This window comes from Mesorhizobium sp. M1050 (assembly GCF_040318715.1).
In the GTDB taxonomy this organism is placed as follows: Bacteria; Pseudomonadota; Alphaproteobacteria; order Rhizobiales; family Rhizobiaceae; genus Mesorhizobium.
The window spans coordinates 1-45,868 of record NZ_JAMYMV010000050.1 but is presented as its reverse complement, the minus strand read 5'-3'; the positions used below and the strand labels follow the sequence as shown (position 1 = coordinate 45,868).

At 63.2% G+C, this 45,868-nt stretch carries 45 protein-coding genes, 1 tRNA gene and 2 pseudogenes; 18 read left to right on the top strand and 30 right to left on the bottom strand.

Annotation, left to right across the window (positions count from 1 at the left end):
• The first annotated feature begins 241 nt into the window (after positions 1-241).
• A tRNA-Met gene (locus NKH57_RS23820) sits at positions 242-318 on the top strand.
• Positions 319-448: 130 nt separating this feature from the next.
• Here the strand turns inward: NKH57_RS23820 and NKH57_RS23815 are convergent.
• Positions 449-1,366, bottom strand: coding sequence for a LysR family transcriptional regulator (locus tag NKH57_RS23815; RefSeq protein WP_352947824.1), 918 nt, complete (start codon positions 1,364-1,366; stop codon positions 449-451).
• A 126-nt stretch (positions 1,367-1,492) separates the two neighbouring features.
• Between NKH57_RS23815 and NKH57_RS23810 the strand changes: the two genes are divergently transcribed.
• Both NKH57_RS23810 and NKH57_RS23805 read left to right on the top strand, forming a co-directional pair.
• Entirely contained in the window at positions 1,493-2,131 is a 639-nt protein-coding gene (locus NKH57_RS23810; RefSeq protein ID WP_352947821.1) for a DsbA family protein, read from the top strand.
• A gap of 36 nt (positions 2,132-2,167) precedes the next feature.
• Positions 2,168-2,779, top strand: coding sequence for an NAD(P)-dependent oxidoreductase (locus NKH57_RS23805; protein ID WP_352947818.1), 612 nt, complete (start codon positions 2,168-2,170; stop codon positions 2,777-2,779).
• Between the two features lie 274 nt (positions 2,780-3,053).
• Here the strand turns inward: NKH57_RS23805 and NKH57_RS23800 are convergent, their stop codons facing one another.
• The 6 genes from NKH57_RS23800 to NKH57_RS23775 all read right to left on the bottom strand — a co-directional run bounded on the left by NKH57_RS23800 (position 3,054) and on the right by NKH57_RS23775 (position 9,064).
• Positions 3,054-3,560 carry an L-2-amino-thiazoline-4-carboxylic acid hydrolase gene (locus NKH57_RS23800; protein ID WP_352947815.1) on the bottom strand — a complete coding sequence of 169 codons (507 nt, stop codon included), beginning with the start codon at positions 3,558-3,560 and terminating at the stop codon, positions 3,054-3,056.
• A complete protein-coding gene (locus NKH57_RS23795; RefSeq protein ID WP_352947812.1) occupies positions 3,557-4,345 on the bottom strand; it encodes an ABC transporter ATP-binding protein in 789 nt (262 codons plus the stop codon). The genes NKH57_RS23800 and NKH57_RS23795 overlap by 4 nt, the downstream gene beginning before the upstream one ends.
• Positions 4,342-5,361 (bottom strand): ABC transporter ATP-binding protein, encoded by a 1,020-nt coding sequence (locus NKH57_RS23790; RefSeq protein ID WP_352947809.1) that lies wholly within the window; start codon positions 5,359-5,361, stop codon positions 4,342-4,344. The genes NKH57_RS23795 and NKH57_RS23790 overlap by 4 nt, the downstream gene beginning before the upstream one ends.
• Positions 5,358-6,188 (bottom strand): ABC transporter permease, encoded by an 831-nt coding sequence (locus NKH57_RS23785; RefSeq protein WP_352947807.1) that lies wholly within the window; start codon positions 6,186-6,188, stop codon positions 5,358-5,360. The genes NKH57_RS23790 and NKH57_RS23785 overlap by 4 nt, the downstream gene beginning before the upstream one ends.
• On the bottom strand, positions 6,185-7,171 hold the full coding sequence (locus NKH57_RS23780; RefSeq protein WP_352947805.1) for an ABC transporter permease: 987 nt from the start codon (positions 7,169-7,171) through the stop codon (positions 6,185-6,187). The genes NKH57_RS23785 and NKH57_RS23780 overlap by 4 nt, the downstream gene beginning before the upstream one ends.
• 282 nt (positions 7,172-7,453) lie before the next feature.
• Complete coding sequence (locus NKH57_RS23775) at positions 7,454-9,064, bottom strand: ABC transporter substrate-binding protein (protein ID WP_352947802.1); 1,611 nt, start codon at positions 9,062-9,064, stop codon at positions 7,454-7,456.
• Positions 9,065-9,438: 374 nt separating this feature from the next.
• On the opposite strand from NKH57_RS23775, the gene NKH57_RS23770 reads away from it, so the two are divergent.
• A complete protein-coding gene (locus NKH57_RS23770) occupies positions 9,439-10,629 on the top strand; it encodes a M24 family metallopeptidase (RefSeq protein WP_352947800.1) in 1,191 nt (396 codons plus the stop codon).
• A gap of 29 nt (positions 10,630-10,658) precedes the next feature.
• Here the strand turns inward: NKH57_RS23770 and NKH57_RS23765 are convergent, their stop codons facing one another.
• From NKH57_RS23765 to NKH57_RS23755, 3 genes are read right to left on the bottom strand one after another with little or no spacing between them, the layout of a single operon-like run.
• Complete coding sequence (locus NKH57_RS23765; protein ID WP_352733841.1) at positions 10,659-11,078, bottom strand: cupin domain-containing protein; 420 nt, start codon at positions 11,076-11,078, stop codon at positions 10,659-10,661.
• Entirely contained in the window at positions 11,075-11,947 is an 873-nt protein-coding gene (locus tag NKH57_RS23760) for a phosphoenolpyruvate hydrolase family protein (RefSeq protein ID WP_352947797.1), read from the bottom strand. The genes NKH57_RS23765 and NKH57_RS23760 overlap by 4 nt, the downstream gene beginning before the upstream one ends.
• 10 nt (positions 11,948-11,957) lie before the next feature.
• Positions 11,958-13,154 carry a Tm-1-like ATP-binding domain-containing protein gene (locus tag NKH57_RS23755; RefSeq protein WP_352947795.1) on the bottom strand — a complete coding sequence of 399 codons (1,197 nt, stop codon included), beginning with the start codon at positions 13,152-13,154 and terminating at the stop codon, positions 11,958-11,960.
• An 83-nt stretch (positions 13,155-13,237) separates the two neighbouring features.
• Between NKH57_RS23755 and NKH57_RS23750 the strand changes: the two genes are divergently transcribed.
• The 8 genes and pseudogenes from NKH57_RS23750 to NKH57_RS23715 all read left to right on the top strand — a co-directional run.
• A complete protein-coding gene (locus NKH57_RS23750) occupies positions 13,238-13,933 on the top strand; it encodes a TetR/AcrR family transcriptional regulator (protein WP_352947826.1) in 696 nt (231 codons plus the stop codon).
• Between the two features lie 302 nt (positions 13,934-14,235).
• Positions 14,236-15,342, top strand: coding sequence for an ABC transporter ATP-binding protein (locus tag NKH57_RS23745; RefSeq protein WP_050589569.1), 1,107 nt, complete (start codon positions 14,236-14,238; stop codon positions 15,340-15,342).
• Positions 15,343-15,389: 47 nt separating this feature from the next.
• The gene (locus NKH57_RS23740; RefSeq protein ID WP_023760833.1) at positions 15,390-16,823 is read left to right on the top strand and encodes an ABC transporter substrate-binding protein; all 1,434 of its coding nucleotides are present in this window, start codon (positions 15,390-15,392) and stop codon (positions 16,821-16,823) included.
• 78 nt (positions 16,824-16,901) lie between these two features.
• Positions 16,902-17,963, top strand: coding sequence for a carbohydrate ABC transporter permease (locus NKH57_RS23735; RefSeq protein WP_031260686.1), 1,062 nt, complete (start codon positions 16,902-16,904; stop codon positions 17,961-17,963).
• A 3-nt stretch (positions 17,964-17,966) separates the two neighbouring features.
• Positions 17,967-18,905, top strand: coding sequence for a carbohydrate ABC transporter permease (locus tag NKH57_RS23730; protein ID WP_050589568.1), 939 nt, complete (start codon positions 17,967-17,969; stop codon positions 18,903-18,905).
• Position 18,906: 1 nt separating this feature from the next.
• Positions 18,907-19,995, top strand: a complete 1,089-nt coding sequence (locus NKH57_RS23725) for an ABC transporter ATP-binding protein (protein ID WP_352947790.1) — start codon at positions 18,907-18,909, stop codon at positions 19,993-19,995.
• Positions 19,992-20,432 (top strand): hypothetical protein, encoded by a 441-nt coding sequence (locus NKH57_RS23720; protein ID WP_023760829.1) that lies wholly within the window; start codon positions 19,992-19,994, stop codon positions 20,430-20,432. The genes NKH57_RS23725 and NKH57_RS23720 overlap by 4 nt, the downstream gene beginning before the upstream one ends.
• An 80-nt stretch (positions 20,433-20,512) precedes the next feature.
• Positions 20,513-21,046 (top strand): annotated as a pseudogene (locus tag NKH57_RS23715) (ABC transporter ATP-binding protein); the annotation flags it as partial.
• A gap of 39 nt (positions 21,047-21,085) precedes the next feature.
• Here the strand turns inward: NKH57_RS23715 and NKH57_RS23710 are convergent.
• Positions 21,086-22,060 carry an AraC family transcriptional regulator gene (locus NKH57_RS23710; protein WP_352947788.1) on the bottom strand — a complete coding sequence of 325 codons (975 nt, stop codon included), beginning with the start codon at positions 22,058-22,060 and terminating at the stop codon, positions 21,086-21,088.
• A gap of 91 nt (positions 22,061-22,151) precedes the next feature.
• On the opposite strand from NKH57_RS23710, the gene NKH57_RS23705 reads away from it, so the two are divergent.
• Complete coding sequence (locus NKH57_RS23705; RefSeq protein ID WP_352947785.1) at positions 22,152-23,366, top strand: MFS transporter; 1,215 nt, start codon at positions 22,152-22,154, stop codon at positions 23,364-23,366.
• Positions 23,367-23,490: 124 nt separating this feature from the next.
• On the opposite strand, the gene NKH57_RS23700 is transcribed toward NKH57_RS23705, so the two are convergent.
• Positions 23,491-23,838, bottom strand: a complete 348-nt coding sequence (locus tag NKH57_RS23700; RefSeq protein ID WP_352947782.1) for a GFA family protein — start codon at positions 23,836-23,838, stop codon at positions 23,491-23,493.
• A gap of 112 nt (positions 23,839-23,950) precedes the next feature.
• Between NKH57_RS23700 and NKH57_RS23695 the strand changes: the two genes are divergently transcribed.
• On the top strand, positions 23,951-25,246 hold the full coding sequence (locus NKH57_RS23695) for an amidase (protein WP_352947779.1): 1,296 nt from the start codon (positions 23,951-23,953) through the stop codon (positions 25,244-25,246).
• 18 nt (positions 25,247-25,264) lie between these two features.
• Here the strand turns inward: NKH57_RS23695 and NKH57_RS23690 are convergent, their stop codons facing one another.
• From NKH57_RS23690 to NKH57_RS23670, 5 genes are read right to left on the bottom strand one after another with little or no spacing between them, the layout of a single operon-like run.
• Positions 25,265-25,654, bottom strand: coding sequence for a hypothetical protein (locus NKH57_RS23690; RefSeq protein WP_352947776.1), 390 nt, complete (start codon positions 25,652-25,654; stop codon positions 25,265-25,267).
• Positions 25,655-25,696: 42 nt separating this feature from the next.
• Positions 25,697-26,677, bottom strand: coding sequence for a hydroxyacid dehydrogenase (locus NKH57_RS23685; RefSeq protein ID WP_352947773.1), 981 nt, complete (start codon positions 26,675-26,677; stop codon positions 25,697-25,699).
• A 5-nt stretch (positions 26,678-26,682) separates the two neighbouring features.
• Positions 26,683-27,399 (bottom strand): FadR/GntR family transcriptional regulator, encoded by a 717-nt coding sequence (locus NKH57_RS23680; RefSeq protein ID WP_352604500.1) that lies wholly within the window; start codon positions 27,397-27,399, stop codon positions 26,683-26,685.
• A gap of 2 nt (positions 27,400-27,401) precedes the next feature.
• Positions 27,402-28,571, bottom strand: a complete 1,170-nt coding sequence (locus NKH57_RS23675) for a mandelate racemase/muconate lactonizing enzyme family protein (RefSeq protein ID WP_352604502.1) — start codon at positions 28,569-28,571, stop codon at positions 27,402-27,404.
• A gap of 60 nt (positions 28,572-28,631) precedes the next feature.
• On the bottom strand, positions 28,632-29,519 hold the full coding sequence (locus tag NKH57_RS23670) for a sugar phosphate isomerase/epimerase family protein (protein ID WP_352835324.1): 888 nt from the start codon (positions 29,517-29,519) through the stop codon (positions 28,632-28,634).
• 388 nt (positions 29,520-29,907) lie between these two features.
• On the opposite strand from NKH57_RS23670, the gene NKH57_RS23665 reads away from it, so the two are divergent.
• The 3 genes from NKH57_RS23665 (at position 29,908) to NKH57_RS23655 (ending at position 33,194) form a co-directional block, all read left to right on the top strand.
• Positions 29,908-30,963 carry a sugar phosphate isomerase/epimerase family protein gene (locus NKH57_RS23665; protein ID WP_352947768.1) on the top strand — a complete coding sequence of 352 codons (1,056 nt, stop codon included), beginning with the start codon at positions 29,908-29,910 and terminating at the stop codon, positions 30,961-30,963.
• 151 nt (positions 30,964-31,114) lie between these two features.
• Positions 31,115-32,302, top strand: coding sequence for a Gfo/Idh/MocA family protein (locus tag NKH57_RS23660; protein ID WP_352947765.1), 1,188 nt, complete (start codon positions 31,115-31,117; stop codon positions 32,300-32,302).
• A 40-nt stretch (positions 32,303-32,342) separates the two neighbouring features.
• A complete protein-coding gene (locus tag NKH57_RS23655) occupies positions 32,343-33,194 on the top strand; it encodes a sugar phosphate isomerase/epimerase family protein (RefSeq protein WP_352947762.1) in 852 nt (283 codons plus the stop codon).
• A gap of 369 nt (positions 33,195-33,563) precedes the next feature.
• On the opposite strand, the gene phnE (NKH57_RS23650) is transcribed toward NKH57_RS23655, so the two are convergent.
• The 13 genes and pseudogenes from phnE (NKH57_RS23650) to phnG all read right to left on the bottom strand — a co-directional run bounded on the left by phnE (NKH57_RS23650) (position 33,564) and on the right by phnG (position 44,771).
• A complete protein-coding gene (phnE, locus tag NKH57_RS23650; RefSeq protein WP_352947759.1) occupies positions 33,564-34,931 on the bottom strand; it encodes a phosphonate ABC transporter, permease protein PhnE in 1,368 nt (455 codons plus the stop codon).
• Between the two features lie 3 nt (positions 34,932-34,934).
• Complete coding sequence (gene phnE / locus NKH57_RS23645; RefSeq protein ID WP_352947756.1) at positions 34,935-35,891, bottom strand: phosphonate ABC transporter, permease protein PhnE; 957 nt, start codon at positions 35,889-35,891, stop codon at positions 34,935-34,937.
• 55 nt (positions 35,892-35,946) lie between these two features.
• The gene (gene phnD, locus NKH57_RS23640; RefSeq protein ID WP_352608759.1) at positions 35,947-36,855 is read right to left on the bottom strand and encodes a phosphonate ABC transporter substrate-binding protein; all 909 of its coding nucleotides are present in this window, start codon (positions 36,853-36,855) and stop codon (positions 35,947-35,949) included.
• A gap of 150 nt (positions 36,856-37,005) precedes the next feature.
• A complete protein-coding gene (gene phnC, locus NKH57_RS23635) occupies positions 37,006-37,863 on the bottom strand; it encodes a phosphonate ABC transporter ATP-binding protein (protein ID WP_352947753.1) in 858 nt (285 codons plus the stop codon).
• Positions 37,864-37,975: 112 nt separating this feature from the next.
• Positions 37,976-38,299: a hypothetical protein gene (locus NKH57_RS23630; protein ID WP_352608757.1), complete on the bottom strand. Its 324-nt coding sequence runs from the start codon at positions 38,297-38,299 to the stop codon at positions 37,976-37,978.
• Between the two features lie 407 nt (positions 38,300-38,706).
• Positions 38,707-39,321, bottom strand: a complete 615-nt coding sequence (locus NKH57_RS23625; protein ID WP_352608756.1) for a DapH/DapD/GlmU-related protein — start codon at positions 39,319-39,321, stop codon at positions 38,707-38,709.
• Positions 39,318-40,025, bottom strand: a complete 708-nt coding sequence (phnL, locus tag NKH57_RS23620) for a phosphonate C-P lyase system protein PhnL (RefSeq protein WP_352947749.1) — start codon at positions 40,023-40,025, stop codon at positions 39,318-39,320. The genes NKH57_RS23625 and phnL overlap by 4 nt, the downstream gene beginning before the upstream one ends.
• A 322-nt stretch (positions 40,026-40,347) precedes the next feature.
• Entirely contained in the window at positions 40,348-41,124 is a 777-nt protein-coding gene (gene phnK / locus NKH57_RS23615) for a phosphonate C-P lyase system protein PhnK (RefSeq protein ID WP_352947747.1), read from the bottom strand.
• 220 nt (positions 41,125-41,344) lie between these two features.
• A pseudogene (locus NKH57_RS23610) lies at positions 41,345-42,172 on the bottom strand (alpha-D-ribose 1-methylphosphonate 5-phosphate C-P-lyase PhnJ); the annotation flags it as partial.
• Positions 42,169-42,588, bottom strand: coding sequence for a FosX/FosE/FosI family fosfomycin resistance hydrolase (gene fosX / locus NKH57_RS23605; protein ID WP_352947744.1), 420 nt, complete (start codon positions 42,586-42,588; stop codon positions 42,169-42,171). The gene fosX and the pseudogene NKH57_RS23610, both read right to left, overlap by 4 nt.
• Positions 42,585-43,697 (bottom strand): carbon-phosphorus lyase complex subunit, encoded by a 1,113-nt coding sequence (locus NKH57_RS23600; RefSeq protein ID WP_352947741.1) that lies wholly within the window; start codon positions 43,695-43,697, stop codon positions 42,585-42,587. The genes fosX and NKH57_RS23600 overlap by 4 nt, the downstream gene beginning before the upstream one ends.
• Position 43,698: 1 nt before the next feature.
• A complete protein-coding gene (gene phnH, locus NKH57_RS23595; RefSeq protein ID WP_352734187.1) occupies positions 43,699-44,310 on the bottom strand; it encodes a phosphonate C-P lyase system protein PhnH in 612 nt (203 codons plus the stop codon).
• Complete coding sequence (gene phnG / locus NKH57_RS23590; RefSeq protein WP_352608749.1) at positions 44,310-44,771, bottom strand: phosphonate C-P lyase system protein PhnG; 462 nt, start codon at positions 44,769-44,771, stop codon at positions 44,310-44,312. The genes phnH and phnG overlap by 1 nt, the downstream gene beginning before the upstream one ends.
• 121 nt (positions 44,772-44,892) lie before the next feature.
• On the opposite strand from phnG, the gene phnF reads away from it, so the two are divergent.
• Positions 44,893-45,642 (top strand): phosphonate metabolism transcriptional regulator PhnF, encoded by a 750-nt coding sequence (phnF, locus tag NKH57_RS23585; RefSeq protein ID WP_352947738.1) that lies wholly within the window; start codon positions 44,893-44,895, stop codon positions 45,640-45,642.
• Positions 45,643-45,868: the final 226 nt, after the last annotated feature.

The window sequence follows — 45,868 nt, the reverse complement described above, 5'->3', positions numbered from 1 at the left end:
GCCGTGAAACGCTCCAGCGCTGATGGTACTTCGTCTCAAGACGCGGGAGAGTAGGTCGCTGCCAGGTCTGCTAAACGCACGTTGATCGCACATCCAAATCGGATGTGAGAGAAATCTTCTCTTTATGATAAGGCCCGCCAACGGGAACCCGGGCCGCGTAAGCGGCCCTTTCATTTGGTGAGCCAAATACCTATCTGTAGGCCATCCTGTTCGTAGGCCTGCGCACACTTCCAAACCTCGACGCGGGGTGGAGCAGCCCGGTAGCTCGTCAGGCTCATAACCTGAAGGTCACAGGTTCAAATCCTGTCCCCGCAACCACACTTCAAACGCAAACGGCCCGCTCAACGCGGGCCGTTCGCGTTTTGAAGCCGTGCAAGGCCAGGCACCTCGAAATCAAAGCCCGTTGACGTGCTCCCCTGAATATCCTGCAAGAGGCCCGCTAAAGGGCTCACGCCATGGCGACGCCGCGTGATCGCTTTCTCTCGGCCGCCGCGAGAAGATCGACGAAGGCGCGCACCTTGGCGGGCCGGAACCGGGCCGGTGGAAAGACGGCGTGGATGCCGCCTGTCGGTAAGCTCCAGTCGGCAAACACCGGCACCAGCCGCCCCTCGGCGATATCGTCGTCGACGCTGTAATCCGGAAATATGCCAAGCCCGATGCCGGCCAGCACGCAAGCCAGGGCAGCGGGGCTCTTGTCGCACATGATGATCGGATTGAGTTCGGTCAGCACCGTTTCAGCATCCCTGGAAAAAAGCCATTGGCCGATGCCGCGCAACTGGGCGTTGCCGACCCAGGCCAGCGATCTTGACTGGCGCGGCGTCATGTCGGGCGGCATGCGCGCCGCGAAACCAGGGCTTGCCACTACGGTCTGCCGTATCGTGCCCAGGCGCCGCGCCTGGTTCGAGGAATCGGTAAGCCAGCCGACGCGAATGCCGAGATCGATCTGCTCGTCCACCAGATTGCTCACCGCGTCGTCGAAGATCGCATCGACGCGCATATGCGGAAAGGCCCTGAGATAGGCCGCCATGACCGGGGCCACCATCTTGGCACCGTAATCGAGCGGCGCGGTCAGCCTCAGCGTTCCGCTCGGTTCGATCGCCCCTTGCGAGATTTCGCCATAGGCCGCCTCTGCTTCCCTCAGGATAATCATCGCGCGGTCATAGAACAGGCGGCCTTCTTCTGTCGGCGTGACACGCCGTGTCGTGCGCTGCAGCAGCGTTGCGCCCAATTCCTCCTCGAGCTTGCCGATCTGGTGGCTGACCACGGCCTTGGCGACGCCAAGCCGGTCGGCCGCCGCGGTGAACGAACCGGTTTCCATCACCGTGGTGAAGTAGGCGAGCCGATTGAGGTTCAGAAGTTCGGCCAAGGCGGCAGTCTTTGTATGATTGGATCAGACAGTTTGTATTATTAAGCGCTATTTTTCGCAAGACCTTCGTCTGCCACATGTGAGCCAAGGGGGCATTCGCCCGCAGCCGGACCGAGGATGGCGATCATGAGCAATTCAGAAGTGACCTATCTGTTCGATCCGCTTTGCGGTTGGTGCTATGGCGCCACCCCGATGCTGGACAGATTGTCTGCCAGCGGCGTGCGCGTCGAGCTGCTGCCGACCGGCCTGTTCTCCGGCGCCGGCGCGCGTCCGATGGATGAAGGTTTTGCCGCCCATGCCTGGGCGAACGATCAGCGCATCAAGCGCCTGACCGGACAATCGTTCACGCAGGCCTATCGGCACAAAGTCCTCGATATCAGCGGCACGCTGCTGGACTCTCATGCCGCCACGCTCGGCATCAGCGCCGCCGGCCTGGAAAATCCCAGCCGCCGGCTTGCCGCGCTGAAGACGATCCAGCGGGCGCGCTATGTCGACGGCAGCGATGTCGTGACGATCAGCCGCGTGGCCGAAGTGCTCGCCGCCGCCGGCATGGCGGACGCCGCTGAGATGCTCAAGGCGCCGACCGAAACATTGCTGACGACCCACCGCGAGCTGGTCGGCCGAGGCCGCTCGCTGTTCCAGCGCCTGCATGCCGATGGCGTGCCTTCCCTCGTGGTCATCCGCAACGATGCGCCCCGGCTCATCGGTTCGAATGCATTGTTCGGCAGCTTCGACAATCTCGTCGCCCATATCGCGGCGGCCTGATCCCCAGAAAACCCTCAACAAGGAAACTGAAAAGACATGGCAAAAGTCGCTCTCATTGGTGCATCGGGCGCAGTCGGTTCGCGCCTTCTCAAAGAACTCTCCGATCGCGGCCACACCGTCACCGGCATTGCGCGCAACCCGGAAAAGATCGCCGCACTCCCAGGCGTGATCGCCAGGAAGGGCGATGTCTTCGATAAGGAAGGTCTCGCTGACCTGATCCGCGGCCATGATGTGGTGATCAGTTCGGTGCATTTTCTCGACAGTGACGCCGACATGCTGATTGCCGCGGTGCGTGCCTCCGGAGTGAAGCGCTATCTCATCGTCGGCGGCGCCGGCAGTCTCGAAGTCGCGCCCGGCAAGCGGCTGGTCGATACCCCCGAATTCCCGGCGATCTATAAGGCCGAAGCGCAGAAGGGCGCCGACTTCCTGGACAGACTGAAGACGGTCGGCGACCTCGATTGGACGTTCCTGTCGCCATCCGCCATGTTTGTCCCGGGCGAGCGTACCGGCACATTCCGTCTCGGCAAGGACACGCTTCTCGCCTCCGACAAGGGCAGCAGTATTTCGTTCGAGGACTATGCCATCGCCGTGGTCGACGAGATCGAGAAGCCGGCCCATATCAGGCAGCGCTTCACCGTCGGCTATTGATCGAACGGGTAGCGGCGACCGAGTCTCAATCGAGGCTGGCCGACGCCAGCCGCGTCAGCGCTTCGCGCACCCCGACGCGCCGGTAACTTTCCGTATGACAAGACCGTCCTATCTCGGTTCCTCGCGGCGGCGTTCGACAAAGCGCGTTCCCCACTGATCAGGTCGGGTTCGCGCTTGCGCAGTCATTCCTGATAGGACGGATCGACCTCCTTGGCCGGCTTGGCCGTCGTCGAAATCGAAGCCGGCCGGCTGTCGGTGTAGCGGGCCTACTGAGCTATCCGGCATCCCTGTCTGTCAGCGCGATATGACAGCAGCCGGAGCCGTGGCCCGGTGTCCAGGTGACATTGTCAAAACGAACGCCGGTCGCCTCGAACAGGCCGCGGTCGAAGGCGCCGGCTATGCGACAGAGCGTGGCAAGCCTTTGGTCACCAACTCCGGCTTCGACCCAGGCATCCTTCAGCGGGCAGCGTTTCACCTTGAAGGCGATGCGGTCGTCGCTGCGTTCGACATCGGTCGGATACATGCGGCCGCCGTCTGGACTGACGGCCAGGAAGGCTTCGCCGATCGCGCGCGCGTCATTGGGGCCGAAGCCGGCGAAGGCGGCTGCCGCCACTTCCTTGCCGCGTTGTTCGATGGCGCGGATCATGATCGATTCGGCTTTGTCGGCGCCCAGTTCTCCACTCAGTTCCTCGAGCAACAGCCGGTAGAGATCGGCTCGGTTGCGAAAAGCGGAATCGAGTTCGCGCGACAGTTTCTCGGCTCTGGCTTCGGGATCGGTCATGTCGGGTCCTGTCGAACGATACGGTTGAGTCTTGGCACCGCGGCCACCAGCGCCTTGCCTATGGCGGATCGCGGCGCGTCGATGACGGTTCGGGCATCGCCGCTCTCGGCAACCTGGCCGGCGTCGAGAAGGACGACGCGTTGGGCGATCGCTCTGATGACGCCGAGATCATGTGAAATGAAGAGATAGGCAATCCGTTCCTGCCGTTGCAGGTCCAGCAAAAGATCGAGGATCTGTCCGCGCACCGAAACGTCGAGCGCCGACACCGCCTCGTCGAGCACGATCAGCGACGGCTTCGTCGCGATCGCGCGCGCAATGGCTACGCGCTGCCGCTGGCCACCGGAGATTTCATGGATGGCGCGGGTGGCGAGGTCGGCCGTCAGCCCGACACGCTCCAGCAAGGCGGCGATGCGGCGCGGGCGCTCGGCGCGGGAGGCGATGCCATGGATGCGCAAGGGATCGTCGAGGACACGTGCCACCGTGGCGCGCGGATTGAAGGCGGCCAACGGGTCCTGGAACACCATTTGCAGGCGTGCGCGACGCGCTCGCAGCGCCGCGCCATCTAAAGCCAAGAAATCACCGCGTTCAAATTCGATGCGCCCAACGTCTGGCTCGATCAATCGCAACACCAGCCGCGCGATCGTCGACTTGCCGCTGCCGGAAGGCCCGGCCAGCGCCAGCGTCTCGCCGGGGTCGATGTGAAAGGTGACATCGTCGACGGCAGTGATGGTCCTTTCACCGCGACGGTAGCGTTTGGTGAGGTTGGACACCGCCAGCAGGCTCATGTTTGGAGCTCGGCTCGGTTCAGCAATGGCTTGGCGTCGAGCCCGATATGGGCGTCGAGCAGCGCGCGTGTGTAGGTTTGGCTAGGTGCATTGATAATCTGCGCCGTCGTGCCAAGCTCGACCAACCGGCCATGCCGGAAAACGGCGATGCGCTCGGCAAGCTCGGCCGCGAGCGCGATGTCATGGCTGATGAACAGCAGCGTCATGCCGTCCTCAGCCACAAGGCGCCGGATCAAGGCGACAATCTCGGCCTGCACGATGGTGTCGAGCGCGCTTGTCGCCTCGTCGGCGATCAGCAATTTCGGTCCGGCCGCAATGGCGGCGGCGATCGCGACACGCTGCTTCTGGCCACCCGAAAGCTGATGCGGGAAGGCTTGCAAGGCTGAGTCCGGGTCCGGCAGGCGGACGCGTTCGAGCAGGTGTCTTGCCTTCGCATAGGCCTGCGGCCATGTGAGGCCGAGATGGGTGCGCGCGACTTCGGCGATTTGTTTGCCGATGGCCATGACAGGGTCGAGGCTGGCGGAGGGATCCTGGAAGACGAAGCCGATGTCGCGACCGGGGAGGGGTATGTAGCTCTGTTTGAAGGGAGACTTTCGGACGTCGCGCTCTACGAGGCCCCCCTCTGTCCTGCCGGACATCTCCCCCTCAAGGGGGGAGATTGTGCCCTTATCTCTGCTTTCGCCAACTACGCTGGCAGTAGGGGAGGAACCGACAGTGGAACTGCCAATCTCCCCCCTTGAGGGGGAGATGTCCGGCAGGACAGAGGGGGGTGCCTTGGCACCAGCGGATGGCGACGATGGCAAAAACCAATCGATGCGGCCTCCAACCATGGCGCTTGCCGGCAACAGCCCCGCAATGCCCAGCGCCAGCGTGCTCTTGCCGGAGCCGCTTTCGCCGATGATGGCGAGGCGTTCACCAGCGGCGATGTCGAGGCTGATACTTTTCAGCGCCGCCACCTCGTTGCCGTCGCGGCGGTAGGTCACCGTGAGGTCGCGGATCGTAGCCAGGGCGGTCACGAAAGGCCTCTCCTGACTGCTGTCGTCTCGACGACGCCTTCACCGGCGAGATAGACGCCGAGCACGGTCAGAACCAATGCTATGCCTGGGACGATCGATAGGAAGGGCGCGGTGCGCAGCACGGCGCGGCCTTCCGATATCATGCCGCCCCAGGTGACCCGGTTGGGGTCGCCGAGACCGAGGAAGGACAAGGCCGCTTCGGTGAGGATGGCGGCGGCGACGATCACCGACGACATCGCCAGCACCGGAGGCAAGGCATTGGGCAACACCTCGCGAAAGGCGATCGCCATAGGGTGCATGCCGATTACCCTCGCTCCGGCGACGTAGTCGCGTTCACGAATGGAGAGGACTTCCGCGCGGGCAACTCTGGACGGTCCGGTCCAGGTGCCGAGCGCGATGGCAATCACGACGACGCCGAGGGAAGGCCCGACGACGCTGACGAAGGCCAGCGCCAGCAGGAAACTCGGCACGGTCTGGAAGGCGTCGGTGATGCGCATCAGCACCTCGTCGACGAGGCCGCCGGCAAAGCCGGCCAGCGTGCCGATCACCGCGCCGACGACAAGTGCGGCCGCCGCTGCAGCGAGCCCGACGGCCAGCGATGTGCGGGCGCCGTGAAAGAGCTCGGCCAGCACGTTGCGGCCGAGCCGGTCGGTGCCGAGCGGCAGCGACCAGTCTTGGAAGGGCGGCAGCAGCGCCGGGCCGGCGATGGCCTGCGGATCGCCAGGGAACAGCAGCGACGCCGACAGCGCCATAGCAATCAGCGCCGCGAGGAGGATCGCACCAGCAACCGCCTCAGGCGCGCGCAGAAAGCGGCGGAGCGGGCTCATGCACGGGCCTCGCTCGCGCCGACGCGCGGATCGAGGAAGGCATAGGCGATGTCGACGAGGAGGTTGATGACGATGACCAGGACGGCGCTGGTGAGGATAATGCCGAGCAGAAGCGGCGTGTCGCGGGAGGCGACCGCCTCTTGCGCCAGCCGGCCGAGGCCGGGCACGGAAAAGACGCTCTCGATGACGACGCTGCCGCCGAGCATCTGCGCCGATTGCAGGCCGAGCATAGTGACCAGCGGCAGTAGTGCGTTGCGGGCGACGTGGGCGAGAACGATGCGCCGGCAGGATAGCCCCTTGGCGCGGGCGGCCAAGACGAAATCCTGCCGCCAGACCTCGGCCATGCCGGCGCGCATCATACGCAGATAAAGCGCCAGATAGATGAAGCCGAGGGCAGAAACGGGCAGGACGAGATGGACAGCGATGTCGGCGGCGCGATCAAGGCCGGTCTTGTCCGAGGCCAGGGTTTCGATGCCGCCGATCGGCAGCCAGCGCAGGTCGACGGCAAAGACGACGATCAGCACCAGGCCGAGCCAGAAACCCGGCACGGCATAGAGCGCCAGCGAGCCGATCGACAGGAAGCGGTCACGGAAACTGCCGGGCCGCGCGCCGGCATAGATGCCGAGTGCCGAGCCCAGCCCGAAGGAGAGAGCGGTGGCGCTGACCATCAGCAACAAGGTGTTGGGCAGGCGCTCCAGGATCACGTCGCGGATCGGCCTGGAGAAGGTCACCGATTGGCCAAGATCGAGATGCAGCAGCGCCCAGAGATAATTGGCCAGTCGCGTCAGTTCGGATTGGTCGAGGCCCCAGCGATGGCGCAGCAGTTCGATCATGCCGGCATCGCCGCCGGTCGAGACGATGTAGGCGTCGACCGCATCGCCGGGGGCCGCTTCGAGCAGCAGGAAGGTGCCGACGACGACGATCAGCAGCACGAAGATGCTGCCGATAAGGCGACGGCGGAGGAGGATGAGGGCGCGGGTCATGGTAAAGACTTAACGCCGGCCTGGCCGTTAGAGGTGTGGTGTCTGGGCACCCCCCTCTGTCCTGCCGGACATCTCCCCCGCAAGGGGGGAGATTGGATGTCGTTGCTGCTTTCGCCAATCTCCGATGCGGTGACGCGGAAAGGGGGGTGCGGTTGGTGACGCTGCTGATCTCCCCCCTTGCGGGGGAGATGTCCGGCAGGACAGAGGGGGGTGTGAAGGAACGCGGCCTTAGGCCAAGTTTCAACACCGATTTTGCCGCGAACTTTCATCCGCGAAATACTGTCACGATTCCAGATACGTGTCCGCCCAGTTCGACACCGCCCAGCGCGGGTTGTTGGCGATGTTGCCGACCGTGTCGCGGGCGACGCTGATAAAACTCCATTCGGCGACATTGATCAGCGGCAGGTCGGCGGCCACCTCTTTCTGGAACTCCTTATAGAGGTCGGTGCGGGCAGTGGTGTCGAGCGTCTCGGATGCCTTGGCGATGAGGGCATCGAGCGCGTCGTTCTTGTAGCCGCCCTGGTTGGAGAACGGCACGCCGTCAGGAATACCGCTCTGCACCAGAATGGTGGTGGAGATCGCCGGATCGCCACGGAACACCGGCGGGCCGACGGCGAGGTCGAAGGCGTGATCTGTGTAGACGGCCTTGATGTGGCCGGCCGAGTCGTTGTTGACCAGCTCCGCGTCGATGCCGATGGCGGCCAGCGCCTGGCGCAGATAATCGCCGAACTGCTTGGTCTCGTTGAAATAGGGCGCCGGCAAAAGCTTCAGCGAGAAGCGCATGCCGTCCGGGCCTTTCTTGTAGTCGGCCTCGTCGAGCAGCGTGTTGGCCTTCGCGACGTCGAATGGATAGGTCGGCACGTCTGCGGTGTAGAACTGCGGATCGTTTTTCGGCACCGGACCGGTGGCGGTGGCGGCGTAACCGAGGAACACCGTCTTGACGACGAAATCCTTGTCGATCGCATGCGCGATCGCCTGGCGCACCTTGAGGTCGGCAAGTTCCTTGCGGCGATGGTTGATCTCGACGACGAGCTGATAGGTCAGCCCTTCGTAACCTTTGGAGATCACCTTCAGGCCTGGCACTTTAGCGATGCGGTCCAGATCGGCCAGCGGCACGGCGGAGAAGGCTGCAAGCTGGATCTCTGCAGCCTCCAGCGCGCTCGCCGCGGACGTGCGATCCGGCAGCACCTGGTAGATGATCTCGTCGAGATAGGGCTCGTCCTTTTCCCAGTAATCCGCGTTCTTCGTCAGCCGGTAATATTGGCCAGCCTTGTACTCGCCGAATTTGAATGGCCCGGTGCCGATCGGCGCGTTGTTGGCCGGGTTGTCCTCGATCTTGCCGACCTCGTAGATGTGCTTCGGCACAACGCTGCTCAGCGCCGGCAGCGCGTTGCGGATCAGCTGGAACGGTGTCGGCTTGGCGAATTTGAACACGGCGGTGAGGTCGTCCGGCGTGTCGACGCTGGCCAGATCCTTGAACACGGTGCGGCCGAGGTTCTGCAGCGGCTTCCAGATCTGCAGCGCCGAGAAGGCAACGTCGGCCGAGGTGAACGGCTTGCCGTCATGCCATTTGACGCCGTCGCGCAGTTTGAACGTCGCCGAGAGCCCGTCGGCAGACCCTTCCCAGCTCAGCGCCAGCCGCGGCGCGAGCCCGTCCTTGCCGTCGAATGAGGCTTCGGCCAGCGTTTCGACGATCTTGCTGGAGATGAAGAAGACGCCGTTGGAGGCGACGATCGCCGGGTTGAGGTTGCGCGGCTCGGAATCGGCGGCGAGCACCAGCCGGCCACCCTTCTTCGGCGTCTGCGCCCAGCCTGATATCGGCATGGCGGTGGAGGCCAGCAGCATTGCCGAACCGGCAAGCATCGTGCGTCTCGAAATCGTGAAATCTGACATGATCGAACTCCGTCCTCTCCGCGACCCGACCGGGTGCGCCAACAACCCCTCAGACCCGGCAAGTCCGCCGGCATCCTTGCGGCGGCGATTATGGGCCTTGCCGAGGGTTTCGCCAGAGACGGAATTGGCGCATCCTCGCTTGGCTTTGAAATTTTCATCCGCTGGACCAGTTTGGTGGAAGGGGCTCAATTCGCTCCATCTGGTAAGACCAGAATGATCTGATATGCGACCAATGGTGGTATGGTGACATCGAACGGTGCTGTTTTTGCCATTTCTGGCTGGACCAGAGTGGGCGGAATGGTGCAGATTTGATGCAGGGCCATGGGATCGGGAGCGGAACAGCCGGCGATCCCGGGCAATTCAGGGAGAGAGAGATGAACATTGCTCCGGGCAAGAATGCCGTCGGCACTGTCCCGTTCGACCAGGCGCGGGTCGACCGGCTGATGGAGGAGGCCGGCATCGATGTGCTGCTCGCCACCTCCAAGCACAACACGCAGTATCTGCTGGGCGGCTACAAATTCATCTTCTTTGCCGCCATGGATGCGATCGGCCACAGCCGTTACCTGCCGATCGTCGTGTACGAAAAGGGCGGGCCGGAGCATGCCGCCTATATTGGCAATCGCATGGAGGGTGGCGAGCACCAGAACAACCCGTTCTGGACGCCGACATTGCACGCCGCCTGCTGGGGCACGCTCGACGCCGCCAATCTCGCTGTCGAACATCTGCAGAAGATCGGTAAGGCCGGCGCTCGCATCGGCATCGAGCCGGGCTTCCTGCCGTCGGACGCCTATACGCTGATCCGCAAGGCGCTGCCGGACGCCAAGCTGATCGATGCGACCGACATGCTCGAGCGCATGCGCGCTATCAAGACCGATGCCGAGTTGGAGAAGCTGCGCACGGCCTCCGAACTGATCACCGATTCCATGCTGGCGACGATCGCGTGGGCGCGCGAAGGCACGACCAAGAGCGAGATGATCGAGCAGCTGCGGCGCGAGGAGACCAATCGCGGCGCGCATTTCGAATATTGCCTGCTGACACTGGGCTCCAGCCACAATCGCGCCGCCTCGCCGCAAGCGTGGAAGAAAGGCGAGGTGCTGTCGATCGATTCCGGCGGCAATTATCACGGCTATATCGGTGACCTCTGCCGCATGGGCATTCTGGGCGAACCGGATGCCCAGCTCGAGGATCTGCTAGCCGAGGTCGAGGCGGTACAGCAGGCGGCCTTCTCAAAGGTCAGAGCGGGCACGCTGGGCGGCGACATGATTTCGCATGCCGAAGGTGTGCTGAAAGCGTCGAAGGTCGCGGCCTATACGGATTTCTTCGCCCATGGCATGGGCCTGATCACGCACGAGGCACCGTTCCTGATGACCAACCACCCGGTGACCTATGAGGGCACCTATGCGTCCAAGCCGCTGGAGAAGAACATGGTGCTGTCGGTCGAGACGACAATGCTCCACCCGACGCGCGGCTTCATCAAGCTGGAGGACACGTTGGCGGTGACGGATACCGGCTATCTGATGTTTGGCGATCGGGGCCGGGGGTGGAACAGGGGTGGCACCCTATAGAGACGAAGGCTGGCGCTGCCCCGGATACGTTATTTGCCGCCCGGCGGGATCAGCCTGAAATCCGGCAGTTCCCGCAAAACCAGTTCTGGGCCGGCCGGCGAATAGACGACGAAGAGCTGCATCGGTCCGTCGCCAGTATTGAGCGTCGAATGAAAGCGGCTTTCCGGCACATAGATGGTGCAGCCGGGGCCGACTTTCTCGACTACCGGATTGCCGTTCTCGTCCTCGACCATCTGCTCGCCATGACCTGATATGACGAAGATGATTTCCTCGGCGCCCGGATGGTTGTGACGCGTATGGCCCTTGCCGGATGGCAGGTCGACGACGCCGCCGGAAAAGCGCGTCGCGCCATTGACCTCGGGCGCCACGGTCAGCGCCAGTCTGCCCCAGTCGAAGCCGAAGGCACTGACATCCTTCGGGTAGACAAACATTTTGCTCTTGTCGGTCATCTCATCACCCCTTCTTTTTTCTTCGTATTCCCGTCGCCGCCAAGCGTCACGGCCTTGAAATCCGCCGTCTGTCTTGCGATCGCGGCTTCCGCCGGCAGCCGTTCCATCGAGCTTGCGCCATAGAAACCGTGCAGGCCCTTACAGCGGTCGAGGATGTAGCGGGCGTCGTCCGGCATCGAGATCGGGCCGCCATGGCAAAGCAGGATGACATCCTTGCGCACCGAACGCGCGGCGTTGGCGATGGCGTCGATCTCGAGCACGCAGTCGTCGAGAGACTTGGCCGATGTGGCGCCGATCGAGCCGCCTGTGGTCACGCCCATGTGGGCGACGACAATGTCGGCTCCGGCCTTTGTCATGGCGCGGGCCTCGTCCGGGTTGAAAACATAGGGTGTGGTCAAGAGGTCGAGCTTGCGCGCCTCGGCGATCATGTCGACCTCGAGCCCGAAGCCCATGCCGGTCTCCTCGAAGCTTTGCCGCATCTGGCCGTCGAACAGGCCGATGGTCGGAAAGTTCTGCACGCCGGAAAAGCCCATGGTCTTCAGCTCGGCCAAGAGCAGCGGCATGATGACGAAGGGATCGGTGCCGTTGACGCCGGCCAGCACCGGCGTCTTCTTGACCACAGGCAAAACCTCGTAGGCCATTTCCTTGACGATCTCATTGGCATTGCCATAGGCGAGCAGGCCAGCGGCCGAACCGCGGCCGGCCATCCGGTAGCGGCCGGAATTGTAGATGATGATGAGGTCGATGCCGCCAGCCTCCTCGGCCTTGGCCGACAGGCCGGTGCCGGCGCCGCCGCCGACGATCGGCACGCCCTTGTCGATCATTCCCCTGAATCTCTTCAGTATGTCCTTGCGCGGTATGGCGGGCATGTCTTGAATCTCACTGTCTGGCGATGTCGAGAAAAGCCGCGCCCGCGGCCGCGGCGAATTCCGGGTCGTTAATGTGGAGTGGAAGGCGCTTCACGCGCCGGGTGCCATTTGGCCGGATAGTGCGCTCGATGGCTTCGAACAGGACGGCGTCGGCTTCCGGATCAAAGAAGGCGCCGCCTTCGATGTCGAGCGCCGAGACGCCCTTTTCAGGGATGAGGAAATGCACCGGCCCCTCGCAGCGAGCGAGCCTGGCGCCGATCCATTCGCCGATCGCGCGGCATTCCTGCGCCGTGGTGCGCATCAGCGTGACGTTGGGATTGTGTTCATAGAACAGCCGACCGCGGTGGTGCTCCGGAATGGTCGACGGTGCCCAGAAGTTGACCATGTCGAGTGCGCCGACCGAACCGACATAGGGCAGCCTGGTGCGGGCGATCGCGCCGAAGCGGTCCTCCGTCGCCGGTAAAACACCACCGAACAAGAGATCGCAGACCTCGGTCGTGGTGATATCGATGACGCCGGACAGCAGGCCACTGTCGGCCAGCTTCTCCATGCTGCGGCCGCCAGTGCCGGTGGCGTGGAAGACCATGCAGTCGTAGGTCGAACGAAGCTGGTCGGCGATGGCGGTCACGCAAGGTGTGGTAACGCCGAACATGGTGAGGCCGATCGACGGTTTGCCGTCGGGCGGTGGTGCCGGTTTCGCCGCCATGCCCGATATCGCCTGGGCGGCATTGTGCAGGATGACGCGGGACAGCCGGTTCAGTCCGGCCATGTCGGTCACCGCAGGCATCATGATGATGTCGGAAACGTCGACGTAAGGCGACGTATCGCCGGAGGCGAGCGTCGAAACCATGATTTTGGGCAGGCCGAGCGGCAGCGCGCGCATGCCCGAGGTGATGATCGACGTGCCGCCGCCACCGCCGATGCCGATCATGGCGGCGATATCGTTTCGCGATTGGGCAAAGCGGGCAAAGGCGATACCCATCGCGGCGACCGCAGCGCCACGATCATTGCCGCCGAGCACGGCGTCGCCGCCGTTGGGATGATGGCCGGCAATTTCCTTTGCGGTGATGTCGACGGGAACTGTTGCTTCGCGTGTTCCGACATCGACGCGGGACACCGCGGCACCGGTGGCGGCGATCGCATCGGCCAGGAAGGCGAGTTCCTCACCTTTGGTGTCGGCGGTGCCCACCACATAGATGCGCTTCATCGCGTTTCCCCGCCGGCTGCTTGCCCGACCTTCCGGCAAGCGAAGGCCATTGCAAATTTTTGAGACGCGCGTATCGTATTGATATGGATGTCTCACGTCAACAATCCACAGCGAGCGACAGCACTGAGCCGGGAAACGGCCGGGCGATAGAGCGCGGGCCGCGCGCGCGCACGAAACGACTGATGCTGGAGACGGCGACGAGGCTGATGCAGGCGGGCGTCACGCCCTCGGTCAGCGAAGTCGCCGAGGCGGCACAGGTTTCCCGTGCCACCGCCTACCGGTATTTCCCGAGCCAGGCGGCACTGGTGCAAGCGGTAGTCGACGAGGGGCTAGGGCCAATCCTCACCTGGCAATCGACCTCCGCGGATGCGGAGCGCCGGGTCGCCGATCTGTTCGACACGGCCATGCCGCGCATCGAGGCCTTCGAGGCGACGTTCAAGGCAGCACTAAAGCTGTCGCTCGATCAGTGGGCGAGGCGTCAGGCCGGCACGCTGGACGGTGAGCCGGCCTTCACGCGCGGCCACCGCATCGAGTTGCTAAAACAGGCGATCGCGCCGCTCAAGGGCCGTTTGCCGCCGCGCGAATTCAAGCGGCTGGCGCAGGCGCTGTCGCTGATCTTCGGCGTCGAGGTGCTGATCGTGCTCAAGGATATCTGGGGGTTGGACAGTCGCCGGACGATGTCGGTCGCGCAATGGGCGGCCGGCGCGCTGGTGCGTGCGGCGGTCGCGGAGTCGGAAGGCAGCGACGGCATTAAAGTACAGGTCTTGTCGGTGGGATAGCGTAAATCTGGTTCGACCAGATTTATTTTCCGACGATTCGATATTTCTGTTGGATCCAAATGTAGGTACAAGCTTTCCGAGCCTGTTGAAACGAAAAAGATGGAAAAATATAGGGATAGGCGAGAAGATGGAAGATTCCGATTGGCGGCTACGCTCAAGAAAAGCGCTTGACGGGCGTCGGGAATTGGTAATACCAGATGAAGAAGAAAGGGCGGATCAGGAATGACAGCCGCAGTCGATTTCGGCAGGGCGAGGAGGATCATACGGATGGCGCGTGTTCCGTCCGCACGAGGTGGCGCATCGTGACGCAGGCGTCGCCTGGTGCCGGCAACGGCATTGCGCTCCGCCTCGACAGGGTTAGCAAGACCTATGGATCCGTGCGGGCCGTCCACGACCTGAGCTTCGCCGTCGACGAAGGCCGCTTCTTCGTCCTTTTCGGGCCGAGTTCGGTCGGCAAAACGACGACGTTGCGCACGATTGCGGGTCTGGTGCCGCCCGACAGCGGGACTGTCGAGATCGGCGGCAAGGACGTGACCCGCGCGCCGATCATGGGCCGCGGCATCTCGATGGTATTCCAGTCCTTTGCGCTCTATCCGCACCTCAACGTCTACGACAATTTCGCCTATCCGCTGCGCGAGGAAAAAACCGCGCGCGGCGAGATCGACAAGCGGGTGAATGAGACCGCCGAGATCCTCAAGCTGACGCACCGGCTGAGGGCCAAGCCGGCGACCCTGTCCGGCGGCGAGCAGCAGCGCGTCGCGCTCGGCCGCTCGCTCATCCGCCGGCCGAAGATTCTCCTCCTTGACGAGCCGCTCACCAACCTCGATGCCAAGCTTCGCCACGAGACGCGCGCCGAGCTGAAGCGGCTGCACCGCCAGTTCGGCATGACCGTGATCTATGCCACTCCCGATGAGCTAGAGGCGCTGTCGATGGGCGAGGAGATCGCGGTGATGCGCGACGGCAGCATCGTCCAGATCGGTACGCCGGACGAACTCTACGAGCGGCCCGTCCATGCCTATGTCGCCAGCAAGATCGGCTCGCCGCATATGAATCTGTTCAAGGCTTCGGTGCGGGCCGACGCCAAATCTTTCGACACGCCGCTCGGCACTCTGGTTCCGGCGGCGCCATGCAAGACCGCCAATGCCGGCGAGGCGGTGCTGATCGGCATTCGCCCGAGCGACATCCGGCTCGCCGCCAAGGGCGAAGCTGCGGTCGCCTCGAAGGTGCATCTGCTCGAGCCGCTCGGCGACATCACCATCGTCTCGGTCGAGGCGGGCGGCGAAATGTTGCGCATGGTGCTGCCGGAAGCGACCGCCGCCAGCATCAGGACTGGCGATTCGGCATCGATCGCCATCGACAGCAGGAAAATCCACGTCTTCGACGCCGCGAGCGGCCAGGCAATGACCTGACGCGAACGGCGAGAAGTAATCCGGTTTACCAAAGGGAGGAAACCCGAATGACCGCGATGACGAAAGTGAAAGGGCTAGCGACAGCCGCCAGCTTCGCTGCCACGCTACTGGTGGGGGGCGTGACCTATGCCTCTGCCGACGAGGTGAAACTGACGATGGTCGGTCCCGATTGGCCGCCAATGCGCATCATGAAGAAGTTCTTCGACGAGCAATACAAGCCAGCTTCCGGCAACAAGGTGACGCTTGATATCGACTTCATTCCGTGGCCGGATTTCTATACCCGTGTCAATGCGTCTCTTACATCTGGTGAACAGAAGTACAATTTCGCTGTGTCGGATTCTCAGTGGCTTGGAGCGTTTATTGAGGGGGGCTATTTCCGCAAGATCAATGATCTGATCGACGCCGACCCGGAACTGAAGGCCACAATGGACTCTATGCATCCGGCGATTGTGAATGCCTATTCAACCTATCCGAACTCGACGCCGAACTACTATGGTTTCCCGCAGTTCCCGGACGTGCTGGTCACCTACGCCCGCAAGGACGTGATCTGCGACGAAGGCGAGCAGGCCGCCTTCAAGGCGAAGTACAATGAGAAGCTGCCCTGCACCGGCGAAGAACTCGACAACATGGACTGGAACACGTTCGCGCATGTTGGCGAATTCTTCCAGCGCAAGAAGGGCGACAAGCTCGCCGGCCAGGTGCTGGATGACGATTTCTACGGCATCGCCTATCAGGCCGGCAAAGGCTATGACTTCTCGACGAGCTCGGTCCACTCGTTTGTCTGGCAGCATGGCGGCGGCATCTGGGATGAAACGAAGGCACCGACGGGGCATGCCGAAGGCGTCGTGAACTCGGCGAAGTCCATCGAGGGCATGGACCATTTCATGAGCATGCTCAAGTGGATGCCCCCGGTGGTCAAGACTGGCACCATGGACATCTTCGTCTCCGACCAGTTGTTCCGTGAGGGCAAGGTCGCCATGAACGTCGACTGGATCGGCCTCGGCGAAGCCTCGCTCGATCCCAAGACCTCGAAGGTTGCCGACAAGTTGGTGTTCGGAATGGCGCCGGGCCTGCGCGGCGCCGACGGCAAGATCAATCGTACGTCACAGATCGGCGGACAGCCTTTCGTGCTGACCACCTGGACAACGGACGCGCAGATCAAGGAAGCGGTCGGCTTCGTCAAGTGGTGGCTCTCGCCCGAGATCCAGCACCAGTTCGCCGCGGCTGGCGGTCAGTCGGCTATCACCTCCGTGTACACCGATCCAAAATACGTGACCTACCGTCCGTGGAACCGCGCCTGGGCAAACTCGCTCGACTGGCAGAAGGATATGTGGCACGTGCCGCAGTTCTTCGAGATGCTCACCCAGCAGCAGGACCAGTACGATCTTGCCATCACCGGCAAGCAAGACGCCAAGACCACCATGAATAATGTCGCCAAGTTCCAGGAGGACCTCCTGAAGAACGCCGGCCTGATCCAGTAACTCTCCAACAAATCTGCGGGGCGCGGAAACGCCGCCCCCCGTCACTGTAACGTCAGACGCTCCACATTCCGGACTCCCATGACCGCTGCTTCACACTCCCTGCCGGCACCACTGTTCACCGCGGTTGTTGCTCACAACTGGAAACTCGCCATCGCCGTCGCCGTCGTCGTCTCGGCCATATCGATCGCGGTCTTGCCGGCGGCACTATCCTTCTGGGTGGTGGGCGTGACGGCGACGTTGGTCGCGGCCGCATTTACCGTCAACGCGTATCGGCGCCACTACTTCGGCGCCCTGCTGGTTGCCCCGGCGATCGCCGTTCTGTTCGTGATGAATATCTTCCCCCTGCTGTGGTCGCTGGGCCTTTCGTTCTTCGCCTATCAGGCCAACCAGCAGACGATCCGATTTATCGGCCTCGGAAATTACGCCCGGATTCTCACCAACGATCTCGCCGCCAACGCGACCTGGAGCGCGCTGATCAATACCGCGATGTTCGTGGTGTTCACCGTCTCCGCGCAGATGATCGTCGGCTTTTTGCTGGCCATCCTGTTCTCCAAGCAATTCCCGCTGCGCAAGTATCTGTTGATCCTGGTGCTGACGCCGATGATGCTTTCGGTTGTCGCCTCCGGCGTGTTCTTCACCTACTACTACGACCCGACCTTCGGCATCCTCAGCTACGTCATCAATTCGATCGCCGGCGACCAGTTCATCCTGATGAGCACCAAGGTCGGTGCGGTGACGGGAATCGTTTTCGCCGACGCGTGGATGTGGTCGCCCTTCGTCATGCTCCTTGTCCTGGCGGGCCTCGTATCGGTGCCGAAATACCTCTATGAGGCGGCCGCCATCGACCGTGTGTCGCGATGGCGGCAGTTCTGGATGATCACCTTCCCCTACATCCGCGGCCTTCTTATGCTGGCCCTGCTGTTCCGCACGATCGAGGCCTTCAAGCTGGCGGATCTGGTCATCCTGCTCACCAAGGGGGGCAACGACACGCTGACGATTTCCTATCATCTGATTCGCATCGCCAACGAGCAGAACAAGACGAGCGAGGGCGCGGCGATCTCCTATCTGATGCTTTTCATGGTGATTGTTCTCACCAACCTCTACCTTTACCTCGCCAACCGCCGCACGCTGGGAGCCTGACCTGTGGCCGAATCGATATGGGGAAAGCTCGGCCTGCGTAGGGCGAGCGGTGTGGACAAAGCCGGCTGGGGGCGGACGCTCGGCGTGGCCGTCGTCGCCTTTATCTATTTTCTGCCGGTGCTGTTCATCATATTCACCGCCTTCAAACCGCAGGGCGACGCGCTCCTCGTCCCGCCGACGCTATCGCCCACCTCGCTGTTCGGTTTGATTCCAGACCATTTTGTCTTCACGCCGACGCTCGAAAATTTCGGGTCCGTGTTCTCGCGCTCGATGACCCCGGGCGGCGCCCCCGAAGCGACGGGGTTCGATCGTTACTTCTTCAATTCGATCTTCATCGCGTCGGTGTCGGTGCTGCTCGCCCTCGCCATCGGCACCCTCGCGGCCTTCGGCTTCTCGCGCTATCCGCTGAAAGGCAACGACACCTACCTGTTCATCATCCTGACCACGCGCATGCTGCCGGCGATCGTGGTGATCATTCCCGTGATCCTGATGTTCCGCGTGGTGGGCCTGTCGGGTTCATATTTCGGCATCATCATGCTCTACACCGCCTTCAATCTTGCCTTCACCATCTGGATGATGAAAAGCTTCTTTGACGAATTGTCGCCCGACGTCGAGGATGCGGCCCGCATCGACGGATCCTCTGGAATCCGGGTGTTCTTCAAGATTGCCCTTCCCCAGGTCATCGCCGGCCTCGCCGCGACGTTTGTGTTTGGCCTGATCCTCACCTGGAACGAGTTCCTGTTCGCCCTGTTGCTGTCGGGACCCGACACGCGGACGGTCCCGGTTGCCATGAACCAGGCCGTGTCTTCGGGCGGACGCGGCACCGATTGGACCTTGCTTGCCGCCATTGAAACCCTGTTTCTCATTCCCGTGTTCCTGGTCACCTTCTTCCTGCAGGACCATCTGTTGCGCGGCGTCACCTTCGGCACGGTGAAGCGCTGACATGTCAACCATCGAACTCCGTAAAGTCACCAAGCGCTTCGGCTCCTTCACGGCGGTCAGGGACGTCGACCTGTCGGTGGCTGCCGGCGAGGTCGTCTGCCTTCTCGGCCCGTCCGGCTGTGGCAAGACGACTACCCTGCGCGTGATCGCCGGGCTCGAAAGCGTCTCAGGCGGCGAGGTCGTCCTCGCCGGGAGGGTGATGAACAACCTGCCGCCCGAAAAGCGCGACATCGCAATGGTGTTCCAGTTTTACGCCCTCTACCCGTCGGCGTCGGTCGGAGAGAACATCGCCTTCCCGCTCTACCATGACGGCATTTCCGCGGCTGACCGCACTGCCCGCGTCAACCGCGTCGCGGCGATCCTGCACCTGGAGCAAGTCCTCGACAGGCTGCCCAGCCAGATATCCGAAGGTGAAAAGCAGCGCGTCGCTATGGCCCGCGCCATCGTCCGCGATCCCAATTGCTTCCTCTTCGATGAGCCGTTGTCGCGTCTTGATGTCGAGCTCCGCCAGACCATGCGTGGCCAGATCAAGGAGGTGCTGCAAGGCCTATCCAAAGCGACCGTGATCGTCACCCACGACCAGCTCGAAGCCCTGACCATGGCCGACCGCATCGCCATCATGAGGGACGGCCTGATCGAGCAAGTGGGCTCACCGCACGAAGTGTTCGCCAAGCCCGCCAATGTTTTTGTGGCGAGCTTCATCGGTACGCCGCAGATGAATCTTCTGGAGGCCGACCTCAAGACGTTCGCCGATGGCATGGCCGACATGACCGTCGCCGGCAATACCCTGGCGATCACCACCGACGCGGCCGTCGAGCACCTGCGGCCCGGAAAGGTAACGATCGGCATCCGCCCCCGTGCCTTCGCCGCAACCGACGCGGCAGACCGCGGCACCATCGCCGCCCAGGCCGAACTCATCGAGCCCATGGGCGCCGAAACCCTTATTCATGCCCGCACGGCCATGGGCGGCGACATCCGCGTCGTGGTGCCACGCAGCCAGCGGGTCAAGATCGGCGAGGCTCTGAACCTGCGCCCCGATCCCAGGCAAACCCACGTCTTCGATGATGCCGGAAGGGCGGTGCGGTCATGAGCGACAGTTCTTCCGGCATCAGCCCCGCCGGCGCGTTTCGCCTCGAGGTCTTCATTATCGGCCTCGGTGTCCTGGCGCTGGTGCTGATCTTCCAGCCTTTTTCTATCGGGCTGTACGCGGTCGGCAGCGGTCTCGTGGTGCTCGCCGGACTCGTCAACAACCTGCTGCCGTTGGCCGAGCCAGGCGTCAAGCCACGCAGCGTAGTGAAGGTTGCGCTGGTGGTGGCGATGATCTTCTGCATTGTGCTGCTGGTTTCGATGACGGTAGCCCATCTCTACGGCGCCTTCTTCCTCAAGCCGCCGGACCCCAATACGATCGGCGGCAAGGCGCAGCTCGCCACGCCGCCGTTCTACAAGCAGGTTTTCGTGTGGGAAGTTGCCGCCGCGACAGTGATTCTCGCGGCGATCGTCACGGTTCTCAACAAGACTACGAGATGATCAGCAGCTGACGCTATCCGGCAGGTCGCGTTTGCGCCGGTCCGCGCCGGTCGGTGTGCGTCGCCCTCTCAACTCTCACGCCGTCATCCTCCGGCTTGACCGGAGGACCCGACGCCGAGATCAAGGATCGCGTCGACCGTGCCGCCCGCACGCTGCGGATCGAGCATCTGCTCGACCGCAAGACCGACAAGCTGTCAGGCGGTGAGATGCAGCGCGTATCGATCGGCCGCGCCATCGTGCGCAAGCCGCGCGTTTTCCTGATGGACGAGCCGCTGTCGGCGCTCGACGCCAAGCTGCGCGAGGCGCTACGCACGGAACTGAAGAACCTGCAGATGCAGCTCGGCGCCACCTTCCTGTTCGTCACCCATGACCAGATCGAGGAGATGTCGATGGGTGACAAGGTCGGCGTACTCAACCATGGCCGCATCGTGCAGACGGGTACGCCGCACGAGATCTACAACAATCCGCGCGATACCTATGTGGCGAGCGTCGTCGGCTCGCCGCCGGCCAGGACCGATGTCGCGATCGAGCAATCGGTGCGCTTTGCCTGGAACCCGGACAAGGTGGTGCTGTTCGACAAGGGCAGCGGCGTCAGCTTGCGGCACGTTGTGTGAACTCCAGCTGAAGCGGGCGTGGAGGTCGGCTCAGCCGGCCTAGCGGATAGCAGCCTGTTCCTCGGCGCGAAGGTGGCTGGGCGCCGAGCCGATGACGCGTTTGAAGGCGCGGCTGAATGCGGCATCCGATTCGTAACCGAGACGCGCCGCAACGACGGATATTTTCATCCGGTCGCGGATCAGCCACTGTCTCGCCTGATGCATCCTGACCTGGGTGACATATTTTGCCGGCGTTTCTCCAACGATGGTGGCGAAGCGCTCGGCAAATCCCGATCGCGAGGCGCCCATCATCCGGGCCAGGGACTCAACTGTCCAGTCGTGGTTCGGCTCGAGATGGATGGCGGCCAGCACGCGGCCGATTTCGCGGTCCCTGACCGCGGCGATCCAGCCGGACGAATCGCCGCAGCCGCGTTCGACCCATGAGCGGATGACGGTGGCGGCAAGCACGTCGGCCAGCCGCGCCAGGATGCCGCCGGAGCCGACGCGCTCCATCGTCACTTCGCGCGCCATCGACTCCAGGAGATGCGGAATGCCAGGCTCGTAGGCTCCCAGCTCATGTGTGCGCATGACATCCGGCATCATGCCGAGCAGGGGATGCAGGCCGTCAAGATTGAAGTACATGCTGGCGCAAAACAGCAGGGTTCCCGGCCGGCAACATTCCGACATGCCTTCGTTCGACATGCAGTAGACGTCCTTGCAGACCTCCTCGACTTCGTAGCCGTGGATCGGCCAGGCCTGGGCGCCGGGTTCACTGGCCAGCACGTGCGCCGCACCGCGCGGCAGCAGCATCGCGTCGCCTGCATTGAGTTCCACCCATTCACCGGACGGCTGCTTCAGCCAGCAACCTTTGCGGCCGATGAAATGAAACCGCGCCGCTGGCTGCGCTGGGAACTGGATACCCCAGGGCTCCTTCAGCTCGAAGCGGCCGTACTCGACGCCATCGAGCCGCAAGCCGCGCAAGATGTCTGTCAATGGGTCGCCGGTGATTGGAATTTTGGACGAATGGGCAAACATGACGGGGTTTCTAGCATGGAAACTCCAAGTGGTCACTCCCTATGTTGCATTGCAGCCAAATGCTGCGCTGCAAACAACTCGGAGACTGACCATGGCCGAACCCGCGACAGGCGTCGTCGACGCCGATCTTCTGAACCCTGCAGACTCCGACGAACGAACCGAACCGGCCTGGGGTGCCGTGGTGTCGCTGGCACTGGGGGTGTTTGGTCTGGTGACCGCTGAATTTCTGCCCGCCAGCCTGTTGACAACGATGGCGCGCGATCTGGGCGTCAGCGAAGGGGTGGCCGGACAGGCGGTGACCGCGACCGCGATCGTTGGCGCCATTGCCGCACCCACCATGGCGATCATTACCAGGCGTATGGATCGCAGGCTGGTGATGTGGATGCTGACGGTGTTCCTGATCCTGTCCAATCTCCTTGCCACCTTTGCCTCATCGCTTACCATGCTCCTGCTCGCCCGCGTCGCGCTCGGCGTCGCGCTCGGCGGCTTCTGGGCGATGTCGGCGGCCATGGCACTGCGGCTGGTGCCGATGCGACTGATGCCGCGCGCCATGTCGATCATCCTGACCGGCGTTTCGCTGGCGACCGTCTGCGCGGCGCCGGTCGGCGCCTATGTCGGCGATATCTGGGGCTGGCGCACGGCCTTCATGATCGCGACCGTCGTTGCCGCCCTGGCACTGCTGGTGCAGCTGGCCACCATTCCGAAGCTGCCGCCCGTGGGTGTAGCGAGCTTCCGCACCTTGCTGGAGGTGCTGGAGCGCCCCTCCATCAGGATCGCACTGCTCGTCGTGCTGCTGGTCGCCTCGGGACACTTTGCCGGCTTCACCTATGTCCGTCCCTTCCTGGAGAAGGTCCCCGTGCTCGACATCGAGACGATCTCGCTGGTGCTGCTGGCCTACGGCATTGGCGGCTTCTTCGGCAATGTTGCCGGTGGCATTCTGGCCGAACGCAGCCTCAAGGCAGCCGCAGCTCTGGCGCCCTTGCTGATTGCGCTTGCCGCCGCCTCGATGCTGGTTTTCGGAGCTTCGCCCATGGTCGCCGCCGCTGCCGTTGCGATCTGGGGCTTTGCCTTCGGCGCGGTTCCGGTCGGGCTGCAAAGCTGGTTGGTGCGGGCAGCGCCTGATCAGGCCGAAAGCGCCGGAGGGCTGATGGTGGCGACCTTCCAGGTGGCGATTGCGCTTGGCGCCGTCTTTGGCGGCCTGCTGGTCGACCATGCCGGTGTGGCCAGCTCCTTTGCCTATTGCGGCGCGGCGACACTGCTGGCGGCCGTCGTGGTGTTCCTGCGCGGCCCGAAGCGCGCCGAGTAGCCTGGACGCAAATCAGGCTTCCCTGACACTGCGCGTCGGCCCGAGACCCGTCACGGTTTTCGGGCCGACGCCGTTGTGATGGCAGCGACAAAGCTGCCGTCTACATAAGCCGCCAGCGGCCGGTTCAGACAGCGCGCCCGTCGAAGTCGAATATCGGCAGGGTTGAAGGGTCGAGATTTGCGACGCAGTTGATGTTGACGTAGGCACTCCGGTCACCGCCTTCGCGGACGTCCTCTGCAAAGGGATGGATGCCGCAAGTGCGACAGAAGCGGTGCGCGATGGCATGGTTGCCGAATGTGTAGATGCCGAGGTCGTCGCCCCAGGCCAGGACCTGCAAGGTTTCGTGCGGGATAGCGCACAAGAGGGCGCCTTTGCGCGCGCATATCGAGCAATTGCACCGCACGGCCCCGGTCAGTTTGGCCTTGAATTCCAGCGTGATCTTTCCGCAGTGACAGCTACCTTTGTAGAGCATGGTGTCTTCCTTCTGTTCGGCAGGGGTGCAAAACCGTCCGCGCCGGGTTAAGCCTCGGCAAGCCATGCCGCTGCACTAAGGACGTTCAAGGCGTCTGGAGTCCGACACCGAAATGCAATCAGTCCGGGATCATCTGGAAATCGTCCTCGCGCACCTTGCCGCCCGTGCCGGTGATGAGCGCGTGTTCACCAAGCTTTATGCCGAAGTCGCACGAGCGGCGGCTGACGCCAGCGATGCCCGCAGGCGGGCGGGGGTGAAGCTCGGACCGCTCGACGGCACCATTGTCTCGATCAAGGATCTGTTCGATGTCACCGGTGAACCAACCACGGCCGGTTCGCTGATGCGCAAGACCGCCGCGCCTGCACTGCTCGATGCCGCGATTGTGAGCCGGCTGCGGCAGGCCGGCGCTGTCATAATCGGCAAGACCAACATGACCGAATTCGCGTTCACCGCGATCGGTGACAACCAGCATTTTGGCACGCCCGGCAATGCGGTCGACGCCAGCCGCATACCCGGCGGGTCCTCCTCGGGCGCCGGCGTTTCCGTCGGTGAGGCGACGAGCGAGATATCGATCGGTTCCGACACCGGTGGTTCGGTACGCATTCCGGCATCGCTCAATGGCGTGGTCGGCTTCAAGCCGACGGCGCGGCGTGTGCCGCTGACCGGCGCCTTCCCGTTGTCCGCCACGTTGGATTCGATCGGGCCGCTTGCCAGAACCGTCGCTCAGTGTGCCGCTGCCGACGCCGTGATGGCCGGCGAGATACCGACCGCGCTGGCGCAGATTGCTCTTAGGGGGCTTCGTATTGGCATCCCGCGCGGCATTCTTTTCGAAGGGACGGAAGGCGAGGTGACGATCGCGTTCGACCACTGCGTTGGCAAGATCGAGCAGGCAGGCACGCAGGTCGCGGACCTGCCGATCGACGATCTGCTTGGAGAGATGCGCGCGGCCACCAAGCGCGGTTCGATCGCGGCGATGGAGGGTGCCGAAGTGCATGCCGACTGGCTGGCGACGGGAGCCTCGGTGCCTGTCGACCCGCACGTCAGCGGGCCTTTGTCACGGGCAGCAATGCTGCCGACGCCTGTCTATATCAGGGCGATACGCCGTCGTGCAGCTCTCGCCGCCGCCATGGATGAGCGGCTGGCATCGGCCGATGTGCTGGTCTTGCCGACCACACCTGTGATGGCGCCGACCATCGCTTCGATGGCCGGAGATGCCGAACTGCGCGACCGCATCGAAGGCCTGCTGCTGCGCAACACGCAGGTCGCCAACCAATTCGATCTATGTGCAATCTCGCTGCCGATGCCAGGCATGGCGCTGCCTGCCGGATTGATGCTGGTGGCGCGCAATGGGCAGGACCGGCGTCTGTTGCGGATTGCTGCTGAAATTGAGTCGCTGCTTGGCACGTGACCGGAACTGGGCCGACCGTCAGTGTGACGAACAGTGCTTGCGTTCACCATCCTTGGCGGTCCGTACGATGCGGGTCGCGACCAGCCAGGGGAGGGTGTATTCCTTGCCGCTGATGGTCTGGGTGCGTTGCTCGATCGATCCTCTGACGACGATCTTTCCGGCATAAAGCGCGTCGGAGAGATCCGTTATCGCCTTGTCGGCCTGCGGCAATCCGCTGGGGTCGATCGACACGCCCTTGACGATCGTGCCGGTCCCAAGGTCAAGCGCGCTGCTCGATGGGCACGGCGCCTTGAAGCAGCGCAGCCCGTTATCGCAATAGACGTAGCTGCTCTGAGCCTCCGCAAATGACGGCAAGGCGCAGAGCGAAGACGCGGCAACAGTCAGGCATTTAAGGCGAAGACCGAACATGGTTTTCAACGTCGCGGAGAATTGGGGCGAAACAGCGATGCGTTACGCGCTCGCCGGAAACCGCCGCCGGTAGTGATCGACCACTTCGGGATTGCGCAGGTTGACCGGCAGTTTGCCCGCTAGCACCAGCAAGGCTTCGCCCGCCGCGCCAACGCCCATCCGCATCATCGACTCCTCGGTGATGCCGGCCATATGCGGAGTGATGATGACATTGTCGAAGTTGAGATAAGGATGATTTGACGGCAGCGGCTGCGTCGAAAAGACATCGAGCGCAGCACCGCCGATGCGGCGCTTCTGCAAGGCTTCGATCAGCGCGTCGTCGTCGATGACAGGTCCGCGCGAGACGTTGATCAGCAACGCATGCGGCTTCATGCGCGCGATCCGCTCGCGGTTGATCAGGCCGCGCGTCTCCGGCGTCAGCGGGCAGCACAGAACGATGATGTCGCTTTGCTCGACCAGGGCGTCGATCGACAGGAAGCCGACTTTCTCCGGCGCCGGCTGCATGCTGCGCGTCGTTGCCACCACCTTCAGGTCGAAGCCGTGCGCGGCGATATGGCCGACAGCCTGGCCAACGGCGCCAAGGCCGACGATGCCGATCGTCTTGCCGGCAAGTTCGCTGTTGGAATTGGCGTGCTCGCGGCCGGCAAGCCAGCCTTTGGCGCGCAAGTCGCGGTCGACGACGCGGAAGTTGCGAAGCAAAGCGAGTGCTGCAAACATGACGTGCTCGGCAACCGAGCGGGCATTGACCGCCGGCACGTTCGCAACCAGCACGCCGGCGGCGGTCGCAGCTTCCATCGGGATCATGTCGAGCCCGGCGCCATGGCGGATCGCCGCTCGCAACTTCCGGGCGCCCTCGAACAGCGCCGGCGGCAGCGGCGCGCGGACGATGACGATGTCGGCATTCCTCGCCTCGGCGGCCAGCGTGGCTGGATCGAAGGCAGAAGCGACGACGAGTTCGCCGGTGCCAGCCAGCATGGCCGAGGCGCGCGGATGTAGCGGGTGTGTCGTGAGGATGCGGGCCATGTCGGTCAGGCTTTTTCGAGCGCCGGGCTTTGCGGTTCCTCGCCATGGCCCTCGATCAGCCCCTTCCAGTAGCTTTCGGCGCCCTGCAGATGGGCGCTCATCAGCGCCTGGGCGAGATTGCCGTCGCGGCGCAGCAGCGCCTCATAGATCTGGATGTGCTCGGCATGCGAGCGCACGCTGCGCTCCAGATCGTTGAAATAGATTGGCAAGCGCTGTTCGCCCATCATGTAATAGACGCTGCAGACATTGTGGAAGACGCTGTTCTTGGTGGCGCGCACGATCTCGAGGTGGAATTCGCGGTCCTCCTTGGCGAGGCCTTCGCCCGCCGCGATGCGCTTTTCCGAGGCTTTCAGGATTTCGCGCAGTCGCTCGAAATTCTCCTCGGTGGCGCGCGAACAGGCAAGCTCGGCCGCTTTGATCTCGTGGATCTTGCGCAGTTCGACCGTCTCGTAGATCTGGATCGGGTCGAGCGGCAGGCCCGCGCGGGCAAAAAGCGCCATGGCCTCGACGCTGGCCTGCTTGGTGTCGATATAAATGCCGGACTTGGCGCGGCGCTCGACGATGCGCATGGCTTCGAGGATGGCGAGCGCCTCGCGGATCTGGCCGCGGCTGACGCCGAAATGCTCCGCCAGTTCGCGTTCGGACGGTGTTCGGCCGGTCTCCTTGTCCGAATGGGAGAACAGATAGGCGGCGAGTTCCGCGAGAAGGTTTTTTTCTTTCATCGTCAATCGCGTTGCGCGTGCGCCTCCAGGAATCGCTCCGAAATCGTGAATCCCAGACCCGGCTTTTCGGGGATCGCTATCATACCGTCCTTGGCTTCGACAGTCTCCTCGATCAGATCGTGGATCATCGGGTTGGCGCCGAGCGAATATTCGACAGTGAAACTCGACGGCGAGGCAGCGCAGACATGCAGCCCGGCGAAGAAGCAGGGCGCGCCTGCCCACAGATGGGGCGCAAAGCGCAGGTTGAAGGCACTGGCGATGGTGCCGATCTTCATCGCCTCGCTGATGCCGCCGCAGAATGCAGGGTCGGGCTGGAAGATGTCGGCGGCCTTGAGCATGGCGAGGTCGCGGAAAGCATAGCGGGTGGCTTCGCTTTCGCCGGTTGCGATCGGAACGGCGCCCGATGCCCGCACTTCGGCCATGCCGGGCTTGTCATCGGCAATGACGGGCTCCTCGAACCAGGCGAGGTCGAGGTCGTTGACGAGGTGGATGAAGCGCTTGGCTTCGGCCACCGTGTAGGTGCCATGCGCGTCGACCATCAACTCGATATCGGGGCCGAGCGCCTGCCGTGCGGCATGGACACGGGCGGCAGACACGTGTGCTGCGCCGTCCATGGCACCAACCCGCATCTTCAGCGCCTTGAAACCGCCTCTGGCGATATAGGATTTCAACTGCTCGCCGATAGCGTCGGTGGCCGCCCAGCCGCCTGACGCGTAGGCCGGCATGCGGTCGAGCTTGCGGCCACCCAGCAGCCGCCAAACTGGAACCCCGAGCGATTTGCCCAGGATGTCCCACAGCGCGATGTCGACGGCACTGATGGCGGCGATGCTCATGCCGCGCCGCGCCAGTTGCGGCATGGCGTGGCCGGCTCGCGCGGCGCTGTCGTGACGCACGCCATTGTAGAGCATCTCCCAGATGACGCCGATGTCGGCCGGATCGCGGCCGATCAATTGCGGCCCGACCTCATGGTTCAGTATGTGGACCAGGGCGCCATAGCTGCCGGCGCTGCCGGCGGCGTTCTTGCCTTCACCCCAGCCGACCACCCCGTCATCAGTCTCGATGCGCAGGATGGCGGCGTCGAAGGTCGTCACCTGGCCGAAATCGCTGCGGTGTTGCCGAGCGGCTTCGATCGGGATGCGGACCCACCAGGCTTGGACGATCTTGATGCGCATATTCTTCCCCAGCCCTGCCGCCGGTCAGGGCGAAAGAGCAATTTTCCCAGAGGCAGTCCGCTACTTGATCAGCGGCAGCAACGTTTCGGCGGTGATGCGCATCTGGTCGGTGTAGAACTTTTCCGTCAGCACGCTGGAGCCGTGGTCCTGGATGAACTTCAGCTGCTCGGGCGAGATATCGACCGGGTGGCGCTCGACCATGTCGGGATAAGGTGCGGCCGGCGTCCGGTCGACGGGCGCAACGAACTCGTTGGTCAGCGCGCCGTCGTAACCGATCTCCCTCAGCGTGGCGACGATCTTCGGCCAGTCGATCTGGCCAAGGCCGGCGGCAAAGCGGTTGTTGTCGGCGACATGGAAGTCGAACAGGCGCTTGCCGACCTGGCGGATCGCGTCGTGAACGTTAAACTCCTCCATATGGATGTGGTAGGCGTCGAGGCAGACGCCGCATTCGGGGCTGACCTCGTCGGCCAGCGCGAGCGCCTGGGCGCCGCGATTGAACAGATAGGTTTCGAAGCGGTTGAGGGGTTCGACCGCAATCTTGACCCCGACCTTCTTGGCGTGGGTGAAGCATTCACGGGTGGCGTCGACAACCCACTTCCATTCTTCTTCCTCGGTGCCGTCAGGCACGACCTTGCCGACCGTTGCCGGCACCAGCGTGATGATCTCGCCATCGAGTTCGCTGACCATGGTCAGCACGTCCTTGACATACTGGACGGAGCGCTCGCGCTGGCCCTGGTTCCTGGCGGCGAGATTGCGCTCGCCCAACATCAAGGTCACCGCGCCCCAGCAGCGGATGCCATGCTCCTTAAGCAGTGCCCGGGTCTCCTCTGTCTTGTACTGCTCCGGCTCGCCGGAAATCTCGATCGACTCATAGCCGAATTTCTTGATGCGCTTGAGCGTCGTCTCCAATGGTTCCGCGCGCATCCAGTTGTGCGTCGAAAGGTGCATCGTCTGTCCTTCCCAAAAAATCGCCTGCAACATGCATCGCCAAAGGCGACGCAAGGGTTCCTCCCCAGGCCATCCCCAGCAATTTCCTACAAACTGGTTCGACCAATTGGGCCTGAAACGAGGTCTACAGCAATTTCTTCTGGACGGCAAGAAGTGTGGCGGTGCTACCTCATGTCCAGATTATTTCATTGATTACATTGATGTATATGCTCTCGCTTTCAACGCCCGGAGGGGCTCTAAGGCGCATTGCGAGGCTTGACCAAATTCCCGCTTTTGGTAATACCAGAATTGTGGCGTACACAATGCGCCGATGTGAAAAGACCAAAGTGGCTGGCCCTGCTTCCAATCGGCGCTATGCTCGGTCGCGAGACAAATGAGGAGAATGCCGATGTCGACGACAATGAAGGGCCCGGGACTGTTTCTGGCGCAGTTCGCGGGCGATGCTGCGCCGTTCAACTCGCTGGCGTCGATCACCAAATGGGCGGCCGGGCTCGGCTACAAGGGCGTGCAGATCCCGACCTGGGACGCGCGGTTGTTCGATCTCAAGAAGGCGGCCTCTTCCAAGGCCTATTGCGACGAAGTCAAGGGCATCTGCGCGGATGCCGGTGTCGAGATCACCGAACTGTCGACGCATCTGCAAGGGCAATTGGTGGCGGTGCATCCGGCCTATGACGCGCAGTTCGACGGCTTTGCGCCGGCTTCGGTGCACAACAATCCCAAAGCGCGGCAGGAATGGGCCGTCGAGCAGATGAAGTTCGGCGCCAAGGCCTCGAAGAACCTCGCCCTCAAGGCCTCGGTGAGCTTCTCCGGAGCGTTGGCCTTTCCCTACCTCTACCCCTGGCCGCAGCGTCCGGCCGGGCTGATCGAGGAAGCCTTCGCCGAACTCGGCAAGCGCTGGAAGCCGATCCTCGATGTCTATGAAGACAATGGCGTCGATGTCGGCTACGAAATCCATCCCGGCGAGGATGTCTTCGACGGGGCGACCTTCGAGATGTTCCTCGACGCGGTCGGCGGCCACAAACGCTGCAATATCAATTACGATCCGTCGCACTTCCTGCTGCAGCAACTCGACTATCTCGAATTCATCGACATCTATCACGAGCGCATCAAGGCGTTCCACGTCAAGGACGCCGAGTTCAATCCGACCGGCCGGCAAGGCGTTTATTCCGGCTATCAGAGTTGGACCAACCGAGCCGGCCGCTTCCGTTCGCTGGGTGATGGACAGGTGGATTTCGGCGGCATCTTTTCCAAGCTGACGCAGTACAATTATGATTCCTGGGCGGTGCTCGAGTGGGAGTGCTGTCTGAAGCATCCGGAAGACGGCGCGGCCGAGGGTGCGCCCTTCATCCAGCATCACATCATCCGGGTGACGGAAAAGGCATTCGACGATTTCGCCGGTAGCGCTACGGACAAGAAAGTGCTGCGCGGCATGATGGGAATTTAACGCTAATTTCCTCCCCCTTGAGGGGAGGGTGGCCCGAAGGGCCGGGTGGGGTCGGTCCATGCCGCGCTCTACGCCCGGCAAACCCCACCCGATCCGCTACGCGGATCGACCTCCCCTCAAGGGGAGGTGAGCAACAGCCAAGGAGAAAGACATGGTCGGCGCATCGAAGTCGGAAGCGGGAGGCGGCCCGATCCGCTATGGCATGGTCGGTGGCGGGCAAGGCGCCTTCATTGGCGCGGTGCACCGGATCGCGGCGCGCCTGGACAATGATTTCGTGCTGGTCGCCGGCGCTTTGTCATCCGACCCGGCGCGCGCAAAAGCCTCTGCCGCCGAACTCGGGCTCGACCCCGATCGCAGTTACGCGTCCTATGCCGAAATGGCCAAGGCCGAGGCCAAGCGGTCCGACGGCATCGAGGCGGTGGCCATCGTCACGCCCAACAATGTTCATGTGCCGGCGGCCAAGGCCTTCCTGGAGGCCGGTATCCACGTCATATGCGACAAGCCGCTGGCGACGACGCTGGCCGAAGCCAAGAAGCTCGCGGCGATAGTCGAGAAGACTGGCAAGGTGTTCGTTCTGACCCACAACTACACCGCCTATCCGATGGTGCGGCAGGCGCGCGAAATGGTCGCCAAGGGCCTGCTCGGCGACATCCGCATCGTGCAGTCTGAATATCCGCAGGACTGGCTGACCGAGGACCTGGCGGCCACAGGCCAGAAGCAGGCGGCGTGGCGCGGTGATCCGAAACAGGCAGGCGCCGGCGGTGCCCTGGGCGATATCGGCACGCACGCCTACAATCTCGCCCGCTTCGTTTCCGGGCTGGAGCTGGATTTCCTTTCAGCCGATCTCGACGCCTTCGTGCCGGGCCGGCTGCTCGATGACAATGTCAACGTCATGCTGCGCTTCAAACCGACCGGCAAGGCTCACCCGGCCAAGGGCATGATCTGGGCCAGCCAGGTGGCACCCGGCCACGAGAACGGGCTGAAGCTGCGCATCTATGGCTCCAAGGGCGGGCTGGAATGGGTGCAGGCCGACCCGAACTATCTCTGGTACACGCCGTTTGGCCAGCCCAAGCAGCTGCTCACCCGCAATGGCGCCGGCGCGCTGCCGGTAGCAGGCCGTGTCAGTCGCGTGCCGCCAGGCCATCCCGAGGGCTATCTCGAAGGTTTTGCCAACATCTACCAGGAGGCCGCACGCGCCATCCGCGCGGCGCGCCGCAAGGGCGGCAAGCCGGCAAAGGATGTCGTCTTCCCAACCGTTCAGGACGGCGTCGAAGGCATGGCCTTTATTGAGGCCTGTGTGAAGTCGTCTAGGAAGAATGGGGCGTGGACGAAGCTATAGCTTCGACCTCGCGGGAGAATTTTGCTGGGGGAGGGCGTCGATGAAGATCGGCATGTGCATGTTCTTATGGACGACGGCTGTGTCGAAGAAACACGAACCGTTGCTCAGGGATATCAAGGCAACCGGCTTCGATGGCGTCGAGATACCGATCTTCGCCGGCACGCCGGACGACTACAAAAAACTCGGCGATCTGCTCGACCGCATCGGGCTGGAGCGGACCGCGGTTTCAGCGATGGGCGATCCGGCGATGAATTTGATCTCGGCCGAAGCGGCAACGCGCAAGGCCGGTGTCGATTATATGAAATGGGCGATCAACTGCGCCCAGGCGCTTGGCGCGAATACGCTAAGCGGCCCGCTGCATTCGACGCTCGGCGCCTTTTCTGGCTCCGGGCCGACGGCCGCCGAGAAGAAGCGCTCCGTCGCCTCGCAACGCGCGATCGGCGACCATGCCGGCAAGAAAGGCATCACCATCGGGCTTGAGGCGCTCAACCGTTTCGAATGCTATCTGCTCAACACGATGGCTGACTTGTCGGAGCATATCGATGTCATCGACCGGCCGCACATCAAGGCGATGTACGACACCTTCCACGCCAATATCGAGGAGGCCGACCCGATCGGCGCCTACACGAAACACCGCCGGAATGTCGTGCATATCCATATTTCGGAGAATGACCGCGGCGTGCCGGGGCGCGGCCACCTTCCGTGGAAGGAAACATTCTCCGCCATCCGCAAGAGCGGGTACGACGACTGGCTGACGATCGAGGCGTTCGGGCGCTCGCTGAAGGATTTGGCGGCGGCGACCAAGGTGTGGCGCGATTTTTCCGAGAGCCCTGAAGCGGTTTATCGGGAAGGGTACAAGCATATCAAAAATGGGTGGAAACGAGCGGCTTAGGCTCCCTGATCGGACGATAGTCACGCGAAGAAGACCTGCTTCGGCGACCCTAGGCGCGAGGCGAGACGATGATTGCGCCGAGTCCATTCGATTTGCGTTCGCGGCGGTTGCCACGTGGTTCCCCCACTCCGTCTCGGCTTCGCCGAGCCACCTCTCCCCTCCGGAGGGAGAGGAAAGAAAGAAAGCATGGTGGCGCGGGGAAAAGAAGAATGCCTCGGCCTTGGAGGACGGGTGCCGACTCGGATAGCCTTGCGCCCTTCCTCTACCCCGTCGATCGGGGGAGAGGTGTGGCGGGCCCCGCGGCGGCGGGGGGGGGGGGCGACCCTTTGGCGCCGGGCGAGACGATGCTTGCGCTTCTGCGTCACAAGACTACCCCTGCTCGGCCTGAAGCCTGTTGTAGTCGTGGATGGTTTGGCTCAGCCGGCGGCGCAGGAAGTTGGATATGTTGTCGAAGATGAAGACGACGAGCAGGATCAGCAGCACCATGTAGAAGACGTTGGCCCAGTTGGAGTTGGTGCGCATCGCTTCCCACAGTTTCAGGCCGATGCCGCCGGCGCCAACGGCGCCGATGATGGTTGCGCCACGGGTGTTGGATTCCCATTGGTAGAGCGTCTGGCTGATGAACACCGGCACCACTTCCGGCAGCACGCCGTAGCGCTGTACCAAAAGGCCGTTGGCCCCGGTCGAGACGACGCCTTCGCGCGGCTTGTCGTCGATATTCTCCAGCGCCTCGGAATAGGTTTTGCCGAGCGTGCCGATCTCGGTGAAGAAGATCGCCGCACTGCCCGCTAGTGGTCCCGGCCCGAAGGCACGGGTGAAGAACAGCGCCCAGATCAGCATGTCTATGGAGCGCATGAAGTCGAAGAAGCGCTTGAGCACCTGGTTGACCAGCCGGCTGGGCGTGATGTTGCGGGCGGCGAAGAAGGCGAGCGGGAAGGCGACGATGCCGCCAAGCAGCGTGCCGAGAAAAGCCATGACGATGGTCTGCAAGAGTTTCGTCCAGACATCGCCATGCTGCCACTGGGCGTTGTTCCAGATGTTGTCGCCGGCCAGCGCCAGGTTGGACGTGCCCGGTTTCAGTTCCGGTCCGGAGACGATCAGCGAGGCGACTTCGCCTGCCGACTTGCCGAAGAACGGCGAGCGCGTGTCGAAGACGAAGTTTGCCCAGCCGAGAAAACGCTTGCGTATCCTGACGCGGTCGGCGGCGACGCGGACCTCGCCGGCGAAGCCCATGTCGGCGACGACCTCATCTTCATGCGCTGTGATCCAGCCGGGAACCGGTCCGGAGATCAGCGGCCTGCCGGTGCTTAGCCCGACCGCAACGGTCTCATCATTGGCCATGATTGTGGCTTGCGTCTTGTTGAAGGTGATCGACTTGGTGGTGCCGTCGATCAGGATCGTTACCGAACCATCGGGATTGGTCTTGACCCAGTCCGGGTTGGGATTCGGACCGAGCACCGAGAAGCGCGGGTATTTGGCGGTGATCTGCGGCTCATCGAGGCGGAAGATCGGCTGCACGTCGTAGCTGATCCACTGGGTCAGGAACAGCGGCAGGCGCTCCCAGTGCGATTCCCGCATCACCTGCGGCAGGTTGAAGAACCATAGTGCGTAGAGAAGGTAGAAAAAGATGCCGCCAAGCAACAGAAGCGGCCCGAAGCGCTTGTGGAGCGGCCGCCGGAACACCTGCGGGAAGCGCTCTTCGATCGACTGGATTTCATCGGCGGTCATTGTGGCCATGGCCTAAGCCCCCATCACGAAGGCCTGTTCGCCCACCAGCTTGCGGCGCAACCAGGCGGAGAACTGGTCGACGATGAAGATCGTCGTGAACAGGAGCAGCACGAGAGCTATCGTCTTGGCGCCGAAGCCGCGCGAGATGGACAGCTTCAGTTCCTCGCCGATGCCGCCGCCGCCGACCGCGCCCATGATGGTGGAGATGCGGACGTTTATTTCAACGCGCAGCAGCGTATAGGACACGAAGTTGGGCAGCACCTGCGGCAGACCGGCAAAGCGCACCCGCTCGAACCAGTTGGCGCCGACCGCCCTCAGGCCTTCTTCGGCGCGCATGTCGATATTTTCGTTGATCTCATAGAAAAGCTTGCCCAGGGCGCCGATCGAATGCAGGCCGATGGCGATGATGGCAGCGATCGGTCCGATCGAGACGATGGCCGCGAACAGGCCGGCGATGACGATTTCAGGAAAGGCGCGCAGCAATTCCATGAAGCGCTTGACGATCAGCCGCAGCACCGGATGCGGCGTCAGGTTGCGCGCCGCGATGAAGGAAAACGGCACGGCAAAGACGAAGCCGATGAAGGTCGAGACCAGCGCCACATTGAGCGTGGTCAGCATCAGCTCGAAATATTCAGGGATGTAGAAGCTGCCCCAGACATAGGCGCGGCCAAGCGGAAAGTTGAATTCCTGGGTACCGGTGTCATGTGGGGAAGCGATGTCGAACATTGCCCGCCAGACATCGTTCCAGTCCTTGGGGACGAGCCAGCTCAGGAAATCCAGCAAATGTGGCAGCCGGTCGAAGAAATGCCCGGCATTGGCCTCGTCGGCGAACCACATGGTGCCGCCGAGCGCGACAACGAGCAGGCCGGCGCCGATGGCGGTGTAGAGCCGGCGCAAGGACGTCTGGCGACGCCAGGCGTCGGCCATCTGGTGAGTGGCGCCGGAAGGGACTGTCACGGAATGGGTCATGATCGGGGATGCAAAAAGGGCGGTGTTTTGAACACCGCCCTTCCTGATTTTGCCGTTAGCCGCCGATGGCTGCCTTACGGGCTTCGACGATGACGTTGTAGAAGTCTGCCTTCACTGGAACGTAGCCGGTAAAGTCGCCACCTTCGACGCCTTCGAAGCAAGCCTTATCCTTCTTGGGCAGCTGCGTGAAGAAGTCGGCGAGCTTGGCGGTCATGTCGTCGCCGAGCGCGGTGCGCACGACCAGCGGGCCGTTCGGGATCAGGCCCGAGCGCCAGACTTCGACGAAGTCGTTGGGGTCGACGGCACCCTTGGCGACTTCCTTGTGGAAGGTGCCGGAGGTATAGCCGTCCTTGAAGTCGCCAATGCCGGAGGAATCGTCCACCGCTACGTCGACCTTGCCGTCACGCACGGCCAGGACGTTGTTTTCGTGGCCGCCGTTGAACTGGGTCGAAGCGAAGAAGGTTTCGTTCGAAGCGCCGGTATCCTTCGGGATCTGGGTCAGCGGGATCAGGTAGCCCGAGGTCGAATCCGGATCGGCGTAGCCGAGCTTCTTTCCCTTGGCCGACTTGATGTCGGTGATGCCGGAGGATTTCAGCGCCAGGCCGATCGAATAATAGCCGGTAGCACCGTCGGTCTGCTGGGTGGTGAGGATCGGGGTGACTGCCTTCGGGTCCTTGAGAGCGACGCTGGCATAACCGGAAGCGCCGAGTTCGGCGAAGTCGAGCGTGCCGCCGAGCAGGCCCTGGATGACGCCGTCATAGTCGGCGGCTGGGAACAGCGAGACCTTTTCGAAGCCGAATTCGGCCTTCAGATGGTCGGCGAGGCACTGGTAGTTGCGCAGCCGGTCGGTTTCGTTTTCGCCGCCGAGAATGCCGACGCGAAATTCCTTCATATCGGCGGCGTGGGCCATGCTGGTCGCCATGGCGAGCACCGAAACGGCGCAGAAAACCATCTTTCTGAACATCTGTTATCTCTCCTGTAGGGTTCCGGCCCCGCGCCGGCAGCGTTCTTGAGTTTGACTGGCGCCCTTGACGTGGGCTGGCGATCCCAACCGTCCTCTTGTTTGTCCATGATCTTGCCCGAAAACCGGATTCCACTTTTCGGGATCATGGACTCAATAACCCGGGAATGCGGGTTCGAGCGGTCCGGCGGATGCGGCGATCTTTCGGCTGAAGGCAACGCTGGTCGAGGTGATGGCCTCTGAGATTTCCTGGCCATTGCTGTCGGCGCCATAGACGAGGCGCACGGCCTCGCGGTTGAGCTCTTCCGGTGGGCCGTCGAAGACGACCTTGCCGGCGGCCATGCCGATAATGCGGTTGCAATAAATGCGGGCGGTATCCAGCGTGTGCAGATTGGTGATGACTGTGATGCCTTCGCGCAAATTGATGTCTTGCAGCGAATCCATCACCACCTTGGCGTTGAGCGGGTCGAGCGAAGCGATCGGCTCGTCTGCGAGGATTACCCTGGGCTGCTGCATCATGGCACGGGCAATGGCGACACGCTGCTGCTGTCCACCCGACAAGGTGCCGGCGGGCTGAAGTGCTGTACGGGCGATGTCGAGCCGCTCCAAGGCGGCGACGGCCTCGGCGCATTCGGCGCGGGAGAACATGCCGAACAGGTTTGACATGGTCGAACGGTGGTTCAGCTTGCCGAGCAGCACATTGGTCAGCACGTCGAGGCGCGGCACCAGGTTGAACTGCTGGAAGATCATGGCGCAGTCGCGCTGCCAGCGCCGCAGCGGCGAGCCGCGCAACTGGGAGACCTCGGCGCCGTCAAAGAAAATCGATCCCTGGCTGGGATCGATGAGACGGTTGATCATGCGAAGAAGGGTTGATTTGCCGGCACCGGAACGGCCGATAATGCCAACCATCTGACCCTGCGGGATCGCGATGTTGATGTCGCTGACGGCGGTGTTCTTGCCAAATCGTCGGCTGACACCGCGAATTTCGAGCGTGGCAGAGGTTGCTGACATGGAGCAGTTTCCAGTCTGGCCATATTGATCGTCAGGCACTCGCCTAACGCAGCCACATGAACTTGCCGTGTCGCGGTGATGTCAGTTTTGTTACGCTCCACAGGTGTGGAGTTTACGGCCGGCCCCGGACCAGCAGGTCCTCGAAGTGCACCATGTCCCGGAAGCTGCAGAAGGCAGGCGCCTTAGTTTCGATGACGGGAGCCTGCTGCTCGAAAAGCTTGAGAGAGTCATCGAACAGGTCCTGCCATGCGGCTGCCCGGTCATCAGCAAGACGCTGGATCTGGTAGGCGAAGGTGATGTGGAAGACATAGGCATCGTGATCAGGGTGCCGGTAGCCGAACGGCACCGCCAGAGCATCGCGCCAGGCGCGCATGATGCGCACATCGTCGTCGGTCGCGCCGGCAACGGTGAGGCCGGTCGGCAGAACTTCGACCACCTTGATGTTGAACGGGCCGAAGCCCTCGAAGCCTTTCAGCCGTTCCAGCTAGAGGCGTATCGTGCCCATCTATTGCAATGTGAAGACGCTGGTCTACCCTCGCTCCCCGAATTGTCTTGCTTTGCTGCCTTAGCTTGTCAGCCTGGCTTACCGGTAAGCTGCGCAAGGACCCACAGCATATAGAGTGGGGCTATAGCCGCCGTGAACAAAACACAACCCAATATCATCAACGTTATTGAAGAGCCAACGTCGGATTGCCTCCAACGCTTAACTCCAAGCTTAATCGCCAAAATTCCCAACGCGACCAACCCCAGTCCAATGAAAAGAGGTATTACGACAATAAAGGTCACATATGCTCCATCGCACTGGGTTGGGTGATTATTAGTTCGATGAAAACACCATTCGCGTCAACCATACTTCTCCAAAAACGCTTCAGCGGACAGTTCCCGGAAATCCTCCAAACTGGCGCGCAGCGTGGCATGGTCCCAGTCCCACCAGGCAAGCGCCTGGTAGCGTTCGGCGGTGCGGCGGTCGAAGCGCTCGCGGATCGGCTTGGCCGGCACGCCGGCGACGATGGTGTACGGAGCCACATCTCTCGAGACGACAGCGCCGGCGCCGACCGCTGCGCCATCGCCGACGGTGACGCCGGGGAGGATGGTCGAGCCATGGCCGAGCCAGGTGTCGTGGCCGATGGTGACGCGCCTGGCGCGGCGCTGGGCGAAAAACTCGCTCTCGTGCTCGGCATCGTCCCAATAGTCCGAAGCGCGGTAGGTGAAATGGTGCAGCGTCGGCCGCCAGGTCGGGTGGTTGGTGGCGTTGATGCGCACGCTTGCCGCGATGTTGGAAAACTTGCCGATCGTGGCGCACCAGACAGCGCAATCCTGCATCATGTAGGAATAGTCGCCGAGTTCGCTTTCCGACACCCGGCTGCGGTCGGCGATCTCGGTCCAGCGGCCGAGCGTCGAGTTCTGCACCTCCGCCGTCGGGTGGACCAGCGGTGTCTCCGATAATTTCCTGGTCATGCGGCGACTTTTCCGGGAGCGAAAGCGGTGACGTCGATGATGCGGTCGGCAACCGCCTCGCGCACGTCGTGGTCGTGGAAGATGCCAAGCAGGGCGACATCAGCCGCTTTCTTGGCGGCGATGAGTTCGATCACCACGTCACGGTTCCTGGCATCGAGCGAAGCGGTCGGCTCGTCGAGCAGCAGGATCGGGTGCTCGGTGATGAAGCCGCGCGCGATGTTGACGCGCTGCTGCTCGCCGCCGGAGAAGGTCGCCGGCGGCAATGCCCAAAGTTTCTCCGGCAGGTTGAGCTGCGCCAGCAAGGCACCTGCCTTGTCGCGTGCAATTTCGCGGTCTTCGCCGCGTTCGACCAGCGGTTCGGCGACGACATCGAGCGCCGAGACGCGCGGCACGGTGCGCAGGAACTGGCTGACATAGCCGATCGTTTGCCGGCGCACGGCAAGCACGGTGCGCGGGCTGGCGGTGGCAAGGTCGATCAGTCCGTCGTCATGCGTGACGATGATCTGGCCCTCGTCGACGGCATAGTTGCCGTAGAGCATCTTGAGGATCGAACTCTTGCCGGCACCGGACGGGCCGCCAAGCACGGTGCATTCGCCGGCCCTGATCGAGAACGAGACTCCGGCGACGACAGGCAGTTTAATGCCGTCGCGCAGATGCATGGTGAAGCTCTTGGCAACGTCCGAGACAACGAGGGGGGTGGCCATCAGAAGGTCCTCCAATCATCGTCCGCTTGCGGGCCAGCACCCCCCTCTGGCCAATGCAATTGCACGTGCGGAATAACGGTGAAATCTCGAAGCGGGTGGTTGCGAGGTGTCGGCGCGAGGCACCCCCCTCTGTCCTGCCGGACATCTCCCCCGCAAGGGTGGAGATTGGCAGTTTCACCCGCAGCGCTTTTCTTGCAGCCTTGGTAACTGGTGAAAGCAGCAGGGACAGCCGATCTCCCTCCTTGCGGGGGAGATGGCCGGCAGGCCAGAGGGGGGTGCCTCGCGCCAAGGTTTCGCGAACACGCGCTTTGAGACTTCATCGTCAAACCTGTAGAATCGAGGAAACGAGCAACTGCGTATAAGGCGCGCGCGGGTCGTCGAGCACGCGGTCGGTGAGACCGCTTTCGACGACGCGGCCGTCCTTCATCACCATCATGCGCTGCGACAACAGCCGCGCTACCGCGAGGTCATGGGTGACGACGATTGCCGCCAGGCCGAGATCGGTGACCAGACCGCGCAGCAGGTCGAGCAGGCGTGCCTGAACCGAGACATCGAGGCCGCCGGTCGGCTCGTCCATGAATACCAGCCGTGGGCCGGTGACGAGATTGCGAGCGATCTGCAGGCGCTGGCGCATGCCGCCGGAGAAGGCGCGCGGCTCGTCGTCGATGCGGTCCTCGTCGATCTCGACGCGCGATAGCCAGTCGACCGCGGTGGCGCGGATCCTGCCGTAATGGCGATCGCCGACAGCCATCAGCCGTTCGCCGACATTGGCGCCGGCCGACACGGTCATGCGCAGGCCGTCGGCGGGGTTCTGATGGACGAAACCCCAGTCGGTGCGCATCAGGAAGCGGCGCTCGGCCTCGCTCATGCGATAAAGCTCGCGGAACTGGCCGTCGCGCATGCGGTAGCTGGCGGTGCCGGAGCTCGGCAGCAGCCGTGTCGACAGGCAGTTGAGCAGCGTCGTCTTGCCGGAGCCGGACTCGCCGACGACAGCCAGGACTTCGCCCGTCCACAGGTCGAAGGAGACGTTGTCGCAGCCGACGCGCGAGCCGTAGAATTTGGAGAGCGCCGAGACGCGCAGCAGCGGTTCGTCGGTCATTGCTTCTCCTTACCCTCCCCGTTGTGGGGAGAGTCGGCGCGCAGCGCCGGGGTGGGGGTTGAGTGGAGCGTGGATTGGTCAAGCCCCCCCCCCGGGCCGGGGGGGCGGCCCGCCCCCAAGGGGGGGGGGGGGGGGGGGGGGGGGGGGGGGGCGTGGATGGGCCACCCCCCCCACCCGCGCCTTCGGCGCGACCTCCCCATAAGGGGGAGGTAGGGGCGTTGCGTCGCTTCTCGCAGTGGTCGGTGTCGGAGCAGACGAACATGTGGCCGCCATGGTCGTCGAGGATGACCTCGTCGAGATAGACATTCTCGGCTGCGCACAGCGCGCAGGGCTGGTCGAAGGTCTGCACCTCGAACGGATGATCCTCGAAGTCGAGGCTGACCACTTCGGTGAAGGGCGGCACCGCATAGATGCGCTTTTCGCGGCCGGCGCCGAACAGTTGCAGGGCGGGCGAGCGGTGCATTTTGGGATTGTCGAACTTAGGCGTCGGCGACGGGTCCATCACATAGCGGCCTTCGACCTTGACCGGGTAGGCATAGGTGGTGGCGATGCGGCCGTGCTTGGCGATGTCCTCGTAGAGCTTGACATGCATGAGGCCATATTCCTCCAGCGCATGCATCTTGCGCGTTTCGGTCTCGCGCGGTTCGAGGAAGCGCAAGGGTTCGGGGATAGGCACCTGGTAGACAAGCACCTGGCCCGCAGTCAGCGGATGCTCGGGGATGCGGTGACGGGTCTGGATGATGGTGGCGCTGGCTGTGTCGGTGGTCACCGCGACATTGGCGACCTTCTTGAAGAAGGCGCGGATCGAGACGGCATTGGTGGTGTCGTCGGCGCCCTGGTCGATCACTTTCAGCACATCGTCGGGACCGATGATCGAAGCGGTGACCTGCACGCCGCCGGTGCCCCAGCCATAGGGCATCGGCATTTCGCGCGAGGCGAACGGCACCTGATAGCCGGGGATGGCGATGCCCTTGAGGATCGCGCGGCGGATCATCCGCTTGGTCTGTTCGTCGAGATAGGCGAAGTTGTAGGTGGCGATGTCGGTCATTGCGCGACTTTCAGTCCCTTGGCGTAGCGTGCCAGCCGCTCCGCGAGCGTGCCTGTGTGCAGTTCGAACATGTGGTTGTCGTCGTCGTAGAAATAGATCGAGCGGCCTTCACCCTCGACGCGTGGGCGCGGCGGGCGCGTGTCGAGGCCAAGCGCTTTGACGCGCTCGGCGTAGCGGTCGAAATCGGCGTCATCGATCTTGAAGGCGATGTGGTTGTAGCTGCGTTCCGGCAAGGGATCGCCCTCCATGATGGCGACCCAGATGTCGCCGATCAGGAAGAACTTTTCGCGCGACAGCGAGAACTGTTCGGCGCCGCTGGCATAGACCTCTCGGGCGTCGAGTATGCCCTCGAGGATCTCGGTCATCCGGTCGAGATCGCGGACGATAAAGGTCATGTGGGAGAGGCCTTCGATCATTCCGCAGCCTCCCGCTTCTCTTCGGCCTTCGTAGGGTTTTCGCGGGCGTCGTATTCGGCACGCATGCGGCGCACGAGGTCGAGTTCGGCCTGAAAGTCGACATAGTGCGGCAGCTTCAGATGTTCGACGAAGCCGGTCGCCTGAACGTTGTCGGAATGCGAGATGACGAACTCCTCATCCTGGGCAGCAGCGACGACATCCTCGCCCAACTCGCTGGCGCGCAGCGCCCGGTCGCAGAGCGCCATCGCCATCGCCTTGCGCTCGCTCTGGCCGAAGACGAGGCCGTAGCCGCGGGTGAATTGCGGCGGCGCCTTGGCCGAACCCTTGAACTGGTTGACCATCTGGCATTCGGTGATGCGCACAGTGCCGAGCGGGACAGCAAAAGGCAGTTCGGGCACGTCGAGTTCCAGCTCGACCTCGCCGATGCGGATTTCGCCGACAAAGGGATGATTGCGGGCATAGCCGCGCTGTGTGGAATAGCCGAGCGCCAGCAGGAAGCCCTCGTCGCCGCGCGACAGCGCCTGCAGGCGGATGTCGCGCGCCATCGGGAACTCCAGCGGCTCGCGGGTGATGTCGCCGGGGACGTGATCCTGCGGCATGTCGCCGTCCGGTTCGATCAGGCCTTCGCGGGCAAGGATGGCCGAGACGCGCGGCATGGCTTGCGCTTCGGTCTCGCGCTGCAGCGGCTCGGCGACGTCGGCGCCGGCGGCAAGCTCGGGATCGAGCAGCCGGTGGGTGTAGTCGAAGGTCGGGCCGAGCAACTGGCCGCCAGGCAGGTCCTTGTAAGTCGCCGACACGCGCCGCTCGACCAGCATGGTGGCGGTGTCGATAGGCTTGGTGTAGCCGAAGCGCGGCAGCGTGGTGCGATAGGCGCGTACCAGGAAGATTGCCTCGATCATGTCGCCGCGCGCCTGGACGATGGCGAGTGCCGCCAGTTCCCGGTCGTAGAGCGAGCCTTCGCTCATCACCCGGTCGACGCCGAGCGCCAGCTGCTCGACGATCTGGTCGAGGCGAAGGGCTGGCACCGAACGGTCGCCACGGCGGCGGTCGGCAAGCAGGCTGTGGGCGTTGGCGATTGCGGCTTCACCGCCTTTAACCGCGACATACATCTTACGCCTCCATCGTCTTGATGCGCGTCGTGCGCGGCAGGCAGGCAATGCCGTCCGATGTGGTGAGGATGATGTCGACGCCTCGCGGAAAGCGCTTGATGTTCTGCTTCCACTGTTCGACGAAATGGCGTGGCATCCGTGCCGGCGCGATCGTCGCGCTGGCTTCGATGCCGGGGCCTTCGAGCAACAGCGGCGTGCCGGAGACGAGATCGCTGACCTGCAGGACCAATGTGGTCGAACGGTCGGGATAGTCCTGCGTGCCTTGCGAAAAACCGTCGAGCGCCATCATCTCGGCCGGGGCTGCGATCAACGCGAAATGCGCATCGGCCGGCGTGTTGGCCAATGGCGCGCCGGTGTGGAAACCAAGCCAGGATTTGATGGCAGGGGAAGCCTGTAAAGCCGGGTCGAGCCAGAGCGGGGTGTCATTGTCGCAAAGCGCCAGCGCAATGGCACCGGCGGTCGCCGACAGCGGCGCCGGCGGACGGGCAAAGGCGGGCAACGGCTGCACGCTGCCAGGCCGCGCCATCGCCTCCATGACAGCGCGGAACACGGTCTGTGCGTTGAAGACCGGATCGGCGAAGCCGCCCTCGATCGATTGCGATGCGATGTCCATCAGTCTTCTCCGCGTACCATGGTGAAGAAATCCACCTTCGTTGCCGCCGTCTCGGCGCGGCGGCGTTCATGCGCCGTGGTCAGGGCCGACCGCAGAGGCGCTATCAGCCCGGTCTCGACCTCGGCGCGGCGGGCCGGGTCCTGCCACAGTGCGTCGGCGATGGCCGCCAGCTTCGCCTTCTGCTTGTCGCGGCCAAGCGCATAGCAATGGCCGACCTGTCCGGACGGCAGCCGGACGGTGGCGCGGGTGACGGTCGCCTCGCCGACATTGAAGGGCGCGCCCCCACCGCCGATGCGGCCGCGTACGGTGACCAGGCCGGTTTCGGGGCCGCGCAGCAGTTCTGCGTCCGAAGGCAGTCCGGCCTCGTTCCAGAGCCGAACGATGTCGTCGCCGCCGGATTGCGCCAGGGTTGCCATCGCGGCCTTGCGTTCGGCTTGATCGCGGGCTTCCTGTCCTCGCATCAGCAACATTCCTCTTCGCCAAATTTGTCTATTGATATAGACAACTATACAAATTATACCTATTATCTAGCGCGAGTCCATGACGGGTGGATGACAAGCACTTGAAGACTGGGGGCAATCAATGGTCGGGCGGCTGGCAGCGAACAGCATCGAGCGGCGCAGCGGCGTCTCGCTGTGGCGGCAGATCGCCGAGAAGATCCTGCAGGCGATCGCCGTCGGCGATTTCGCAGAAAGCGCCGCGCTGCCGCCGGAGATGGCACTGGCTGAGCGCTATGGCGTCAACCGCCACACCGTGCGCAGCGCCATATCGGCCCTTGTGCAGGAAGGGGTGCTGCGGGCCGAGCAGGGGCGCGGCACCTTCGTGCTGTCGCGCAGGCGGCTGTCCTATCCCATCGGTGCGCGCACACGCTTTTCAACGGGCCTGCAAGGGCAGACATCGGAACGGCATATCGTCCTGCTGGCGTCCTCGGTCGAGCCGGCCAGCCAGCGCGTCGCCGAGGGGCTGGGGCTCGCCAAGGGAGCCGATGTGATCCGCCTGGAAACGCGCGGCGAAGCCGACGGACGGCCTGTGTCGCGCGCTGCCGGCTGGTTCGATGCCCGGCGCTTTGCCGGTATCGATGCTGCAATGGCGGAGACCGGCTCGATCACCGCATCGCTCGCCCGGTTCGGCATCGACGACTATCTCAGGCAATCGACCGTGCTATCGGCGCGCCACGCCGATGCGGCGGACCTTGCAGACCTCGACCTGCAACCGGGCGCCATCGTGCTGGTTACAGTCGCTGTCAACGTCACGCCGGATGGCCAGCCGATCCAGTTTTCGGAGTCCAGGTTTCCGGCAGAACGGGTGGAGCTGAAGCTGTCGGCGCTGTAGGGAGTGCCGGCCTTATGCGAGACCGTGATTTATCTGACTCACGCTGATCGGTCGCGCGCTCCCCTGTCAGCGGCTTGGCGTTTGAGGACCGCCTTCCCCCACTCCGTCTCGGCTTCGCCGAGCCACCTCTCCCCCTCCGGAGCAGGGGAATCGCATATGAGTAAGAGTAAGTCTTGCGTTGAGTGGAAAGGTTGATTCTTTAGGGGCCTTCTCTTTGAAGAGGAGA

Coding starts and splice junctions, on each gene's coding strand:
- NKH57_RS23725 (WP_352947790.1), top strand. CDS start 18,907: ATGTCAACCATCGAACTCCGTAAAGTCACCAAGCGCTTCGGCTCCTTC.
- phnG (WP_352608749.1), bottom strand. CDS start 44,771: ATGCGAGGACAGGAAGCCCGCGATCAAGCCGAACGCAAGGCCGCGATG.
- NKH57_RS23660 (WP_352947765.1), top strand. CDS start 31,115: ATGGTCGGCGCATCGAAGTCGGAAGCGGGAGGCGGCCCGATCCGCTAT.
- NKH57_RS23770 (WP_352947800.1), top strand. CDS start 9,439: ATGAACATTGCTCCGGGCAAGAATGCCGTCGGCACTGTCCCGTTCGAC.
- phnD (WP_352608759.1), bottom strand. CDS start 36,855: ATGTTCAGAAAGATGGTTTTCTGCGCCGTTTCGGTGCTCGCCATGGCG.
- NKH57_RS23810 (WP_352947821.1), top strand. CDS start 1,493: ATGAGCAATTCAGAAGTGACCTATCTGTTCGATCCGCTTTGCGGTTGG.
- fosX (WP_352947744.1), bottom strand. CDS start 42,588: ATGATCGAAGGCCTCTCCCACATGACCTTTATCGTCCGCGATCTCGAC.
- NKH57_RS23760 (WP_352947797.1), bottom strand. CDS start 11,947: ATGCCCGCCATACCGCGCAAGGACATACTGAAGAGATTCAGGGGAATG.
- NKH57_RS23695 (WP_352947779.1), top strand. CDS start 23,951: ATGCAATCAGTCCGGGATCATCTGGAAATCGTCCTCGCGCACCTTGCC.
- NKH57_RS23675 (WP_352604502.1), bottom strand. CDS start 28,571: ATGCGCATCAAGATCGTCCAAGCCTGGTGGGTCCGCATCCCGATCGAA.
- NKH57_RS23775 (WP_352947802.1), bottom strand. CDS start 9,064: ATGTCAGATTTCACGATTTCGAGACGCACGATGCTTGCCGGTTCGGCA.
- NKH57_RS23680 (WP_352604500.1), bottom strand. CDS start 27,399: ATGAAAGAAAAAAACCTTCTCGCGGAACTCGCCGCCTATCTGTTCTCC.
- phnF (WP_352947738.1), top strand. CDS start 44,893: ATGGTCGGGCGGCTGGCAGCGAACAGCATCGAGCGGCGCAGCGGCGTC.
- phnE (WP_352947756.1), bottom strand. CDS start 35,891: ATGACCCATTCCGTGACAGTCCCTTCCGGCGCCACTCACCAGATGGCC.
- NKH57_RS23690 (WP_352947776.1), bottom strand. CDS start 25,654: ATGTTCGGTCTTCGCCTTAAATGCCTGACTGTTGCCGCGTCTTCGCTC.
- phnE (WP_352947759.1), bottom strand. CDS start 34,931: ATGGCCACAATGACCGCCGATGAAATCCAGTCGATCGAAGAGCGCTTC.
- phnK (WP_352947747.1), bottom strand. CDS start 41,124: ATGACCGACGAACCGCTGCTGCGCGTCTCGGCGCTCTCCAAATTCTAC.
- NKH57_RS23685 (WP_352947773.1), bottom strand. CDS start 26,677: ATGGCCCGCATCCTCACGACACACCCGCTACATCCGCGCGCCTCGGCC.
- NKH57_RS23670 (WP_352835324.1), bottom strand. CDS start 29,519: ATGCACCTTTCGACGCACAACTGGATGCGCGCGGAACCATTGGAGACG.
- NKH57_RS23750 (WP_352947826.1), top strand. CDS start 13,238: ATGGATGTCTCACGTCAACAATCCACAGCGAGCGACAGCACTGAGCCG.
- NKH57_RS23785 (WP_352947807.1), bottom strand. CDS start 6,188: ATGAGCCCGCTCCGCCGCTTTCTGCGCGCGCCTGAGGCGGTTGCTGGT.
- NKH57_RS23765 (WP_352733841.1), bottom strand. CDS start 11,078: ATGACCGACAAGAGCAAAATGTTTGTCTACCCGAAGGATGTCAGTGCC.
- NKH57_RS23800 (WP_352947815.1), bottom strand. CDS start 3,560: ATGACCGATCCCGAAGCCAGAGCCGAGAAACTGTCGCGCGAACTCGAT.
- NKH57_RS23665 (WP_352947768.1), top strand. CDS start 29,908: ATGTCGACGACAATGAAGGGCCCGGGACTGTTTCTGGCGCAGTTCGCG.
- NKH57_RS23805 (WP_352947818.1), top strand. CDS start 2,168: ATGGCAAAAGTCGCTCTCATTGGTGCATCGGGCGCAGTCGGTTCGCGC.
- NKH57_RS23720 (WP_023760829.1), top strand. CDS start 19,992: ATGAGCGACAGTTCTTCCGGCATCAGCCCCGCCGGCGCGTTTCGCCTC.
- NKH57_RS23740 (WP_023760833.1), top strand. CDS start 15,390: ATGACCGCGATGACGAAAGTGAAAGGGCTAGCGACAGCCGCCAGCTTC.
- NKH57_RS23705 (WP_352947785.1), top strand. CDS start 22,152: ATGGCCGAACCCGCGACAGGCGTCGTCGACGCCGATCTTCTGAACCCT.
- NKH57_RS23795 (WP_352947812.1), bottom strand. CDS start 4,345: ATGAGCCTGCTGGCGGTGTCCAACCTCACCAAACGCTACCGTCGCGGT.
- NKH57_RS23625 (WP_352608756.1), bottom strand. CDS start 39,321: ATGACCAGGAAATTATCGGAGACACCGCTGGTCCACCCGACGGCGGAG.
- NKH57_RS23600 (WP_352947741.1), bottom strand. CDS start 43,697: ATGTATGTCGCGGTTAAAGGCGGTGAAGCCGCAATCGCCAACGCCCAC.
- phnC (WP_352947753.1), bottom strand. CDS start 37,863: ATGTCAGCAACCTCTGCCACGCTCGAAATTCGCGGTGTCAGCCGACGA.
- NKH57_RS23755 (WP_352947795.1), bottom strand. CDS start 13,154: ATGAAGCGCATCTATGTGGTGGGCACCGCCGACACCAAAGGTGAGGAA.
- phnL (WP_352947749.1), bottom strand. CDS start 40,025: ATGGCCACCCCCCTCGTTGTCTCGGACGTTGCCAAGAGCTTCACCATG.
- NKH57_RS23700 (WP_352947782.1), bottom strand. CDS start 23,838: ATGCTCTACAAAGGTAGCTGTCACTGCGGAAAGATCACGCTGGAATTC.
- NKH57_RS23710 (WP_352947788.1), bottom strand. CDS start 22,060: ATGTTTGCCCATTCGTCCAAAATTCCAATCACCGGCGACCCATTGACA.
- NKH57_RS23655 (WP_352947762.1), top strand. CDS start 32,343: ATGAAGATCGGCATGTGCATGTTCTTATGGACGACGGCTGTGTCGAAG.
- NKH57_RS23735 (WP_031260686.1), top strand. CDS start 16,902: ATGACCGCTGCTTCACACTCCCTGCCGGCACCACTGTTCACCGCGGTT.
- NKH57_RS23780 (WP_352947805.1), bottom strand. CDS start 7,171: ATGACCCGCGCCCTCATCCTCCTCCGCCGTCGCCTTATCGGCAGCATC.
- phnH (WP_352734187.1), bottom strand. CDS start 44,310: ATGGACATCGCATCGCAATCGATCGAGGGCGGCTTCGCCGATCCGGTC.